This is a genomic window from Pseudorhodoplanes sp. (genome assembly GCF_035565795.1).
Taxonomy (GTDB): domain Bacteria; phylum Pseudomonadota; class Alphaproteobacteria; order Rhizobiales; family Xanthobacteraceae; genus Pseudorhodoplanes.
Genome location: NZ_DATMRV010000056.1, coordinates 1 through 47,066 on the forward strand (window position 1 = coordinate 1; position 47,066 = coordinate 47,066).

The 47,066-nt window shown below is 63.0% G+C and carries 47 protein-coding genes and 1 other RNA gene; 32 read left to right on the plus strand and 16 right to left on the minus strand.

The genetic code is table 11. The annotated features are described in order from the left end of the window. The first annotated feature begins 73 nt into the window (after positions 1-73). Both VNZ93_RS06025 and VNZ93_RS06030 read left to right on the plus strand, forming a co-directional pair. On the plus strand, positions 74-1,168 hold the full coding sequence (locus VNZ93_RS06025; RefSeq protein ID WP_325701505.1) for a Gfo/Idh/MocA family oxidoreductase: 1,095 nt from the start codon (positions 74-76) through the stop codon (positions 1,166-1,168). A gap of 28 nt (positions 1,169-1,196) precedes the next feature. Next, the gene (locus VNZ93_RS06030; RefSeq protein WP_325701508.1) at positions 1,197-3,548 is read left to right on the plus strand and encodes a xanthine dehydrogenase family protein molybdopterin-binding subunit; all 2,352 of its coding nucleotides are present in this window, start codon (positions 1,197-1,199) and stop codon (positions 3,546-3,548) included. A 76-nt stretch (positions 3,549-3,624) separates the two neighbouring features. Here VNZ93_RS06030 and VNZ93_RS06035 read toward each other — a convergent pair whose 3' ends face one another. From VNZ93_RS06035 to VNZ93_RS06050, 4 genes are all read right to left on the minus strand, one after another. Continuing rightward, a complete protein-coding gene (locus VNZ93_RS06035; RefSeq protein WP_325701510.1) occupies positions 3,625-5,052 on the minus strand; it encodes an NAD-dependent succinate-semialdehyde dehydrogenase in 1,428 nt (475 codons plus the stop codon). Between the two features lie 125 nt (positions 5,053-5,177). Then, a complete protein-coding gene (locus VNZ93_RS06040; RefSeq protein ID WP_325701513.1) occupies positions 5,178-6,011 on the minus strand; it encodes an enoyl-CoA hydratase in 834 nt (277 codons plus the stop codon). Between the two features lie 63 nt (positions 6,012-6,074). Continuing rightward, a complete protein-coding gene (locus VNZ93_RS06045; protein ID WP_325701516.1) occupies positions 6,075-7,280 on the minus strand; it encodes a CoA transferase in 1,206 nt (401 codons plus the stop codon). 56 nt (positions 7,281-7,336) lie between these two features. After that, a complete protein-coding gene (locus tag VNZ93_RS06050; RefSeq protein ID WP_325701519.1) occupies positions 7,337-7,585 on the minus strand; it encodes a sulfurtransferase TusA family protein in 249 nt (82 codons plus the stop codon). Between the two features lie 205 nt (positions 7,586-7,790). Here VNZ93_RS06050 and VNZ93_RS06055 point away from each other — a divergent pair, with 205 nt between their 5' ends. The 3 genes from VNZ93_RS06055 (at position 7,791) to VNZ93_RS06065 (ending at position 12,134) form a co-directional block, all read left to right on the plus strand. After that, entirely contained in the window at positions 7,791-8,801 is a 1,011-nt protein-coding gene (locus VNZ93_RS06055; protein ID WP_414709992.1) for a molybdopterin-binding protein, read from the plus strand. Continuing rightward, complete coding sequence (locus tag VNZ93_RS06060) at positions 8,798-10,780, plus strand: molybdopterin biosynthesis protein (RefSeq protein ID WP_325701524.1); 1,983 nt, start codon at positions 8,798-8,800, stop codon at positions 10,778-10,780. The genes VNZ93_RS06055 and VNZ93_RS06060 overlap by 4 nt, the downstream gene beginning before the upstream one ends. A 67-nt stretch (positions 10,781-10,847) precedes the next feature. After that, positions 10,848-12,134, plus strand: a complete 1,287-nt coding sequence (locus VNZ93_RS06065) for a c-type cytochrome (RefSeq protein WP_325701527.1) — start codon at positions 10,848-10,850, stop codon at positions 12,132-12,134. A gap of 4 nt (positions 12,135-12,138) precedes the next feature. Here VNZ93_RS06065 and VNZ93_RS06070 read toward each other — a convergent pair whose 3' ends face one another. After that, positions 12,139-14,121 (minus strand): 4Fe-4S binding protein, encoded by a 1,983-nt coding sequence (locus tag VNZ93_RS06070; protein WP_325701636.1) that lies wholly within the window; start codon positions 14,119-14,121, stop codon positions 12,139-12,141. Between the two features lie 177 nt (positions 14,122-14,298). Here VNZ93_RS06070 and VNZ93_RS06075 point away from each other — a divergent pair, with 177 nt between their 5' ends. From VNZ93_RS06075 to glp, 12 genes are all read left to right on the plus strand, one after another. Next, positions 14,299-15,030: a biotin/lipoate--protein ligase family protein gene (locus VNZ93_RS06075; protein WP_325701530.1), complete on the plus strand. Its 732-nt coding sequence runs from the start codon at positions 14,299-14,301 to the stop codon at positions 15,028-15,030. Next, entirely contained in the window at positions 14,994-15,566 is a 573-nt protein-coding gene (locus VNZ93_RS06080; RefSeq protein ID WP_325701533.1) for a DUF6505 family protein, read from the plus strand. Before VNZ93_RS06075 ends, VNZ93_RS06080 begins: the two co-directional genes overlap by 37 nt. 10 nt (positions 15,567-15,576) lie before the next feature. Next, complete coding sequence (locus tag VNZ93_RS06085; RefSeq protein WP_325701536.1) at positions 15,577-16,584, plus strand: DUF6352 family protein; 1,008 nt, start codon at positions 15,577-15,579, stop codon at positions 16,582-16,584. Beyond that, a complete protein-coding gene (locus tag VNZ93_RS06090; protein ID WP_325701539.1) occupies positions 16,584-17,096 on the plus strand; it encodes a DUF3305 domain-containing protein in 513 nt (170 codons plus the stop codon). The genes VNZ93_RS06085 and VNZ93_RS06090 overlap by 1 nt, the downstream gene beginning before the upstream one ends. Next, positions 17,089-17,808, plus strand: coding sequence for a DUF3306 domain-containing protein (locus VNZ93_RS06095; protein ID WP_325701542.1), 720 nt, complete (start codon positions 17,089-17,091; stop codon positions 17,806-17,808). The genes VNZ93_RS06090 and VNZ93_RS06095 overlap by 8 nt, the downstream gene beginning before the upstream one ends. Positions 17,809-17,934: 126 nt before the next feature. Next, on the plus strand, positions 17,935-18,708 hold the full coding sequence (locus VNZ93_RS06100; protein WP_325701545.1) for a Cro/CI family transcriptional regulator: 774 nt from the start codon (positions 17,935-17,937) through the stop codon (positions 18,706-18,708). A gap of 45 nt (positions 18,709-18,753) precedes the next feature. Then, positions 18,754-18,969, plus strand: coding sequence for a twin-arginine translocation signal domain-containing protein (locus tag VNZ93_RS06105; protein ID WP_325701548.1), 216 nt, complete (start codon positions 18,754-18,756; stop codon positions 18,967-18,969). 12 nt (positions 18,970-18,981) lie between these two features. Beyond that, positions 18,982-21,939, plus strand: a complete 2,958-nt coding sequence (locus VNZ93_RS06110) for a formate dehydrogenase subunit alpha (protein ID WP_325701551.1) — start codon at positions 18,982-18,984, stop codon at positions 21,937-21,939. 12 nt (positions 21,940-21,951) lie between these two features. Continuing rightward, on the plus strand, positions 21,952-22,548 hold the full coding sequence (gene fdh3B / locus VNZ93_RS06115) for a formate dehydrogenase FDH3 subunit beta (protein WP_325701554.1): 597 nt from the start codon (positions 21,952-21,954) through the stop codon (positions 22,546-22,548). A gap of 68 nt (positions 22,549-22,616) precedes the next feature. Beyond that, positions 22,617-23,639: a formate dehydrogenase subunit gamma gene (locus tag VNZ93_RS06120; protein ID WP_325701557.1), complete on the plus strand. Its 1,023-nt coding sequence runs from the start codon at positions 22,617-22,619 to the stop codon at positions 23,637-23,639. A 72-nt stretch (positions 23,640-23,711) separates the two neighbouring features. Beyond that, positions 23,712-24,239: a molybdopterin-guanine dinucleotide biosynthesis protein B gene (mobB, locus tag VNZ93_RS06125; RefSeq protein WP_325701560.1), complete on the plus strand. Its 528-nt coding sequence runs from the start codon at positions 23,712-23,714 to the stop codon at positions 24,237-24,239. Continuing rightward, positions 24,239-25,513 (plus strand): gephyrin-like molybdotransferase Glp, encoded by a 1,275-nt coding sequence (gene glp / locus VNZ93_RS06130; protein ID WP_325701562.1) that lies wholly within the window; start codon positions 24,239-24,241, stop codon positions 25,511-25,513. The genes mobB and glp overlap by 1 nt, the downstream gene beginning before the upstream one ends. 15 nt (positions 25,514-25,528) lie before the next feature. Here the strand turns inward: glp and VNZ93_RS06135 are convergent, their stop codons facing one another. From VNZ93_RS06135 to ffs, 6 genes are all read right to left on the minus strand, one after another. Further along, on the minus strand, positions 25,529-25,816 hold the full coding sequence (locus tag VNZ93_RS06135; RefSeq protein WP_325701565.1) for a hypothetical protein: 288 nt from the start codon (positions 25,814-25,816) through the stop codon (positions 25,529-25,531). Positions 25,817-25,926: 110 nt separating this feature from the next. Continuing rightward, positions 25,927-26,538 (minus strand): molybdenum cofactor guanylyltransferase MobA, encoded by a 612-nt coding sequence (mobA, locus tag VNZ93_RS06140; protein WP_325701567.1) that lies wholly within the window; start codon positions 26,536-26,538, stop codon positions 25,927-25,929. A 12-nt stretch (positions 26,539-26,550) separates the two neighbouring features. Further along, positions 26,551-27,435: a formate dehydrogenase accessory sulfurtransferase FdhD gene (gene fdhD, locus VNZ93_RS06145; RefSeq protein WP_325701570.1), complete on the minus strand. Its 885-nt coding sequence runs from the start codon at positions 27,433-27,435 to the stop codon at positions 26,551-26,553. A gap of 10 nt (positions 27,436-27,445) precedes the next feature. Continuing rightward, the gene (locus tag VNZ93_RS06150) at positions 27,446-27,772 is read right to left on the minus strand and encodes a YbaB/EbfC family nucleoid-associated protein (protein WP_325701573.1); all 327 of its coding nucleotides are present in this window, start codon (positions 27,770-27,772) and stop codon (positions 27,446-27,448) included. A 3-nt stretch (positions 27,773-27,775) separates the two neighbouring features. Next, positions 27,776-29,614: a DNA polymerase III subunit gamma/tau gene (locus tag VNZ93_RS06155; RefSeq protein WP_325701576.1), complete on the minus strand. Its 1,839-nt coding sequence runs from the start codon at positions 29,612-29,614 to the stop codon at positions 27,776-27,778. Positions 29,615-29,674: 60 nt separating this feature from the next. After that, an RNA gene (gene ffs / locus VNZ93_RS06160) (signal recognition particle sRNA small type) lies at positions 29,675-29,771 on the minus strand. Positions 29,772-29,864: 93 nt separating this feature from the next. Here ffs and VNZ93_RS06165 point away from each other — a divergent pair. From VNZ93_RS06165 to VNZ93_RS06180, 4 genes are all read left to right on the plus strand, one after another. Beyond that, complete coding sequence (locus VNZ93_RS06165; protein WP_325701579.1) at positions 29,865-30,284, plus strand: HIT family protein; 420 nt, start codon at positions 29,865-29,867, stop codon at positions 30,282-30,284. 2 nt (positions 30,285-30,286) lie between these two features. Then, complete coding sequence (nudC, locus tag VNZ93_RS06170) at positions 30,287-31,240, plus strand: NAD(+) diphosphatase (protein WP_325701583.1); 954 nt, start codon at positions 30,287-30,289, stop codon at positions 31,238-31,240. Further along, complete coding sequence (locus VNZ93_RS06175) at positions 31,224-32,165, plus strand: PfkB family carbohydrate kinase (RefSeq protein ID WP_325701586.1); 942 nt, start codon at positions 31,224-31,226, stop codon at positions 32,163-32,165. The genes nudC and VNZ93_RS06175 overlap by 17 nt, the downstream gene beginning before the upstream one ends. 73 nt (positions 32,166-32,238) lie before the next feature. Continuing rightward, positions 32,239-32,691, plus strand: coding sequence for an Lrp/AsnC family transcriptional regulator (locus VNZ93_RS06180; RefSeq protein ID WP_325701589.1), 453 nt, complete (start codon positions 32,239-32,241; stop codon positions 32,689-32,691). Positions 32,692-32,737: 46 nt separating this feature from the next. Here the strand turns inward: VNZ93_RS06180 and VNZ93_RS06185 are convergent, their stop codons facing one another. The 4 genes from VNZ93_RS06185 to VNZ93_RS06200 all read right to left on the minus strand — a co-directional run bounded on the left by VNZ93_RS06185 (position 32,738) and on the right by VNZ93_RS06200 (position 34,912). Beyond that, positions 32,738-33,313 carry a TadE/TadG family type IV pilus assembly protein gene (locus tag VNZ93_RS06185; protein ID WP_325701592.1) on the minus strand — a complete coding sequence of 192 codons (576 nt, stop codon included), beginning with the start codon at positions 33,311-33,313 and terminating at the stop codon, positions 32,738-32,740. After that, positions 33,310-33,879 carry a TadE/TadG family type IV pilus assembly protein gene (locus VNZ93_RS06190; protein WP_325701595.1) on the minus strand — a complete coding sequence of 190 codons (570 nt, stop codon included), beginning with the start codon at positions 33,877-33,879 and terminating at the stop codon, positions 33,310-33,312. The genes VNZ93_RS06185 and VNZ93_RS06190 overlap by 4 nt, the downstream gene beginning before the upstream one ends. A gap of 147 nt (positions 33,880-34,026) precedes the next feature. Next, positions 34,027-34,446, minus strand: a complete 420-nt coding sequence (locus tag VNZ93_RS06195) for a pilus assembly protein N-terminal domain-containing protein (protein ID WP_325701598.1) — start codon at positions 34,444-34,446, stop codon at positions 34,027-34,029. 76 nt (positions 34,447-34,522) lie between these two features. Beyond that, a complete protein-coding gene (locus VNZ93_RS06200; protein WP_325701601.1) occupies positions 34,523-34,912 on the minus strand; it encodes a hypothetical protein in 390 nt (129 codons plus the stop codon). 208 nt (positions 34,913-35,120) lie between these two features. Here VNZ93_RS06200 and VNZ93_RS06205 point away from each other — a divergent pair, with 208 nt between their 5' ends. The 9 genes from VNZ93_RS06205 (at position 35,121) to VNZ93_RS06245 (ending at position 43,931) form a co-directional block, all read left to right on the plus strand. Next, complete coding sequence (locus VNZ93_RS06205; protein WP_325701604.1) at positions 35,121-35,282, plus strand: Flp family type IVb pilin; 162 nt, start codon at positions 35,121-35,123, stop codon at positions 35,280-35,282. Positions 35,283-35,431: 149 nt separating this feature from the next. Continuing rightward, the gene (locus VNZ93_RS06210; RefSeq protein ID WP_325701639.1) at positions 35,432-35,941 is read left to right on the plus strand and encodes an A24 family peptidase; all 510 of its coding nucleotides are present in this window, start codon (positions 35,432-35,434) and stop codon (positions 35,939-35,941) included. Between the two features lie 144 nt (positions 35,942-36,085). After that, the gene (cpaB, locus tag VNZ93_RS06215; protein ID WP_325701607.1) at positions 36,086-36,883 is read left to right on the plus strand and encodes a Flp pilus assembly protein CpaB; all 798 of its coding nucleotides are present in this window, start codon (positions 36,086-36,088) and stop codon (positions 36,881-36,883) included. A gap of 22 nt (positions 36,884-36,905) precedes the next feature. After that, positions 36,906-38,384 (plus strand): type II and III secretion system protein family protein, encoded by a 1,479-nt coding sequence (locus VNZ93_RS06220; RefSeq protein ID WP_325701610.1) that lies wholly within the window; start codon positions 36,906-36,908, stop codon positions 38,382-38,384. Positions 38,385-38,406: 22 nt separating this feature from the next. Beyond that, positions 38,407-39,144 carry a CpaD family pilus assembly protein gene (locus VNZ93_RS06225; protein ID WP_325701613.1) on the plus strand — a complete coding sequence of 246 codons (738 nt, stop codon included), beginning with the start codon at positions 38,407-38,409 and terminating at the stop codon, positions 39,142-39,144. Continuing rightward, complete coding sequence (locus VNZ93_RS06230; protein ID WP_414709990.1) at positions 39,141-40,415, plus strand: AAA family ATPase; 1,275 nt, start codon at positions 39,141-39,143, stop codon at positions 40,413-40,415. The genes VNZ93_RS06225 and VNZ93_RS06230 overlap by 4 nt, the downstream gene beginning before the upstream one ends. An 18-nt stretch (positions 40,416-40,433) precedes the next feature. After that, a complete protein-coding gene (locus VNZ93_RS06235) occupies positions 40,434-41,963 on the plus strand; it encodes a CpaF family protein (RefSeq protein ID WP_414709991.1) in 1,530 nt (509 codons plus the stop codon). A gap of 2 nt (positions 41,964-41,965) precedes the next feature. Beyond that, positions 41,966-42,949 carry a type II secretion system F family protein gene (locus VNZ93_RS06240; RefSeq protein WP_325701621.1) on the plus strand — a complete coding sequence of 328 codons (984 nt, stop codon included), beginning with the start codon at positions 41,966-41,968 and terminating at the stop codon, positions 42,947-42,949. 7 nt (positions 42,950-42,956) lie between these two features. Next, complete coding sequence (locus VNZ93_RS06245) at positions 42,957-43,931, plus strand: type II secretion system F family protein (RefSeq protein ID WP_325701624.1); 975 nt, start codon at positions 42,957-42,959, stop codon at positions 43,929-43,931. 45 nt (positions 43,932-43,976) lie between these two features. On the opposite strand, the gene VNZ93_RS06250 is transcribed toward VNZ93_RS06245, so the two are convergent. Beyond that, positions 43,977-44,771, minus strand: coding sequence for a tetratricopeptide repeat protein (locus VNZ93_RS06250; RefSeq protein WP_325701627.1), 795 nt, complete (start codon positions 44,769-44,771; stop codon positions 43,977-43,979). A 124-nt stretch (positions 44,772-44,895) separates the two neighbouring features. Here VNZ93_RS06250 and VNZ93_RS06255 point away from each other — a divergent pair, with 124 nt between their 5' ends. Both VNZ93_RS06255 and VNZ93_RS06260 read left to right on the plus strand, forming a co-directional pair. Continuing rightward, positions 44,896-46,275 (plus strand): leucyl aminopeptidase family protein, encoded by a 1,380-nt coding sequence (locus tag VNZ93_RS06255; RefSeq protein WP_325701630.1) that lies wholly within the window; start codon positions 44,896-44,898, stop codon positions 46,273-46,275. 6 nt (positions 46,276-46,281) lie between these two features. Then, on the plus strand, positions 46,282-47,066 hold a 785-nt coding region (locus VNZ93_RS06260), incomplete at its 3' end, for an NlpC/P60 family protein (protein WP_325701633.1).

Here is a 47,066-nt window from a genome sequence, read left to right on the forward strand (position 1 = left end):
GCGTCAATTTGCGAATATTGCCGCCGCATGTTTCTCTTGATTGCTGCAACGACAACAAATTTCAAGGGACGAAATGCCGGTAGAACCTGTTGAAGTGGCTGTCATCGGCACCGGATGGTGCGGCGGCATTCGTGCAGAAACCTTGTCGCGCTATCCGTTGGTCAAGAAGCTGCATGTTTGCGAGATCAGGCCGGACCGGCTGAAGGAAATCAAGGAACTCACCAACGCCGCGGTCGCGACGGCCGACTATCAGGACATCGTGAAGAACGACGATGTCCGCGTCGTTTACATCTCCACCACGCCCGAGAACACGCATTACCCGATCGCCCGCGATTGCCTGAAAGCCGGCAAGCATGTGCTGCTCGAAAAGCCGATCGCGCTCGAACTCTACGAAGCCGACGAACTGATCGCCATCGCAAAGCGGAACAACGTCAAGTTTACCATCGGCTATTCGCAGCGCTTCAACACCAAGTTCGCCTACGCCAAGAAAAAGCTGAATGACGGCACGCTCGGCAAGCCGGTCTCGGTGATGGTGAGCCGGCATCTGTCGCGCAGCCTTGGCAAGAAGATCGCGAGCCGCGTGCGTCTGTCGCCCGCCGCGATGGAATCCACCCACGATCTCGACATCGTGTTCTGGTTGCTCGAGCCGGCAAAGCCCGTCAGCGTCTATTCGCAGGGTGCGTATGGTTACATGCAGCCGGTCAACGGCTCCTATGACGTCATGTGGTCGACGGTGAAAATGGACAACGGCGTGCTCGTCGCCATCGGTGGCGGATGGAACCTGCCGCCGAGCTACCCGAATTACTGCGCCACTACGATCGAGATCACCGGCACCGAGGGCTCGCTGTTCCTCGACGACACGGCGCGCGACCACTGGTTGAATACCGTGAAGGACGGGATGCAATACCCGATGTCGACCATGCCGGGAGAGCAGGTCGACCACGTTTTCGCCGGCCAGATGGGCCCGGAGACCATCCATTTCCTGGAATCGTGCATCATGGATCGGCCGCCCATGGTGTCGCCGGAAAGCGCGCGCACCGTCATGGAGTGCTATCTGGCCGCCGATCTGTCGGCCGAGCGCAACCAGCCGGTCGACATTCCGTTGACAAACGAGACGCTGGCGGGCATCGCCGACATGATCAGGGCGCAGCGCGCCCCTCTTCCATAAGGCTTCCTGCCCGCTTATCACCCTTCGCATGGCTGCTGATTCGGACCCTTCCCACCACGGCCCCCGCGTCGAGGACGACGCCCTCATCCGCGGGCGCGGCCAGTTCGTCGACGATGTCGAAAAGCAGGGCGTGGCCCACGCCGTGTTCGTGCGCTCGCCCTATGCGCATGCCGGCATCGTGTCGATTTCACTGGATGAGGCGCTGAGGGCGCCCGGCGTCCTCGGGATTATGACCGCGGCCGATCTTGAGGGGATCGGTACGGTGACTCGGCATCCACCGATTGCCGGCCGCGGCGGCGCCAAGATCGCTTTCTCGCACCGGCCCTGCCTTGCGGAACGCAAGGTCATGCATGTCGGCGAAGCTGTCGTCATGGTGATCGCCGACAGCCTGACCCAGGCCCTGGATGCGGCCGAGCTTGTCGCCATCGAGTATGAGGAATTGCCGGCGGTCGTCGATGCGCAGAAAGCGCTGAAGCCCGATGCGCCGCAATTGTTCGACGGCATCGCCGGCAATCTCGCCATCGATTTCCCGGGCCCGGTCGATGATCCGGCCAATGTTGCGGCGGTTGACGAGATCATCAAATCTGCCGCGCATGTCGCGCGTGTCAGCGTTGCCCAGCAGCGCATGGTCATGGCGACGATGGAGACGCGCGGCGGCACGGCGAGCTTCGATGCAAAGACCGGCCGCTACACATTGCGCGTCTGCTCGCAGGGCGCCGGCCCGATGCGCGACATGCTCGCGGCCATTATGGGCATCGAGAAGCAGGCATTGCGCGTGCTGACGGACGATGTCGGCGGAGCCTTCGGGCTGAAGAGCGGCGCGTATCCGGAATATCCGGTGCTGCTCGCCGCGGCGAAGAAATACGGCCGCAAGGTCCACTGGATGGCGAGCCGGTCGGAAGCGTTCAACAGCGACAACCAGGCGCGCGACAACGTTACCGTCGGAGAGCTTGCGCTCGATGCCAACGGCAAGTTCTTGGCACTCCGCGCGCGTCAGGTCCAGAATCTCGGCGCGTATGTCGCCTCTGCCGGCATTCAGCTTGCGACCAACAATTTCGCGCGCTGCTTTCCGGCGATGTACGACATCGGCAAGATCGATATCGGCGTGCAATGCGTCTACACCAACACCCTGCCCACCGGCCCCTATCGCGGTGCCGGACGACCGGAAGCGAATTATCTGATCGAGCGGCTGGTCGACGAGGCCGCGCGCGTTACCGGCATCGACAAGATCGAGATCCGTAAACGCAATCTCATTCCGCCGTCAGCCATTCCGTTCAAGACGGCAGTCGGAACCACATTCGACAGCGGCGAGTTTCCGCAGATCTTCGAGAAGGCGCTGGCGCTGGCTAAGGTCGACGGGTTCGAGCAGCGCCGTGCGCAATCGCGCGAGAACGGCAAGCTGCGCGGTCTTGGCATCTCCTGTTTCCTGGAGCATTCCGGCGGCGTACCGAACGAAGGTGCGTGGCTCACGTTCCCTGGCAATGGAACGCTGGTCGTGAATATGAATGTCGGCAATACCGGGCAGGGCCACGCGACGGTCTATACGCGCCTCGTCGCCGACAAGCTGGCACTCGATCCCGCGCTGGTAAAGCACCGGCAGGGCGACAGCGATTTCGAGATCAAGGGCTGGCCGTCGGTCGCGTCACGTTCGACGATCACCGCAGGCACCGCGGTGGTGCGTACCGTCGAGGCGATGCTCGAAAAGGGCAAGGCGTTGGCCGCGCATATCCTTGAAGCCGACGAGAAGGACATCGCGTATCGCCGCGGATTGTTCGAAGTGGTTGGCACCGACCGCGCCATTGGCCTGTTCGATCTCGCTGCGAAAGCTGCCGAGATGAAAGACAAGGGCGAAATCGCGGAAAGCCTCGACACCAAGCGCGACGTCGACACGCCGCAGACCTTTCCGAACGGGTGCCATCTCGCGGAGGTCGAGGTCGAACCGGAGACCGGCGAGGTCGCGGTGGTCGGCTATTTCGCGGTCGACGATTGCGGCACCATGCTCGACCACAAGCTGGTGCATGGCCAGGTGCATGGCGGCATCGCGCAGGGTCTCGGGCAGGTGCTGTTCGAGCACGCGGTCTATGATGCCGCCAGTGGTCAGCTGGTGACCGGGTCGTTCATGGATTACGCGATGCCGCGCGCGCACAACATGCCGTCGCTGCTGCGCGACGACTCGCATCCCGTTCCGGCAACCACAAATCCGCTCGGCGTGAAGGGCGTCGGTGAAGCCGGCACCACCGCATCGCTAGCTGCGATCATGAATGCTATTGCGGATGCGGTTCCTGCCGCGGCGCACATGGACATGCCGGCGACGATGGAGAAGGTCTGGCGCGCGTGCCAAGGGATGGAGATCATCCGTCCCGAAGAGGTGGACGCCTGAAAAGGAAATGCCCCGCAAAAGCGGGGCATTGAGTTTCTCAGCACACCCTCGCCCAGTTTCGCAGGCGACGATGACGTCAACCCTGCGAGATGAACTTGCGGTTGGTGTAAGCTTCAAGTCCTTCGATGCCGCCCTCCTGGCCGTAGCCGGATTCCTTGATGCCACCGAACGGCGTCTCCGGCGTCGAGATCGCCACCGAATTCACGCCAACCATGCCAGACTGCAGCGCGTCACCGATCATCGTCGCCGTCTGCGCATTGGTCGTGAAGGCGTAGGACGCAAGACCGAACGGCAGCGAGTTGGCGCGCTCCACCACCTCGTCGAAGGTCTTGAACGGCACGATCGGCGCGACCGGGCCGAACGGCTCCTCCGTCATGATCTTTGAATCGTCCGGCACGTCGGTGATCACGGTGGGCTCGAAGAAATAGCCCTGGTTGCCGTGGCGCTTGCCGCCGGTCACGATCTTGCCGCCACGGTTCTTCGCGTCGTTCACGATAGCTTCCATCGCGTCGAGGCGGCGCGCATTGGCGAGCGGTCCCATCGTCGTGTCCTTCTCGAGACCATCACCGAGCTTCACGTTGTTGGCGAATTCAGTGAAGCGCTTGAGGAAGCGATCATACACGCCCTCCTGCACATAGAAGCGCGTCGGCGAGATGCAGACCTGGCCGGCATTGCGATACTTGAACGCCGCGATGGTATCGGCAGTCTTTTCCGGATCGGCGTCGCCGAACACCACGACCGGCGAATGGCCACCAAGCTCCATGGTCGCGCGCTTCATGCCCTTCGCCGCAAGTCCGGCAAGCAGCTTGCCGACAGGCACCGAACCGGTGAACGAAATCTTCTTCACGCTGTCGGCGCCGATCAGATGTTCGGAAACCTCCGAAGGCACGCCGAATACGAGATTGAGCACGCCTTTCGGCAGCCCGGCATCGACGAAACACTTCACCAGTTCGACGCAGGAACCCGGAGTTTCTTCCGACGCCTTGATGATGATCGAGCATCCGGCGGCGAGCGCGCCCGCGATCTTGCGCACCGGGGTCAGCGTCGGGAAGTTCCACGGCGTGAAGGCGGCAACGACGCCGACCGGTTCCTGCACAACGAGCTGACGCACGTTCTTGCCACGGCCCGGTACGATACGCCCATAGGCGCGCCGGCCTTCTTCCGCCATCCAGTCGATGATGTCGGCGGTGACGATCACCTCGCCCCTGGCCTCGACCAGCGGCTTGCCCTGCTCCTGGACCATCACGCGCGCGATTGCGTCGGCGCGTTCGCGCACGAGGTCGGCGGCCTTGCGCATCACCTTGGCGCGATCATAGGCGGTGGTGGCGCGCCACACCGCGAGCCCCTCGTCAGCGGCAGCCACAGCACGGTCGAGATCGGCTCCCGATGCATGCGGCAGCGTGCCGAGCGACTTGCCGGTGGCGGGGTTGATCACCTCCTCGCCCTTGCGGCCGGCTCCGTTAATCCATTCGCCGTCGATGTAAAGCTGCAGATCGGTGTACATGATTGCCTCGTGCACGGAGCGAAAAAATCGAGGCGCGCGTCTTAGCAGCTTTGGTTCGGCGCGGCCACCTTGCCCCGGGCGATGGCCGCATTTCACGAGGCGAAATTCAGGATAGCCCAGGAGTTCTAGACTCCGCGGAATACCGGTTTGCGCTTCTCCATGAATGCGGTGCGGCCCTCGATATAGTCCTTGCTGCCGAAGCAGCGATTGACCGCAGCGACGACGCTGTCGATGTCGCGCTCGGGTTCGTCCTTCAGCAATTCGCTGATCGTATGCTTTGCCGCGCCGATCGTGAGCGGTGCGTTCGCGGCGATCATGCTGCCGTAATCCTTCACGTAGCTCTCCAGCTCCTCGTCCGGGACTACGCGGTTCACGAAACCCATCATGCGCGCTTCCTCGGCGTCGAATTGACGTGCCGTGAAAAAGATTTCTTTCGCGAAGGAGGGGCCGACCACATTCATCAGCCGCCGGACGCCCTTGTGGTCGTAGCCGAGGCCGAGCTTCGCTGCAGGAATACCGAACTTCGAGCCCGGCGTTGCGATGCGAATATCGCAGCAGGTCGCTAGCGCCATGCCGCCGCCGATGCAATAACCGCGAATCATCGCGATCGTCGGCTTCGGGAAGTCATGCACGCCGGAAAACGCCTGTTCCGTCGTGGCATTGTATTTCGCAACGGCTTCTTCGTTCGAGCGTTCGGCGCCGAATTTCGAAATGTCAGCGCCCGACACGAAGGCCTTGCCGCCGGCGCCGGTCAGAACCACGGCGCGCACGTCCGCATCGTCGCGGAACTGATCGAGGATGGTGCGCGTCGCCGCCCACATCTCCATCGAAACGGCGTTGTGACGCTCCGGGTTGTTGAAGATCACGTAGCCGATCCCGCCTTCTTTGCGCGAGAGCATCTTGTCGGTCATTGACTTAATCCTTTCCGTGTTCGTCATGGCCGGGCTTGACCCGGCCATCCACGTCTTGGTGTTGTTGCGAGACGTGGATGCCCGGCGCGAGGCCGGGCATGACGGTGACAACTAAACTGCGCCGGCTTTCTTCAGCGCGTCGATCTCATCATTGCTGAATCCAAATTCGGCCAGCACCTCGTCGGTGTGCTCGCCGCGCTCGGGTGTGTGCATCGCGATCGTGCTCGGGGTGCGCGACAGCGAGAACGGCTGACGGATCACCTGCAGCGTGCCGCGGTCGGGGGTCTGCATGTCGGTTGCGATACCGAGGTGCTGTACCTGCTTGTCCGCGAAAACTTCGTCCATCTTGTAGATCGGACCGGCGGCGACGCCTGCGGCATTCAACCGTTCGATCCAGGATGCGCTGGTATCGCTTGCGAGCGCCTTCTCGATATCGGCGTTGAGCGCATCGCGGTTCTTCAGCCGCAAAGCGTTGGTGGCGTAATCCGGATGCTCGATCAGATGCTCGCCCTCGATCGCCTTGCAGAAGCGCACCCAGGTCGGCGAGCCGGTGGTGGCGATGTTGATGTGTCCGTCCTTCGTTTTGTAGACGCCGGTCGGTACGCTGGTCGGATGGTTGTTGCCGGCCTGACCAGGCACTTCCTTGTCGATCAGCCAGCGCGCCGCCTGAAAGTCGAGCAGGAAGATTTGCGCGGCGAGTAGCGAGGTCTCCACATACTGCCCCTCGCCGGATTGCTCGCGTTCGAGCAATGCGGTCATCACGCCAAGCGCGGCGAACAGTCCGGCCGCCATGTCGGCGACCGCCGCCCCTGCGCGCACCGGTCCCTGGCCCGGCAGTCCGGTGACCGACATGATGCCGCCCATGCCCTGTGCGATCTGGTCGAAGCCCGGCCATTTCTCGTACGGGCCGTCCTGGCCGTAGGCCGAGATGCTGGCATAGACGATGCGGGGGTTGATGGCCTTCAGGTCCAGATAATCGATCCTCAGACGTCTTTTGACGTCCGGACGATAGTTCTCGATCACGACGTCTGCGTGTTCTACGAGCCTTAACAACGCCGCGCGGCCGGCCTCGCTCTTCAGATCGAGCGTGATCGAGCGCTTGTTGCGGTGCAAATTCTGGAAATCCGCGCCGTGGCGCGCCCCGCCGATCGGGTCCCCGCCCTCCAGCCGCTCCGGCGCCTCGATCTTGATCACATTGGCGCCCCAGTCCGCCAATTGTCGCGCGCATGTCGGTCCTGCCCGCACGCGGGTCAGGTCGAGCACGGTGAAGCGGGCGAGCGCTGTCGAAGCGCGGGGTATATCGTTCGAAGCCGGCAAGGATTGATCTCCGGAGGCAGGCAGGGGCGCGACAATCTCTGAAGCCGCCGACAAATTCAACTTGTCCCGGGTGCCTGCCGAACTGCCTTGCGGATTCGGAACGTCAGCACGTCATTGGACCGTTCGGTGCTCTCAAGGACGTCTCCGGTCTGGTTGATCAGATTCGGGATGTCGATCGCGGCCAGAGGATCGGTGCATTCGACCAAGATCACCTCGCCCGCCGTCAGGCCGCCCAGCACCTTGCGGGTCCGAAGCGCCGGGAGCGGACATTTCAGGCCGCGCAGATTGATGGTTTTTTCGCTCATCCCCATAGGCTCAAGCTATGCCGGTACTCGTTCAATATGTCTGCAAACCAACAACTATTTCAGTAACTTGACCCAGTATGGGCGGTTCGTCAGAAACGCAACCATGAATGCGGATATAGCATCTCATCAGCGCATCGCGCGCCTGACACCTCTCGCGGATGTCCTAGCATCTATCGCGGGGATCGAACCTGTCGCGCCGCGAGCGATGGCGGTGGCGGAAGCACAGGGCTGCGTTCTTGCCGCTGATCTCATTGCGGAGGACGCCTTGCCGCCGCGGCCGTTGGCCGCCCGCGACGGATTGGCCGTTTCATCCGACGCAACGCGTGACGCCGGTCCTTATGCGCCGCTGACGCTGCAGCCGCCGCCCGAACGCGTTGATGCGTTTGCCGTGCTGCCCGTCGATACCGATGCGGTCGCGCCGCTCGACGCCGTGACAGTGATTGGCGGGCTGATGCAGATCATGGCGCCGGTCGCGCCGGGCGAAAGCGTTCTGCCGGCTGCCGGTGACGTCGAGGCAAATGCGTTGTTCTGCGCCGCCGGATCGCGATTGCGCGCAAGCGATATCGCCGTGCTTTCGGCCGCGCATGTATCCGAGATCCGGGTCAGGCAACCTCGGCTTCGCATCGTCAACACGCGCCCGGACGATGCAATTCTGGGAGCGGCGGCTGATTTCGTCGCGCGAGTGGCCGCGTCCGCAGGCGCGACGATAGATGTGTCGTCAGATATTGAAGAGGCTCTGCGCGCTGGTGAAAGCGACGCGATCATTGCCATCGGCGGAACCGGCGCTGGGCGTGACGATCGCTCCGTCATTGCCCTGTCACGCGCGGGTGTCGTGACGTGCCACGGGATCGGGCTTGCTCCGGGCGAGACATCGGCATTCGGGATGGCGAATAGCCGTCCGGTGCTGCTCATGCCCGGTCGCCTTGATGCTGTGCTCGCATGCTGGCTGACGATTGGCCGGCCGCTTGTCGATCGGCTCACGGCCGCCACTTCTCGGGATATTCCGGTCAAGGCGGTGCTGACGCGAAAGGTGACATCGACAATCGGACTTGCCGAGGTCGTTCCGCTCCGCAGTGGCGGTGACGGAGTCGAGCCTCTCGCCACCGGTTATCTTTCGCTGCAATCTGTCGCGCGCGCAGATGGCTGGATGCTGGTTCCCGCAGAGAGTGAAGGTTATCCGGCCGGCACTGCGATCGACATGAGGCCGCTGCCGTGACCCGCCTGACCAAGCCGGAACATGCCCTCATCGACGCTGTGCGCCGCGCGGCGCGGCAAGAGCAGTTCCTTGAAGTTGTGTCTGCGGACGAGGCAACGAAGCGCTTCCGGCGTCATCTCGATCTGTCGCCTCGCGGCAGTGAAAGCGTGTCGCTCACTGCGGCGCTCGGGCGCGTGCTCGCGCATGATATCGCGGCGCCGATCGATGTTCCGCCGTTCGACCGCTCGGGTGTCGACGGTTTTGCAGTGCGGGCAGCCGATACAGTGGGCGCCACCGACAATGCGCCGCGCCGCCTTGCACTCAATCGCGAAGTGATCGCCTGCGGGCATGCCCCGCAGGTCGAAGTGATGCCGGGAACGGCAACCGCGCTTGCGACCGGAGGCGTGATTCCGCGCGGTGCCGACGCGGTTGTCATGCTCGAAAACACCGAGCTGCTCGACGACGAGCATGCGCCGGGCATTGAGATACGCAAGGCCGTCGCGCCCGGACAATTCATCGCCTATACCGGTTCGGATATCGCGCGCGGCGAGACATTGCTGCGCAAGGGCACCGTGATCGGCTCGCGCGAGATCGGGATGCTCGCGGCCTGCGGCATCGCGCAGGTCGAAGTCATGCGGCGTCCGAAGGTCGCCGTGCTCTCGACGGGCGATGAGCTCGTGCCGGTTGGAGAGGCGCTGCGACCCGCCGGCATCTACGACAGCAACGGAGCGATCGTCGCGGCGGCCGTGACCGAGGCCGGCGGCCAGGCGGTCGGGTATGGTGCATTTCCCGATGACGAGGCCGCGCTCGCCGCTGCCATGCACAAGGCGCTCGCCGAAAACGACATGCTGGTGCTGTCCGGAGGCACGTCGAAAGGCGCGGGCGACCTTTCACACCGGATCGTATCGGCGCTTGGCGAGCCCGGCATCCTGGTGCACGGCGTTGCGCTGAAGCCCGGCAAGCCACTGTGCCTCGCGGTCGCGGATGGCAAGCCGGTGGTCGTGCTGCCGGGATTTCCGACATCCGCGATCTTCACCTTCCACGCCTTCGTCGCGCCGGTTATCCGCGCGATGGCGGGTTTGCCCGCGGAGCATTCACGCAGGGTCCAGGCGCGCATTCCGATGCGCGTGCCGTCCGAACTCGGACGCAAGGAATTCGCGCTGGTCGCCCTGGTGCAGGGCGAGGATGGCGTGATCGCGTTCCCGTCGGCGAAAGGGTCGGGCTCGGTCACCGCCTTCTCGCAGGCGGACGGCTTCATTGAGATCGACGCACTCGCGAGTGCGCTTGATGCGGAAACGACGACCGAGGTGACACTGATCGGCGCGGACGTGCGTGCCCCCGATCTCGTGATCATGGGAAGCCATGACGTGGCGCTGGACGTTGTGGTCGGAGCGCTTGCCGATCGCGGATTCCATGCGCGCGTGATTGCGGTCGGCAGTCTCGGCGGCGTTGCCGCTGCGCGTCGGGGCGAATGCGACATCGCCCCGGTGCACCTGATTGATCCAAAAAGCGGGCGCTACAATACGCACCTCGTTGAGCAGGGGCTGTCGCTCCTCAAGGGCTGGCAGCGTTCGCAGGGGTTCCTGTATCGAAAGGGCGATGCGCGGTTTGAAGGCAAGGACGCAAACGATGCGATAGCGGCTGCGCTCGCCGATCCGTCCTGCCTGATGGTGAATCGCAACGCCGGTTCCGGCACGCGTGTGCTGATGGATGAAAAGCTGAAGGGCGTGCGCCCGCCCGGCTACACCAATCAGCCGAAGTCGCATAACGCCGTCGCGGCGGCGATCGCGCAGGGGCGCGCCGACTGGGGCTTTGCGATCGAGCCCGTTGCGCGCCTCTATGGTCTCGGCTTCATACCGGTGGCGCCGGAAGAGTATGACTTCATCATGGTCGAAAACGGGCGCGATCGGCCCGCGGTCAAAGCGTTTCGCGAGGTGCTGCGTGAAGAAACCACCCGGAACCGCATCTCAGCGCTGGGCATGCGCCCGGCGGATCAATAACCTAGGCGACGGCACAATCGTTCGTTCCTGCGGATGCAGGGACTCAAAGTCTGGATCGCGTTTCTGCATGCTCGTGCGCGCCACCTGTGCGGTCGTCCTCGCAATACTGACCGGCGTTTCCGCCAATGCGCAGATGCGCGGGCACGGTGGACCGGTACGCGCGGTTGCGGTGTCGTCCGATGGCGCCAGCGCAATCTCGGGAAGCTTCGATACCTCCGCGATCAGATGGTCGCTGTCGCGCAATGCAGCCGAGCAGGTGTTGCGCTTCCATGAGAGCGCGGTGAATGCGGTTGCCATCCTGAAAGACGGACGCGTGGTGACGGGTGGCGAGGACGGAAAGATCGCCGTCTGGAAGCAGGGCGCATCGCTGCCCGAGCGGACATTCGAAGGACATACCGCGCCGGTGGTGGCGCTTGCGGTGTCGCCGGACGGAGGAACGGTGGCTTCGGCTTCCTGGGACCGCACCATCAGGCTCTGGCCGTTGGCGGGCGGACCTCCTCGCGTGCTCGAGGGACACACGCAGAATGTGAACGGTGTCGCATTCACAGCGGACGGGAACTCGCTCGTCAGTGCAGGTTACGACGCGACCATACGAATCTGGCCATTGTCGGGTAACGCAGCGCCTGTCGTCGCCACGCTGCCTGCGGCGCTGAACGCCGTCGTGGTTGCTGCCGATGGCGAGATCGCTGCCGCCGGTGCGAATGGTTCGCTTTACTTCGTGTCGCCGAAGGGTGAGCCGACGGGCAGCATGGATATCACCGAAACACCGGTCATCTCGCTTGCAATGTCACCGAACGGCGCACTTCTCGCTGCAGCGGGTATTCGTGGCTCTGTGGCCGTCGTTGACCGCAAGGCGCGCATGATCCTGCGCAGTCTTGTCGGGCCGGGCTTGCCGGTCTGGTCCGTAGCATTCTTTCCGGACAACAAGATTCTCCTCACCGGTGGCGCCGACCGCATGGTGCGCCGCTGGAATACGGAAACCGGAGAACCTGTCGGTGCGGTTCCGCTCAACGAAGCTGGCGATCCGCTTGCCGCCTATGCCGGCGACCGTGGCGCCGAAATCTATCGCGCCTGCATCGCCTGCCACACGCTGTCGCCCGATGAAGGCAATCGCGCGGGGCCAACGCTTTCGGGCATTTTCGGGCGCAAGATCGCGACGCTGCCGGGTTACAGCTTCTCGGAAGCGCTCAGGAAGCTCGACATCGTCTGGACGCCGGAGACGGTTTCAAAATTGTTCGAGATCGGGCCGGCCGCCTATACGCCCGGCACCAAGATGCCGGAACAGACGATCGGTTCGGCGGAGGATCGCAAGGCCCTGATGGAATTCCTGCAGAAGGCGACAGTCGCGAAGTGACGGTCTAGCTTTGGTGCTTCTCGTCTGTCTCACGCAGATAATCGTCTGTGGTCCGTGGTCGCGGACGCTCGGGGATGCCGGCGCCATACGGGTCGAAGGCCTGCTCGGTCACCGCGATCACGCGGCAATCCTCACACATCTTCAGCACGTTCAGCCGGTCGGCCTGGCCCTTGAACATCCAGTGCTTGCCTTCGAGCTTTGCGGTCACGCGCTCGATCGTGCTCTTCACACCGAACGGCTTGCCGCAACGGATGCACTCGAACGGGTCTTCCTGCTTCATGACGCGCGCGGACGCGGTTGCCGCGCGGAAGTCGAGTTGCGGTCTGAGCGTAATGACTTTCTCCGGACACGTCGCTGCACAAAGGCCGCATTGAACGCAGGCGTCTTCCGTGAATTTCAGCATCGGACGATCGGGATCGGCCGACATCGCGCCGGTCGGACATGCCGAAACGCAGGCGAGGCATAGCGTGCAGCCTTCGGCATTCACTTCGACGGCACCGAACGGCGCGCCTTGTGGTAGCGCAATCACGTCAACCGGCTGCGGAGCAACGCGATGCAGTTCGCGCAGGGCAAGCCGCTGAACGTCGCGCTTGCTGCCCGCCGGATGGAAGCTTGCGTGTGCGCTTCGCATCTGGCTGGGCTCGATCGCGCGAAGCGCCGCATCGAGAGCATCGGGATCGTCGGTCTCGATCGTTGCGACGCGGCCCTCGCCGTATCCAAGTCCTGCGAGAATCGGCTCGGCGAGCGCGATTGTGTTGCGCAGGCCCGTCAGGTCATGCCGAGGCCGCGCGCGCAGCAGGAAGCGAACGGCTGTCGCGCCATAGGCGAAAGCGGCGGCAATCGCCTCCAGACCAACCTGCGTGGTCTCGTTCACCGCAAACGGAATGACGTTGGCCGGCAAGCCGTTGCCATGCCGTGCGAGCGCGTCGATCAGATCTGTTCCATGTTCGGCATCATGCAGCAGCATGATGGCGTTGCGTCCGCCTGCTTCGCGATACGTGGTCAGCAATGCGCGCAACTTGCGCATCAGCGCATCGGCGGTCGGCAGCGCATAGCTTGCGGCGCCGGTCGGGCAGGCTGCAGCACATTGTCCGCATCCGGCGCAGATTTCAGCGGAAATCGCGACATGGTCGCCCGCCGGGGTGATTGCACCTGTCGGGCAGAGATCGAGACACCGGCGACAGCCGACAATGCGAGACCTGGAATGCGCGCAGATGTCGGCGTCGTAAGTCACATAGCGCGGCTTGTCGAAGGTGCCGGTCAGATCGCGCGCTTTCATCACGGCGCGCAATATCGCGGCGGCGTCACCGGGATCGACGCGCAGATACCCGTCGCGAAGATCGGCGGCTGGGAAGAGCGGCGTGCCGCCCGACAGATCAAGCACGATGTCGCATTTCGACACCGCTCCATTGCGGGCTGCAGCAAATTTCAATTCGTCGCGGGACGACGGAGCCGGTTGCGCAAAATCGTCGACGGTCAGTTCGAACGCGCCGAGCCATCCCTGCGCAGCGCGTATCGTACCCTTCACGACGGGAAATTCGGTCTTGCGTGGCGGTGCAAGATGTTCCGGTCTGGATAGCACCACGGTGACGTCGAGATGATCCCTGAGCAGTTCAGCGGCCTCGATCGCGCGCTCGTCGCGACCATAGATCAGCACGACGCCATCGCTTTGCAGTCCGACGAAGGGGATGCTGGGAAGCGGTTCCGCCGCGGCCGCGAGCAGTGCAGCTATTTTCGGCGTAGCCTGGCCGGCGTCGCGCGACCAACCGGCGCTTTCGCGGATATTCACGAAAGTCGGCGCGTCGCGCCCTGCCTCCGCGGCGGCTTCCTCGAAGACCGGCGTTTCCTGCGTGCAGGCCACGATCGTGTCGCCGCTGTCCGGCAAGAGCGCACGGAACCGGTCGAGTTCGGCCCGGCAAAACTGACGGCCCGCAGTGATTTCTGCGTCCCGGCAGCTTTTCCTGATTGTGTCGACGTCGAGCGGCATCGTGTCTTCGCACGAACACACCACGATCTGCCGCTTGGTCTCGGCCATTTGGTCTCCGTTCCGGCCTGACTGTCCGGACTCGTCACCCGGTGGGACGATGCTATATGCAGATAGACAGAAACTATAATTGCTCCAAACAAAAAGTAAGGCCGGTACGTCCTGAGCCGATCGCCACCGATGCTGACTGACGCCGATATCCGTCTGCCGCCGCCGTTCCGCCTCGTCACGCTTCGAGAGGTCGGCGATGCCTTCGCATATGCGAAGACCAACGCGACCGAAGAGGGCGCGGGCACGCTGGTCTTCGTTGGCCGGTTTGACCTCTCGGAATTTGCGTTGGTGCTGGAACCGGACGAACCCCTGCGAATGGCGCGTCGCACCTTCTATGCCTGCATGGCTGCGCTCGCCGAGACGCTATCGGCCCATGCGCCGCCGGACACCGACATCCGCATCGACTGGCCGGATTCGATCAGCGTCAATCGCGGGCTTGTCGGCGGCGGCCAGATGGCATGGCCGGCCGGTGCCGATGAAGATCAACCTCCGGCCTGGCTCGCATTTGGTGCGATGGTTCGCCTGGTCTCGATGTCCGGGATCGATGCCGGCCTGCATCCGCTCAGCGCGGCGCTGGAGGACGAAGGCTTCGACGAGTTCGGGGCCGAACGCCTGATGGAATCCTATGCGCGGCATTTCATGGTCATGCTCGATGCCTGGCAGGAGCAGGGCTTTGAGGCTGTAGCCAAGAGCTACCTGCAACGGCTGGCGCCCGAGACGGGCATCCGCCGCGATCTCGACGAGAATGGCGATCTGCTGTTGCGGAGGACGGGACAAGCGGAGGTCGAACGCCGCAGCCTTGAAGCGGCGCTCGCAGTTCCAAAGTGGCTCGACCCGAAGACGCGAGGGCCGCGACTGTGAAGCTGCTCAAGACCATACGGCTCGATGCTTCGGACACCTTCGTGTTCGAGCGCGCTGCGGAACCCGGCGAATGGGCCGTGACTGGAACCTTCGCATTCGCCGATGCCGATCCTGCAATGCTGCAAGGCAAGGAGCGGTCCGCGTTTCGATCCGGCTTCCTCGGTGTGTCATCGTTCGGCTGGTCGACCCTCGTGCAGATCGTGGAAACCGATGCTGACGGCCGCGCCGATGCGGTCGAGCAACTGGCGCAGCGGCTGGTCGAAATCTACGGCGCTCCGAACATGGAGGCGGCGCGGGCGGCGGCGGATGAAGAACTGACCTTCGCGGAATCGCTTTGTGATCACGAGCCCGACACGCTTGTCGCGCTTCATCGAACGGCGGATGGCGGCGAAATCCGCGAAGCGTTCCGCACGCTGAAGCCGCGGGCCGATCGCAAGACATTCCGTGCCTTTGCCTTCATGGATGTGGAAGGAGAAGATGACGAACCCGGCGAACGCGTCGACCTTGTGAATCTCGCGCAGGGGGAGCGCAAATGAGGGCTTCTACGTGAAGGATTTCTGGATCGCCTGCGGACATCATCTGCTGGACCGCAACGAGTCCGGCGGACTCGTCGTGACCGACGATTTTCTCAAGGTCTACCTCGCGCGGCCCGAACTTGTTCCGCCGCCTGACGCCTGCGAGGCGGAGAAGGCGCTTTACGCCGCGCTGATGGCGCAGCCGCAGCGGCGCGTCGCGCCAGATGAGATCGCGGCCATTGCCGATGCCGATGCGCGCGAGAACTGGGCCTTCATGCTGGCGTTTCGCGATCATCTGCTGCGGCATCCGACACTGGAGGCCGCCTATGTCGATCTCGTCCGAAATGGCGCCGGACGGATACCGCCGATCTTCATCAATCAGCTGGTGCACGTGATCCTGCGCAACGCGCTCGACGGCTGCGAGGATCCGTATGTGCTCCGGGCGGCAGAATTGTTCTTCCGCCCGCAGCGCCTCACGCTGCATGAAGGCTCGCTGATCGCGGCCGATGAGGAAACCATCAGCGGCACCGGCGCGACGCCCGCATCGCCGCTTGTCTCCATGCTCGGCATTCCGGCGCAGGCCGATATCGACGTCATGAACGACGACAATGCGGAGCAATATTTCGAGCACAGCGATCTGTTTCACAGCGCGATCGATCTGACCGCCGGCCGCCGCGGGCTCGAGGCGCTTGCGCAGGTGCTGACGCGCTGGATCTCGCATCTGCTCGCGGTGGATGTCACGATCGAGCCGCTGGTCGAGATGCGGGACGTCAACCTGGTCTGGTATGTCGGCCTCGATCAGGATGCGACCAGGATCGGCGATGCGCTGTGGAATGGCGATGAGCTCGATGAAGCAACGCGTGGTCGCGTGGTCGGGCTGTTCCGTCTGACGTTCCGCGATCCGGCGTCCGTGATCGAGAGGGTCGGCCGCGAACCGGTTTATCTCATTCTCGCCATGTCGCCGGACAAGATCATCCGCATGAAACCGCAAAACCTGGTCGGCGGATTGCCGATCCGGCAGATCGAAACGGTGTCGTGATGGCTGCACTCGTCGCCATTCCCGTCGGCGTCGTGGTCGAACGCGTGAAGGCCGAGAGCCAGTGGATCGATTACATCTGGCAGCCGAGCGCGGTGCTGGTCGGTGAGCCCGAGGCCAATCCATGGACTGCGCTGTCCGGCGATGATGATCGCATGTCGTTCTACGCCGGGAGTACGGTGGTCGAATTCTACGCGTCCGAGACCGCGCACTATCGCGATAATCTTATAGGCGATTGCAAATTGTGGATCGTGATGGCGCCGACGGAGTCCGATCCACCTTATCAACTCACCAAGGTGACGGCTGACCCGGCCGAGGGAGAATCCTATACCGAGACCGGCGTCAATCTCGTGGAAGCCGTGCCGATGCCTGACGCCATTCGCGATGCGCTTGTGGCGTTCGTTTCGGCGCACCACGTGAAAGACACGACCTTTTTCAAGCGCGCGCGGGATCGCGCTGACCCGGAGGCGCTGGGGCGACGAAGCCCGATCGATCGAAGGCGTGGCAATGACTGAACGCGAAGATTTCCTCACGCGATGGTCACGGCGCAAACGCGAGGCGAGCGCCGATCCTGCGGTTGAGTCGGAGCGAGATCACGCCGCTGCGCCGAACGCAGCCGGCAACGAGCCAAAGGCGCAAGAGCCGCCCGCACAATCCGAGGACGCCAAGCGCGAGGACATCTTCGACCTGTCGAAACTGCCTTCGCTCGAGTCGATCGGACCTGCGACCGATGTCCGGGCTTTCTTGCAGCCGGGCGTGCCTGAAGCGTTGTCCCGTGCGGCACTTCGACGCGCGTGGTCGGCTGATCCCGTCATCCGCGATTTTATCGGGCTCGCCGAAAATTCGTGGGACTTCACCGCAAACGACGCCATGCCCGGTTTCGGCGCTCTCGATCCGGAGGTGGCGAAGAGATTGTTCGCGGAGTTGATCGGCCAGGGTGAGAAGAAAACCGCGGCTACCGAGGTTGCTGGCCTCCAGACCCAGGACGCACCCGGTGACGAGAAATCGCAGCAAGAGAGCGTGAGGCAGTCCATTCACGCCTGCGAAACCTCAACTCCCGCAGCCGATGTGCACTCCGCAGTCGATGAGGGAGCCGACATTTCCGAACGAGGTCTGACCGATTCAGGTCGAGGCCCGACTGATGTTGCGCCGCAAGATAATGGTGCGCCGCAGCAAAATCAGCCTTCGCTGACGCGACGTCACCACGGGCGTGCGCTGCCGCAATAGGGCGCTAGCCGAGGTCCGTCATAGCTTCGAACTATTGACCAATTCGAGATCGCGGACCTATTGTTTTGAATGCCTCTCAAGAAGGCGGATGTGCAGCTTTTTTCGGCACAAGCAGTAACGAAAAGAATGCGCGACACGGGACTCGAAGAAGCGATCCGCGCGGCTGGCGGTGTCAGTGAGCTGGCACGCCGCATCGGTATTTCGCAGCCCTCTGTCTCCAATTGGGACCGGGTGCCCGCGGAGCGCGTGATCGCAGTCGAACAGGCCACGAATGTCAGTCGCGCCGTGCTGCGTCCGGATCTTTACGGCGAAGCCACTGAGGTCAGCGTCGACGAGATCGATCTCGCGCGCGCGCAGGAATATCGGTTGCTTGCCGCGCTACTTGCGCGCGCACCTGATGCAGCTTTCCTGAAGAAGCTCTCGACGCTGCGTGGCGATGCCTCGCCGCTGGGCCTTGCCCATATCGCGCTTGCCGAGGCTGCGAGCACAGCCAGCGTGGATGTGGTCGAGCGTGAGTTCTTCAATCTCTTCATCGGCGTCGGGCGCGGGGAACTGATGCCCTACGGCTCGTATTATCTCACCGGTTTCCTGCACGAACGCCCGCTTGCTCGTCTGCGTGACGACCTCAACGCGCTGGGCATCGAGCGCAACGAAGGCAACGCCGAGCCGGAAGATCACGCCGCCATGCTGTGCGAGATCATGTCCGGCATTGCGGATGGGACCTTTCCGGCAGAGGCCGGAAGCGACAAGCGAATTTTCGAGAATCACCTGGCGCCGTGGATCGGACGGTTTTTTGCCGATCTCGAGCAGGCGGAAGAGGCGAACTTCTACCGCAAGGTCGGGGCGTTGGGACGCGTATTCGTGGACATCGAAGCCGAGGCCTTCGCGCTGCCGTCGTAACGGTGCGTGAACAGGTCACGGCGAGAGAGACAGGAGGAACGGCAGATGACAGAGCAACGCAAGACGTCGGTGGGACGTCGCGATTTTCTGCGTGCGCTCGGCGCAGGCGCTGGCGTCGCCGTAACGGCCGCCGCGCCCCTCGCGACGCCGGCTCACGCCGACACTGAAACGAACGATGAAAAGCGCAAGGCTCGCTACAAGCCAAACTCGCCGGAAGTGCAGACCTACTATCGAGTCAATCGCTATCCGGGCGCAAAGTAAGGGAGGCATGCCGTGCTGATCAAAAGGACAGAACGCGAAAAGCGCCGCGGTCATCTCGCCGCCCAGCTTGCCGACAATTCCGTGCGGGGCATCGACCGCCGCACTTTCCTGCGCCGTTCCGGTCTCGTGGCGGGCGGTCTTGCTGCAGTCGGCGCCTTGCCGCTGACGGGCATGCGCAAAGCCGATGCCGCGACCGCGGGCCAGCCCGGAGGCGCGCCGATCACCATCCGCAAGAATATCTGCACGCATTGCTCGGTCGGCTGCACCGTCATCGGTGAAGTGCAGAACGGCGTGTGGGTCGGACAGGAGCCCGGATGGGATTCGCCGATCAATCGTGGATCGCATTGTGCGAAAGGCGCGGCGACACGCGAACTCGTGCACGGCGATCGCCGGCTGAAATATCCGCTCAAGCTCGTCGACGGAAAGTGGACGCGAATTTCCTGGGACACCGCGATCAACGAAATCGGCGACAAGCTGTTGCAGATCCGCGAAAAGTCGGGGCCCGACTCGGTCTACTGGCTTGGTTCGGCGAAGTTCACCAACGAGGGTGCCTATCTCAATCGTAAGATGGCGGCCTTCTGGGGGACCAACAACTCCGATCACCAGGCGCGTATCTGCCATTCGACGACCGTCGCTGGCGTAGCCAATACCTGGGGCTACGGCGCGATGACGAACAGCTACACCGATATCCGCAATTCGAAGACGCTGTTCTTCCTCGGCGGCAATCCGGCTGAGGCGCATCCGGTTTCCTTGCAGCATCTGCTCGAAGGCAAGGAGATGAACCGCGCCAACTTCATCGTGGCCGATCCGCGGATGACGCGCACCGCTGCGCACGCCACCGAATATGTGCGGTTGCGACCGGGCACCGATATCCCGGTGCTTTGGGGCATGCTGTGGCACATCTTCAAGAATGGCTGGGAAGACAAGCAATTCATCGAGCAGCGCGTCTACGGCATGGACGACATCCGCAAGGAGGTCGAGAAGTGGAATCCGGAGGAGGTCGAGCGCGTTTCCGGCGTCCCCGGTAATCAGCTTCGGCGCGTCGCCGAAATGTTCGCTAAAGACAAGCCTTCGTGCCTCATCTGGGCGATGGGCCAGACCCAGCATACCGTCGGAACCGCCAACGTTCGTGCAAGCTGCATATTGTTGCTCGCCACAGGCAATGTCGGCGGACCGGGTTCGGGTGCGAACATCTTCCGCGGCCACACCAACGTGCAAGGTGCGACCGACCTCGGTCTCGATATCGTGACGCTGCCGCTCTACTACGGCCTGGTTGAGGGCGCGTGGCGGCATTGGTCGCGGGTCTGGGAGGTTGACTATTCCTGGTTCGAGGGCCGTTTCGACACCATCACCGGTGCCGATGGCAAGCCCGTGAAGATGATGAACACGCCGGGAATTCCGTCGACCCGCTGGTTCGACGCGACATTGTCCGACAAGAAGGATGTGTCGCAGAAGGATACGATCAAGGCGATGATGGTGTTCGGTCACGGCGGCAATACCGTGACCCGCATGCCAAAGGCTCAGGAGGGAATCGAGAAGCTCGATCTCCTCGTCGTTGCGGATCCGCATCCCACGACCTGGGCGGCACTCGCGCCCAATCGCAAGAACAATACCTATCTGCTTCCGATCGCGACCAGCTACGAAACGGCCGGGTCGCGTACAGCGTCCAACCGCGCGATTCAGTGGGGCGAGCAGATCGTCAAGCCGATCTTCGAGTCGAAGGACGACCTCGAGGTTCACTATCTGTTGGCGAAAAAGCTCGGCTTTGCCGACCTGATGTTCAAGAACATCAAGGTCGAGAACAACATGCCGGTGGCGGAAGACGTCCTTCGCGAGATCAATCGCGGCGGATGGTCGACGGGTTATTGCGGCCAGTCGCCCGAGCGGCTGAAGATGCACATGGCCAACCAGAAAGACTTCGACATGCTGACGCAAAGGGCATCGTCGGGGCCGGCCAAGGGCGATTATTACGGCTTGCCATGGCCGTGCTGGGGAACGCCGGAATTCAAGCATCCCGGCACGCCGCTCCTGTACAACACCAACCTCTCCGTCAAGGAGGGAGGCGGTACCTTCCGCGCCCGCTTTGGTCTGGAGCGCGAAGAGAAGCTGCCGGATGGCACGACCCGCAAGGTCAGCCTCCTCGGTAACGGCTATTACTCCAAGGATTCCGAGATCAAGGACGGCTATCCGGAGTTCACGCTCGGCGTTCTCAAGAAGCTCGGCTGGGACAAGGATCTCACCGAGGCCGAACTCGCGGTGATCAACAAGATCAATCCTGCGAATCCGGATGCCGTGGCCTGGTCGATCGATCTGTCCGGTGGTATCCAGCGCGTGGCCATCGAGCACGGCTGCATCCCGTACGGAAACGGCAAGGCGCGCGCCAACGCGTTCGGTTTGCCGGATGCCATCCCTGTGCATCGCGAACCGATCTACACGCCGCGTCCGGAACTCGTCGCGAAATATCCGACCCTGCCGAACGCCCGGCAGTTCCGCGTACCCAATCTCGGTTTCGATGTTCAGAAGTCGGCGGTGGATCGCGGTGTTGCGAAGCAATTCCCGCTGATTCTCACGTCCGGCCGTCTGGTCGAATATGAAGGCGGCGGTGAAGAAACGCGGTCCAACAAGTGGCTCGCCGAGCTGCAGCAGGACATGTTTATCGAGATAAATCCTGCCGATGCGGCGGAGCGCGGAATCACTGACGGAGGCTGGGTCTGGGTGACCGGCGCCGAGCATTCGTCCAAGGCGCGCATGAAAGCGCTTGTCACGGAGCGTGTCGGTAAGGGCGTGACCTGGTGTCCGTTCCACTTCGCCGGCTGGTTCCAGGGCGAGGATCAACGCGGAAACTATCCGCAGGGTACCGACCCGGTGGTGCTGGGTGAGAGCGTCAACGTGCTCACCACCTATGGCTACGATCCGGTCACGGGCATGCAAGAGCCCAAGGCTACCCTCTGTCAGGTTCGTGCGGCTTAAGGAGACGCAACCATGGCTCGTATGAAATTTCTTTGCGACGCCGATCGTTGCATCGAGTGCAACGCATGCGTCACAGCCTGCAAGAACGAACACGAAGTGCCGTGGGGCATCAACCGCCGGCGTGTCGTCACCATCAATGACGGCAAGCCCGGTGAACGTTCGGTGTCCATGGCCTGCATGCATTGCACCGACGCGCCCTGCGCTGCGGTGTGCCCGGTGAACTGCTTCTTCACCACCGCCGACGCGGTGGTGCTGCACTCGAAGGATCTTTGCATCGGCTGCGGCTATTGCTTCTACGCCTGCCCGTTCGGCGCGCCGCAATATCCACGAGTCGGCAATTTCGGTTCGCGCGGCAAGATGGACAAGTGCACCTTCTGCGCCGGCGGCCCGGACAACGACTACACCGTCGCCGAATATCAGAAATACGGCTCCAACCGATTGGCCGAGGGCAAGCTGCCGCTTTGCGCGGAGATGTGCTCCACCAAGTCGCTGCTGGCCGGCGACGGCGACATCATCGCCCAGATCTACAAGGAGCGCGTGGTCCGTCGCGGCTACGGTTCCGGTGCCTGGGGATGGAAGACTGCCTACAGGGAAACGATCGCATCCTGATTGTGCGTGATGGGCCGGCGGGAAATCTTCCGGCTCCCTCGCAACGACACGAATAAGAGGAGACGGGGATGCAGACGCTCACACGGACGCTTCAGACCTTCGCCAGCGCGCTTGCGCTGCTTTGCATCGTGCTTGTGGCCGTACCCGCTGCGGCGCAGACGCGTAATTCCGACGGCTCCGTGAACCCGACCGCGAGTGCGGTTCAGGAAGGTCAGTTGCTTCAGGAACTCCAGAGAGTGCAGGGGCGGGTCAGCATTCCCGACAAGAAGGAAGGCGTGTTGATCCAGCCGGCCGGCCGTGATTGGCGGTACTTCCACGAAGTGACGCTGCGCTGGATCGGCGGCATCGCCATCCTCGGCATGCTTCTGCTGCTGGTCGGCTTCTATCTGGTGCGCGGCATGGTGCGGCTGAAGAGCGGACGCTCGGGACGCACGATCGTGCGCTTCAGCGCGTTCGAGCGCTTCGTGCACTGGATGACAGCGGCGTGTTTCATCATTCTCGGCATCACCGGTCTCAACATCACGTTCGGCCGCCCCTTGCTCATGCCGCTGATGAGCGCCGAGGCTTTCACCAATTGGTCGCTCGCCGCGAAATACGCGCATAACTTCGTGAGCTTCCCGTTCACGATCGGCGTCGTCCTGATCTTCCTGATGTGGATCGCCGGCAACATTCCAAATCGCGTGGATGCCGAGTGGGTCAAGCGCGGCGGCGGCATCATCGGCGATGACCATCCGCCGGCCTACCGCTTCAATGCCGGCCAGAAGATGATCTACTGGATCGTGGTTCTGGGCGGCGCGGCGTCGGCGATTTCCGGCTATCTTCTGATGTTCCCTTTCTATGGAAACTTCACGATATCCGGGATGCAGACCGTGCAGATGGTACACAGCATCGTCGCAGTCCTGTTCGTCGCAGCCATGCTGGCACATATCTATATCGGCACCATAGGCATGGAGGGCGCCTTCGAGGCGATGGGTACCGGCGAAGTCGACGTGAACTGGGCGCGCGAGCACCACAGCCTCTGGCTGGAAGAGGAGCAGGCGCGCGCGCGTGGCGCCGCCCCCACGGGCGCCAGGGCGACGCCCGCCGAATAGCGGCGGCTCCGCATTTACGATCCGAAGCGCCCGGTGGTACCCCCGCCGGGCGCTTTGCTGTAAAAGCGCCGCATGCGCATTATCGGCCTCGCCGGCTGGAGCGGCTCCGGCAAAACCACTCTTCTGACCAAGGTCCTGCCGCGCCTGATCGCGCGCGGCAAGCGCGTCTCCACGCTCAAGCACGCGCACCACAATTTCGACGTCGATCGCCCGGGCAAGGATTCGTTCGAACATCGCTCTGCCGGTGCGACCGAGGTGCTGGTGGTTTCCGGCAACCGTTGGGCATTGATGCACGAACTGCGCGGCGATCCGGAACCGCGCCTGCCGCAACTGCTCGCGAAGCTGTCCGACGTCGATCTCGTGCTGGTCGAAGGGTTCAAGCGCGAGAGCTTCCCCAAGCTCGAAGTCCATCGCGTGGCGAACGGCAAGCCGCTGCTGCAGGGTGAGGATGGCTGGATCGTCGCGATCGCATCGGATACGCCGCTGCCGCAGGCGACCGTACCGGTTGTCGACCTGAACGATATCGAAGGCATCGCCGATCTCCTGCTTGCAAAGGCGATCCCGATCGCCGAAATCAGCGCGCACGCGGATGCGATCTGATGGCGCAGCTGACCGATGATTGCTTCGCGTTTTCCGGGCCGCTGCTTCCGGTTGATGACCTCGAACGCATCATCGACGAACGCATCGCTCCGGTGGCCGAAACCGAGATGGTGACCTTGTCCGCTGCGCGCGGACGTACATTGGCGGCAGACGTCGAAGCGTCGATCAGCCTGCCACCCTTCGATAATTCCGCCGTCGATGGCTATGCCGTTCGCCATTCTGATCTCGACCCGGCGTCCGATACGACCCTCGCTGTTGCCGAGCGCATCACCGCAGGTCGTGCGGCAGTGCATCCGATCGCTCCGGGCACGGCCATTCGCATTTTCACCGGCGCGCCGATGCCGGACGGTGCCGACACCGTGTTCATGCAGGAAGATGTGCGGGTCGAAGACGGCAAGGTGATCGTGCCGCCCGGTCTGAAGCGCGGTTCGAATCGCCGGTTTGCCGGCGAAGACATTTGCGCGGGCGCCGTGGCGTTACCCGCCGGGCGCATTCTGTCAGTCGCAGACGTCGCGCTTGCATCTGCGCTCGGCCTGACCGAGTTGCCGGTGCGTCGTCGCATTCGGGTCGCGCTGTTCTCGACCGGCGACGAATTGACCGAGCCAGGTTTGCCGCTGGGCCGCGCCACGCTCTACGATGCGAACCGGCGGCTTCTTGGTGGTTTGATCGAGTCGCTGGGTGCGACTGTAACCGATCTCGGGATCCTGCCGGACGATCCTGCGCAGCTTGCACCGGCGCTGAAAGCTGCAGCCGACGGGCACGATCTGGTTCTGACGTCTGGCGGCGTATCGACTGGCGAAGCTGATCACGTACGCGATGCGGTCGAAGCGATCGGCCGTCTGGTGTTCTGGCGCGTCGCGATCAAGCCGGGGCGGCCGGTTGCGATGGGTGTGATCGCGGGCGCCACCACTGGTGCGAACGCTGCCTTCGCCGGGCTGCCCGGAAATCCCGTCGCGGCATTCGTCACCTTCGTGCGTGTGGTGCGGCCGCTGATCTTGAGACTCTCGGGTGCGATGGCGCCGGCGTTGATCACGCTGCCGGTGCGTGCGGCGTTCAGCTATCGCAAGAAGAAGGGCCGCCGCGAATATGTGCGTGTCGCATTGAAGCGCGCCGCGGACGGCGTCGTAGAGGCGTTCCGGCATCCGCAGGAAGGCGCGGGTGTGCTGACGTCGCTGACCGAAACCGACGGGCTTCTGGAACTTCCCGAAAACATAACGACGGTCGAGCCGGGCTCGACCGTCGAATTTCTGCCTTACGCCATTCTCACGCGCTGAGCGCAGTTGGGCGCGTCAGGAGCAGGTCGGATTCTCTTCCGCCGCGTCGCCGAAATCGATGGCGATCCACTTCCAGGTGGTGGCGACACTGCAATCTTCGCCGGCGTCGCCTTCGGGGACCTGATGAGCGACGGTCTGCGGACCCGGCCGGTTCAGCATCTTGCGGTAGCTCCAGCTCTGCTTGATACGGGCGCCTTCGGTCGCGAATGTTGTTCCGCTCGCACGCTGCGCCATGCTCATCGCGAAATAGCCGCACACCGCCAGAACGACGACGGCCAGACAGGACATCAGAAAAACCCGCATCATAGCCTCCCCGGAAGACCTGATAGGCCCGCGCTATATGCGGCCCAACATATTAGAATCATTATGGACTTTGGGGGCAAGAGATCAAGCGGCTTGGTGCCGCATCGGCGCTATTGGAGCGCGATATCGTTGGCGCGGGCGCGATCTTCCGGCGTGTTGACGTTGAAAAAGGGGTCGACCGGCCGGTCCGGCCATTCCGCGATGGCGATGCCGTGACGGGCGGTCCAGACCTCGATCTTGTGCAGGTCTTCGTCCACCAAAGCGCGCCGCAGGTCCGCCCGGAGCGAAACCGCCCACAATCCGGCGACCGGATGCCGCCAGTCTCCGGACTTGGCGCAGGCCAATGGCGCGCCGGACGCCGAGCGCGCCGCGTGCAACTTGCCGACGAGGTCGGCGGGCAGAAAAGGACAATCGCCGGGGACGCTGACCATCCAATCGATTTCCGGCCGATGCGCAGCGATCCAGTCGAGACCCACAAGGATGCCGGCGAGCGGGCCGGCAAAATCAGGAATGTCGTCCGGCACGACGGGGAGCCCGAAGCGCGCAAATCGTGACGGATCGCCGTTGGCATTGAGAATGAGACCCTCGCATTGCGGCGTCACGGTCTCGATCACACGCTCGAGGATTGTGCGGCCACCGATTTCGATTAGTGCCTTGTCGCCACCTCCCATCCGTCGCGCGAGGCCGCCGGCGAGGATGAGGCCAAAAGTTCTCTCAGTCATTTGCTGCAGCGTTCAATCGTCGTGCATCGCCGCCTTGCGCCGATGCTTTGCGCTCTCGTCCTCGATGTAACTGAGATCCTGATCGAAGATGATGCGATCGATGCCCGCGAGCGCCGTGAAACGCTTGCCGCGCGCGCGGCCGATCAGCGTGAGGTTGGCCTTGCGGGCGAGCTCGACGCCCCATGCGGTGAAGCCTGAGCGGGACACGAGGATCGGAATCCCCATGCGCACGGTCTTGATCACCATCTCGGAGGTGAGGCGGCCAGTGGTGTAGAAAATCTTGTCGTGTGCGGGCACCTTCTGCTGGAACATCCAGCCCGCGATCTTGTCGACTGCGTTGTGACGGCCGACGTCTTCCATATAAACAAGCGGGCGATCTTCCTGCGCCAGCACGCAGCCATGGATCGCGCCGGCCTCCAGATAGAGCGACGGCGTGGTGTTGATCTTGTGCGTCAGCGCGTAGAGCCATGACGTGCGCAAAGGCACTGCCGGCAGCGTGACATTCTCCAGCGCTTCCATCAGATCGCCGAACACGGTGCCCTGCGCGCAACCGGATGTCTGAACCTTCTTCTTGAGCTTTTCTTCATAGTTGGTCTCGCGCTCGGTGCGCACGACGACGACCTGCAATTCCTCGTCATAGTCCACGCCGGTCACGATATCGTCCGGCTGCAGCATGCCCTGATTGAGCAGATAGCCGATGGCAAGATAGTCGGGATGATCGCCGATCGTCATCGCCGTCACGATTTCCTGCGCATTCAGGAAGATCGTCAGCGGACGTTCAACCGTCACCACAGTTTCGATTTCTGCGCCGGTCTGGTCCACTCCGCGCACGCGCTCGGTGAGCCGCGGATCGTGCGGATCGGGCCGGATCAGATAATCGTCGTCCGCAATCGTCATTCGGTCGTTGCTATCCGAACGGCAGCTTGAACCCGCCGGGCAGCGGCAGGCCGCCAGTGAGCGACTTCATCTTCTCCGCCATCACGCTTTCGGATTTCTTGCGTGCATCCGCATGGGCCGTGACAAGAAGATCCTCCAGGATTTCCTTTTCGTCCGGCTTCAGGAGCGAATCGTCGATCTTCACGGCTTTGAGATCGCCCTTGCCGGACAAGGTGATCTTGACCAGCCCGCCACCCGATGCGCCCTCGACTTCGACTGTCTCGAGTTCTGCCTGCATCGCCTGCATCTTCGACTGCAGCTCGGCGGCCTTCTTCATCATGCCCATGAAATCGGCCATGTCTTACCTTTCGCTATCACTATCGTCGTCGTCATCCGGAAGATCCGGTATGAAATCGCCGTCAATTCCGGCTGGCGGCGGCTCGTTTTCGCGCGGTCGCACTGCGACAATTTCCGCGCCGGGAAAGCGTTCCAGAACGGCCTGAACCAGCGGATCGGCGCGCACGCCACGCTTCAGTTCGGCCTCGCGCGCATCCATTTGCGCTTTCAATGTCGGCTGGCCGGGTTCGCGCGACAACACGACGACCCATTGCCGGCCGGTCCACGACTTCAGCTTGCCGGGCAATTCGTTGACGATGGCCTGCGATGCGCCGGTTTCGAGCGCAATTTCGAGCTGTCCGTCCTCGAAGCGGACCAGCCGTATATCGCGCTCCAGTGCTGCCTTGACGCGCAGATCGCGTTTGTCAGCTGCGAGCTGCACAAGCTCTTCGAAGCTGCCAATTTTCAAGACTTCGGCAACCGGCGCCGCGGCCGGGCGGGGCACCGCGCTCAAGGCCGGCGCCACCATCGCGCGCGGTCCGCTGCGTGGCGCCTCGCTGCGTGGCGTGGCGATCGGCGCTACGGCTTGCGCAGTACTGAAGGACGCTGTCGCGCCGCCGCCATTGCTGCGCGGGGCGGAGATCGCAGCCGTATCCATGACTCCGCCATTCGCGAGCGAACGGATCGCTTCATCGGGCGTCGGCAGATCGGCGGCATAGGCGATGCGCACGAGCAGCATTTCCGCTGCGGCGACCGGGCGCGCAGCCTGCTGCACTTCCGTGAGGCCCTTGAGCAGCATCTGCCAGGTCCGCGACAGGATGCGCATCGAGAGCTGCGCTGCGAAGGCTTTGCCGCGCACGCGCTCGGCTTCGCTGAGCGACAGGTCGTCGGCAACGGAGGGAACGAGCTTCACACGCGTCACGAAGTGGGTGAATTCTGCGAGATCGGAGAGAATGATCGCGGGGTCAGCGCCGGAATCATACTGGTCGCGCAATTCCTTCAAAGCGTCTGCGATCTCGCCCTTGAGCAGCATCTCGAACAGATCAACGACGCGCGCGCGGTCCGAGAGGCCGAGCATTTGCCGCACGTCATCGGCGCGCACTTCGCCGGCGGCATGCGCAATGGCCTGATCGAACAGCGACAGCGAATCGCGCACCGAACCTTCCGCGGCGCGCGCAATCAGCGCGAGTGCCTCGGTCTCAGCCTTGACGTCTTCTTTTTCGGCGATGCCGGAGAGATGCCGCACCAGCAGGTCGCCATCGACACGGCGCAGGTCGAAGCGCTGGCAACGCGACAGAACCGTGATCGGTACCTTGCGGATTTCGGTGGTCGCGAAGATGAATTTCGCGTGCGGCGGCGGCTCTTCCAGCGTCTTCAGCAGCGCGTTGAACGCCGCCGTCGACAGCATGTGAACCTCGTCAAGGATGTAGACCTTGTATCGCGCACTGACCGGTGCATAGCGCACGGCATCATTGATCTGGCGGACGTCATCGACGCCGTTATGCGAAGCGGCGTCCATCTCCAGCACGTCGATGTGGCGGCTTTCGATGATCGCCTGGCAATGCTCGCCCATCACCGGCATGTCGATGGTCGGGCCTTTGATCGATCCGTCCGGCAATTGATAATTCAGCGCACGCGCAAGGATGCGGGCGGTGGTCGTCTTGCCGACACCGCGCACGCCGGTCAGGATCCAGGCCTGCGGGATGCGGCCGGTCTCGAACGCATTCGAGATCGTGCGCACCATCGCGTCCTGTCCGATCAGGTCGGCGAAGGTCGAGGGCCGGTAGCGGCGCGCTAGGACGCGGTAGGCGCCCGCACCCTGCGGTGCGCCCTGTCCCGGCGTCTCGTTGCTGGTCTCGCTCATCGCGCTTCCGGGTTGGAGGCGCCGGCGCGGCCCGGACACCTGCATTTGCGACGAAAAGGGGTGGGAGGCTGACGAGCGACCCGAACCGAAGCTCGTTAGGGCTGCTTCCTTCCGGACCTGACCCGGTTGGCGAGTGGCTCGCCCACCGCCAACCTCCCATGCGTTATATCGGGCCTCGCCGCCCCGAAAGCAAGCAAAACGGCAGGGGAGGTGATAACCTGTGCTCTCCCGCAATGCCTTGGACAATCACATGAATTCGGATGGATGGTCGCTGCACCCGCAACTCGTGCGGGATACGATAGAACTCGGCGATCTGGCGCTCTCGCGTGTCCTGATCATCAAGGACGCGAATTACCCCTGGCTGCTGCTGGTTCCGCGGCGGCCGAACATTGTCGAGATCATCGATCTGGACGAGGTCGAGCAGGCCCAGCTGATGGTAGAGATCGCTCGTGTCGGCCGGGTGCTGAAAGATGTCACCAAGTGCGACAAGCTGAACGTTGCCGCTTTGGGGAATGCGGTCCCCCAGCTTCATGTGCATGTCATCGCCCGCCGCAAGACCGATAAGGCCTGGCCGAAGCCGGTCTGGGGCGCAGCAGAACCGCTCGACCACGACTTCACTGAGCTCGACCGGTTCATGGATGCGATGAAGAAGAAACTCTGGGTGTCCTGACGATGCAGAAAGCGCTCCCCTTCGGCCCCTGGCCGACGCTCGGCTATGTCGACAGCCAGCTCGATCGCGCCGCCGTGCGGCGGATCGATCCGCAATTTCTCGATGCCTGCGCCGCACAGGAGACGTGCGGCTTCTATCTCGTCGGCGGCGAGATGGTTGTGCTGAAGCGATCGGGTGATGGCTTCTATCCGATGTTCTCGGCGAGGGAGATCTCAGCCCTGGCCCCGGCGGCCGAGCGCGTGTTTCTGGGTCTTGTGCGTGACGCCGGCCGGTTCGGTGTGGCACTGCCGCATGATGCGATCGAGACCCTCAAGGCGGACGAACGGTTTCACGTCACCGATCTGCGCTCGATCGCGGTTCAGGGCCTCGTTCCTTCCGATCATCTCGCGCCGCTCGCGGAGGCGAAGGCGCTGTTGCACTGGCATGCGCGGCGACACTTCTGCAGCAATTGCGGTCATCCGACCGAGGTGGTGCAGGCTGGCTGGCGGCGCGATTGCACGCACTGCAAGGCGCAGCATTTTCCGCGAACCGATCCGGTCGTGATCATGCTGGCGGTCAGCGGCGATCGATGCCTGCTCGGCCGGCAGTCGCGCTTTGCGCCGGGCATGTGGTCGTGCCTCGCCGGCTTTGTCGAGCCGGGCGAAACCATCGAAGAGGCGGCGCGACGCGAAACCCTGGAAGAAGCCGGAATTCGCTGCGGGCGCGTCCGCTATTTCGCCTCGCAACCCTGGCCGTTTCCCTCGTCGCTGATGATCGGTTGCCATGCCGAGGCGACCTCCCATGACATCGTCGTCGATTACGACGAGCTTGAGGATGCCCGCTGGTTCTCGCGCGAGGAAGCCGCAACGATGTTGATGCGGACGCATCCGGAAGGTCTCGGCACGCCGCCGCCGGTGGCGATCGCCCATCACATCATCCGCGCGTGGGTAGAAAAGGGCGATGGCGTCTTCACCTAACTCCACCGGTGGAAAGCTGATCGTTTGCGCCGGCATGTCGGTGATCGATCATGTGTATCGCCTGTCTGCATTTCCAGCTCCCGGCACCAAGACCCGCGCGGAGGATTTCTTTTCCGTGCTGGGCGGATGCGCGGCGAACGCCGCGATTGCAATCAGCCGGCTGGGCGGACGCACGCGTGTAATCTCTCCCCTCGGAGGCCCGCCCGGGCGCGATCTGACCGGCGACAACGTTCTGGCCAAGCTTCAATACGAAAACATCGATGTTGCGCATGTCGTGCGCGTGGACGGGGCGGTCTCGTCGCGGTCCTCGATCTTCATCGACGGTGATGGCGAACGAACCATCGTGAGTTACCGCGATCCAAGGATCGAGGTTGCGCGGCCACACGATCCGCAAAACGCGATTGCGGGCGCCGATGCCGTGCTGATCGATAATCGCTTTCCGGAATTCGTGCTGCCGGTCGCGCGCGCGGCCGCGGCCGCAGGCAACATCGTCGTTCTCGACGGCGACAAGCCGACGCGGCTGACCGACGATCTTCTGACGGTGGCCACGCATATCGTGTTCTCCACCGACGGGCTGCGCACGACAGCGGGTACTGACGATCTTGCCGCCGCGCTCTCGCTGGTCGCGGAGCGAACCGATGCCTTTCTCGCCGTCACGCACGGGCAGCAGGACATGCTGTGGCTCGAAAAAGGTGCGATCCGCCGGTTGCCGGCCTTCCGGATCGAGGCGGTCGATACATTGGGCGCGGGGGATGTTTTCCACGGGGCCTTTGCGCTCGCTCTGGCCGAGGGCCAGGCCATCCCGGCGGCGATGCGCTTTGCCGCGGCCACGGCTGCGATCAAGTGCAGCCGAATGGGGGGTGGTGCGGCAGCGCCGGAGCGGGATGAGGTGGAGCAGTTTCTTGATGCGAGGTCCGAAAAATAGGCTTCCATGGAGAACAATGTTCCATGTATAGCATCCTGTGACCCTTAAAATGGAATAATATTCTAGGTGCTGCATGGATGCCATTGATCGGAAAATTCTCCTGACATTGCAGGAAGATGCCTCACTCTCGGTTGCCGAGATCGGCCAGCGGGTGGGCTTGTCGTCCACGCCTTGCTGGAAGCGCATTCAGCGCCTCGAGGCCGAGGGCGTGATTCAGAAGAGGGTCGCGATCGTCGATCAGGACAAGGTCGGGCTCGGTATCAGCGTCTTCGTCTCGGTCGAGACCGACGATCATTCCGAGGGCTGGCTCAGCCGCTTCGCGAGCGCGGTCAGCGCAATGCCGGAAGTGATGGAATTCTACCGGATGGCCGGCGATGTCGATTACATGCTGCGCGTCGTCGTGCAGGACATGCAGGCCTACGACACCTTCTACAAGAAGCTGATTGCGTCTTCGCCGTTGAAGAACGTCACGTCGCGGTTCGCGATGGAGAAGATCAAGTCGACGACGAGCTTGCCGATCCCGTGACGACCGCTTCGGGGGCGCGCATGACGCGCGACCCCGCGCGATGGCATCAGATCTTCTGGATCGTGTCGGACAGCCGCGGCCGCATGTAGATCTGATCGCTCAGGTTCATCGTCCCGGTGACGACATAGCCGATCGACGGCTTATATGTGTAGGAGGCTTCGCCCCAAACCAGGGAGGTCGATGGCACATTCAGCGCCGCGGGCAGGGTCACGCTGGAGCCGACCGCACGCGCGGTGCCGTTCTTGGTGGCGCTCCATTTGATCTTGGCGTTGCCGTTCGCGTCGATATCGATCACCGACACCGTGACCTTCACACTCGAGTCGGGGTAGGGCGCCATGACGGCCGTGGATGCGCCGAGAGCCGCGTTGATGCCCGCGGTATCGATGCTCGCGACCTGAGCCACAAGGTCGGCGACGGTGCGCGCGGTCAGCGTCACCTTGCGATCGATGCTGATCCCCTGGGACACCTCCACGCCGCCGAGATATAGCGTCAGCATCAGCGGCAGCAGCATTGCGAACTCGACTGCGGAGACACCGCGCTTGTCGCGCGTGAACTCGGACAGGCGCCGGGTCACAAGCCGGGCGAGAATGCTTTCGATACGGCCGATCATGACGTGTTTCATTGATAGGGCTCGTTGCGGAATGCAGCTGTCGCCATCAGCAGACGTTTGCCGCCGGACAGGTCGGCGAGATTGAGTCCGAGCAGCGACACGAAAACCGGCCACTCGTAGAGCAGGCGTACGACCACGATGTCGCCCGGTGTTCCCGGCTGAAACATCGGCGTAAAGGTGACGTTGCCATTGGCGTCGATCGGCTTCGACATGTTGGCCGAACTGAAGGACGAGTAGGTGCGCACATCGACCTTGATGCCGGTGTTGCAATCAAACAGGCCGAAAACGCGGTTGCACACCTCTTCCTTGAACTTTGTCTCGTTGAAGCCGTTCTTCTGCGCCTGGCCCGTCATGATCAGACGCGCGGAGTCCGACGCGGCTGTCTCAAGGACCTGGCCAGCAAAGAAGACCAGTGCGGTTTCAAGGATCGCGAAAACCAGCGCAAGGAAGGGCGCCGCGACCATCGCGAATTCGACCGCGACAGCGCCGTCTTTCTTGCGGGCAAAGCGGCGAAGAATGCGCGGTGTAAACCGGCGTACAAAGTGCGATGTCGCACCTTTTCTCACGGCCTTCGACATAACGCTCACCCATTGATCGGGCGCACGACGCCCGCACCAACAGGTTCTAGCAAAGACGCGTTTGTGAATGGTTGCCCGGGTTCCGGACAAACAACAGTGTGCGATTCACACTTCGGAAACCACGACGCCGATGGCGCTCGCTGTGGATCAGCGCGGGGCGGACATCGCGCTCGCCTGTGTGCTCCGGGCCGTGGTCTGAACCAGCGCCTGATTGAAGAACTGCTGGGTGTCGCCTGGCGCAATGACGGGCTGGCAGTTCGGCGCACAGCTATAGGTTTCGCGGTTGACGCCCTTGTATACGACCACGGTGTCGATCGCGCCCCGCACCTCGATGATCTTTTCAAGGAGAGCATTGCCTTGGCGGTCAAGTGCGATGAAGTTGGTCGCGCCGTAACCTTTGCCGGTCAACACCACAAGCCCGCCCGGCTGCAGCGACGCGTCGGCGATCAGTGGATTCCCGACCACGATGGTGGCCACGCGATCCGGCAGCCGGATCAGCTTGGCCTCGTCCATGCTGACATTCAGGATTTCGCTTGGGGGAATGTCGCCGGCCTGCGCCGCTGTCATCAGAAGTGCGAGCGCTGTCGCGCTAAAAAATGCGGAGCGGAAAAAGCTCCGAACGCCAGAACGCGCCGCCATCACGCTACTCCGCACACATCAACACTGGTGGACGCCGGACAGGACGATCCCACAGAGACAATTCACCGCAAATTGGTGAATCTTTCCCGAACGGGATGTCACAGAATGACTGGCGGCTCGCCTTTCTCGCGCGCTCGTCCGCCAGGAGGCTTTGCGACGTTCCAGACAGTGCTTTCCAAATTTGCTTCAAATCTTCCTTAACCTCAGATTCAGACGGCCAGCCCGAAAAATCGGTCAAGACATTGGTCCGGCCGGTCTCGGCGTTGCTTCCCGTTACCGGGGATGGGGCCGCGGCCAGAGGGCCTTCGCCGCAGGGCTGACTGTCGGCTTCGATTCGAAAAACCTGCATTTCATCGATGTTTCCGGCGCAAGCGCCGCGTGCCGGATGCGGCATGTTCGGCGGTCTTCCCGACGCCGGCCTCGTGCCCATCGCGTCCATCGGCGAGATCATCGCTAACGGAAGATGAAGCCAACCTCAAAAACGGGGATCATCGCCCTTACGGATTTTTCAATCGCGCCCGGTAGGTTCGCGTCACTGCCGGCCACACCGGTTGTCTGGTTCAAGTCTGGTTCAAAAACGCTGTCTCAACGGAGCTATAACAATGGTGACCTTCAAGAAGTTCATTGGTGACGAGTCGGGTGCGACTGCCATCGAATACGGCCTGATCGCGGCTGGCATTGCCGTCGCCATCATCACCGTCGTGCAGGGCCTCGGCACGAAGCTGACCTCGACCTTTACGTCGGTCCAGGGCGCCCTGAAGTAATTGGTGGCCGAGTGCGAAGCCGCGTCCCGAGGTCACCCCTCGGGCGCGGCTTTGCCTTTTCCGGAACGGTATGCGGCGATAACTGAACCGCAAGGGCCGGCTGCTAGTTTCAGAGTCAGGTTGGTGTTGTGAGTGCGGCCATGACTGTGATGATGACAGACGCCATTCGCCTGTTTCTGTTTCCGGCGCTTATGGCCTTCGCTGCGTTTAGCGATCTGTTTACGATGACGATCTCGAACCGGGTGTCGCTGCTTCTGATCGCCGGGTTCTTCGTCATGGCGCTTTTGATCGGGATGGGCGGAGCCGAGCTGCTGTCGCATCTCGGTGCGGGGCTGACGGTTCTGGCAGTCACCTTCACACTGTTCGCATGCGGCTGGATCGGCGGCGGCGATGCCAAGCTTGCCGCGGCGACTGCGCTCTGGCTCGGTTTCGATCCCCTGATGACCTATCTGATCTATGCCTCACTGTTCGGAGGCGTCCTGACCCTTGCGATCATGCGTTATCGGCTGATGCCGCTGCCGGCCATGCTGGAGGGGCAGGACTGGGCGTTGCGGCTGCATCGTGCGGACGCCGGCGTGCCTTACGGCATCGCACTCGCCAGCGCCGCGATCGCGGTCTATCCCTATACGATCTGGATGAAGCCGCTTCCCATCGGCTGACGGGTTCCGTTTCCCGAGCCAGATCAAGACAAAATTAACTTGGTTTGCAAACCGCTCATTAACCACGAATTGACCTTTGGGTGGTGAAACTCACCCTCACGGCCATGTCCCGGCCGAATGCGTCATTCGTGGAAAGTGAAGCGTATGAGAGCCGCGCGACTCATTGTCCTTGGGGTTGCGGTCGCAGCAGGTGGCCTCGCGGCACTGCTGGCAGGCCGATCGGCCGTTCAGGCGCCGCCGCCGGCCCCGGTGGCGAAGCTCGAAACCGTCGACGTCCTCGTCGCGAATAGCGATATCGGCCAGGGCACAGCCGTCAAGCCGGATGAGCTGCGCTGGCAGATGTGGCCGGCTGCGTCCGCCGGTCCGAATTTCATCCGCAAGAGCGACCGGCCCGACGCGATCGAACAGATTGCCGGCTCAATCGTGCGCGGCGGCACTTTCTTTGCCGGCGAGCCGATTCAGGAATCGCGCCTGGTGAAAGCGAACGCCTCGGGCTACCTGTCGGCCATCCTCCCCGCCGGCATGCGCGCAGTCGCGACCGAAATCAGCGCCGAAACCAGCGCGGGCGGCTTCGTCATTCCGGGTGACTATGTCGATGTGATCCTGGCGCGACGGGACCGCGAAGCGGAGAAGCGCAACGGCATCGAATCCTACACCAGCGAGACCATCATCGCGAATGTGCGCGTGCTCGCCGTCGACCAGACGGTGGAAGACAAGAACGGCCAGAAGGTCGTGATCGGCAAGACCGTCACGCTCGAGCTGACGCCGGTCCAGGCTGAAACTCTCGCAGCCGGCAAGCAGGCCGGCGTCCTGTCGCTCGCCCTGCGCAGCGTCGTCGATACATCAAAGACTGCCGCCGATGCCGAAGAAAATCCGGCAGCGCGGCGCACTGGCGTGAACATCGTGCGGTTCGGCGTGTCTACGACCGCCACGTCGAAATAGGTTGAAGGAAGGAAGCCGCTTCATGGCGAACCAGACGACGATCCGGACGCTTTTCATCGTGGCCGCGCTGGCCACGGTGGCGACGACCGCCGTACATGCCGCCGAGCCAGATCTGTACCGTACGCCGGTGATCAGCGTGGTTGGCAGCGAGACAAGTTCACGTCCCGTGTCGCTCGGCGTCGGCAAGGCGGTGGTCATCGATCTGCCGCGTGACGCAAAGGATGTCCTCGTCGCGGACCCGACGATCGCCAACGCGGTCGTCCGTTCGGCGCGTCGCGCCTACATGATCGGCGTCAAGGTTGGTCAGACCAGCATCTTCTTTTTCGACGCCGAAGGCCGCCAGATCGCGGGCTTCGACCTCGCGGTCAAGCGCGATCTCAACGGCATTCGTGAAGCCATTCGGCACGCCGTGCCCGACAGCGATATTCGCGTCGAGGCACTTGGGACCGACGGTGTCGTGCTGAGCGGCATCGCCGCAACCCCGGCCGATGCACAAACCGCTTTCGCCGTGGCTGGCCGGCTTCTCAATGCCGGCACCGCCGGGATGACCGCCGCAGGCGACAAGGTGGTGAACGCCATCACCGTGAAGGGCCGCGATCAGATCAATCTGCGCGTCACCGTTGCCGAAGTACAGCGCGATGTCATCAAGCAGCTTGGCGTCAATCTGAATGGCACCGTGGGCGTCGGCTCGGCGGTGCTCAACTTCAACAACCAGAATCCGTTCCCCGTCCACGGCTCTGCACTCGTTCCGGAGAACTTTGTCGCGGGCACCTTCACCTCGGGAAGTGGCAATCGCGTCAACGCGATCCTGCGTGCGATGGAGCGTGCCGGTGTCATCCGCACGCTCGCCGAACCGAACCTCACCGCGATCTCCGGTGAGTCCGCGAACTTCCTGGCGGGCGGCGAGTTTCCGATCCTCGCCGGCTATTCCTGCGATAACGTCACCGGAGGCGCCGCAAGCTGCCAGCCGCAGATCCAGTTCAAGAAGTTCGGTATCAGCCTCGGCTTCACGCCCGTGGTGCTGGCGGAAGGCCGCGTCAGCATGAAGGTGACGACCGAAGTGTCCGAACTGTCGAACGAAGGCGCCCTGCAATTCGGTGTTGGCGAGAATGCCCGTCAGATCCCCTCGCTGAAGGTGCGCCGCGCCGATACCACGGTGGAGATTCCATCAGGCGGCGCGCTGGCGCTCGCCGGCCTGATCCAGGAGCAGACCAAGCAGCAGATCAACGGGCTTCCGGGCCTGATGCAGCTTCCAATTCTGGGCGCGCTCTTCAAGAGCCGCGACTACGTCAACCGGCAGACCGAACTGATGATCCTTGTCACGCCCTATGTCGTGCGCGCGGTCGCGCCGAAAGATCTCTCGCGCCCCGATGACGGCTACGCCGACACATCGGATCCGTCGAGCTTCTTCATGGGACGGCTCAACAAGATCTACGGCATCCCCGGCAAGGTCGATCCGAACCGCATGTATTACGGCAAGTATGGTTTCATCCTGGACTAAGGGCGTACGAGGAGACGATCGCATGTCACAGATCTTTACGATCGGCCGCGTACGCGACGGCAGGTTGATGCTCAAGGTCGCCGGAATTGTCCTGATCGGTTCGGTTCTTGGCGGATGCATGCTGCCCAACGACACCGTCGGCTACCCGAATGACTATCGCAAGCGCCACCAGATCGCACTGCGTGATGGTTCGCGCACAGTCGAAGTGTTCATCGGTCAAAGCCGGGGCTCGTTGACGCCGACGCAACGGGCCGAGGTGCTCTCCTTTGCGAAGGTCTGGAAGAGCGAAGCGACCGGCGGCATCGTGATCGATGTTCCGTCCGGGACGCAGAACCAGTACGCCGCGTCGCAGGCGATGCGCGAGATCAAATCGATCTTCGCGGCGTCGGGCGTTCCGATGCAGAGCGTCGCGGTTCATCCATACACGCCGGACAATCCGGAAAAATTCCCGACGCTGAAACTCAGATACTCGACCATTGTCGCGGAAGCCGGCCCCTGCGGCTTGTGGCCCGCCGATCTCGGGCCGACGCTGACCGCCGCGTATAACGACAACCTGAATTACTGGAATCTCGGCTGCTCCAACCAGCGCAATCTCGCTGCGATGGTGGCCAATCCGGCAGACCTCGTACAGCCACGCGCCGAAGCGCCGACTTGGACGTCGCGGCGCACGATGGTGCTCGAGAAGTACCGGCAGGGCCAGAGCCCGGAGACCAACTATCCGAACCAGAACGCGGGTAAAGTGAGCGACGTCGCGAAATGATGAGAAGCGCCCCACAATCGGCAATGGACGCAAATCCGGCGCAGCTGCCGGCGCGCGATGAACATATCGCGCCGGCGCCGCGCATCTCGATCCAGGCGTTCTGCGAATCCGTCGAAACCGCAGCGGCCGTCCAATCGGCCGGTGAAGACCGGCGGTTGGCCAAGGCCCATCTGAAAATTCAGATGGGCGGCATGACGGCCGCGACCGAGGCTTACCGCTCCGCGCCAACACCGAACGTGATCATCCTCGAATTCGAATCGCGCCCGGAAGTCGTTCTGGCTGGCCTCGATTCGCTTGCCGAAGTGTGTGACCCGGGCACGCGGGTCGTTGTGATCGGTCGGCACAACGATGTGACGCTCTATCGTGAGCTCGTTCGCCGCGGCGTCAGCGACTACCTGATAGCGCCCGTCAATACGCTCGATATCGTGCGCTCGGTCTGCGGGCTGTATTCGGCTCCCGATGCCAAGCCTGTCGGCCGGATTCTGGCCGTGGTCGGCGCCAAGGGCGGTGTCGGCGCATCGACCGTCGCACATAACGTGGCGTGGTCGATTGCGCGCGATCTGGCGCTCGACTCGGTTGTTACTGACCTGGACCTCGCCTTCGGCACGGCCGGTCTCGATTACAACCAGGACCCACCGCAGGGGATTGCGGATGCGGTATTTTCTCCCGACCGCATCGATACGAATTTCGTCGATCGGCTGCTGTCGAAATGCTCGGACAATCTGAGCCTTCTTGCCGCCCCGGCGACGCTCGATCGCGTTTACGATTTCGGAGCGGATGCGTTCGATGCGATCTTCGATTCGCTGCGCGCCACCGTGCCATGCATCGTGCTCGACGTGCCGCATCAATGGACCGGTTGGGCGAAGCGCACGCTGCTCGCTGCCGACGACATCCTGATCGTCGCGGCGCCGGACCTTGCCAACCTGCGCAATGCGAAAAATCTCGTCGATTACCTGAAGGCCTCGCGCGTCAACGACCATCGCCCGTTCTACGCGCTCAATCAGGTCGGCGTGCCGAAGCGGCCGGAAATCAAGCCTGCGGACTTCGCGAAGGCACTCGATGACGATCCGGCCGCCATCATCCCGTTCGAACCGCAGCTCTTCGGAACCGCCGCCAATAACGGTCAGATGATTGCGGAGGTCGCAGGCAGCCACAAGGTCGCGGACATGTTCCGGAACCTTGCGCAGCTCACGACCGGCCGATCGGAGGCAAAGAAAACGAAGTCGAGTCTGTTCAGTCCGCTGCTTCAGAAGTTCCGCAAGAACGCCTAGTTCAGGAGTTCGTGAGTCGTGTTTGGCAAGCGTAACGTGTCGGGTCCTTTACCGGGTGCACATGTCGGGGGCGCTGCGACATTGGCGCCACCGCCCGCACCCCCGCCTGCGGCGCCGCAGCCCGCTGCTCCGCCTGCGGCCATGAGCAGCGAAGGCCGGGCCCCGCTGCCGTCAACCGGGCTTGGTGCCCAGATCCTGTCCGCACCAACTACGCCCACGAAAGCGCCGGTGCTCGCGACCGACAGCCGCCGATCCGAAAGCTATTACGAAGTCAAGGGAACCATCTTCGGCGCGCTGATCGAGGCCATCGATCTCGCCCAGCTGGCTCGCCTTGATGCGGACGCCGCGCGCGAGGAAATCCGCGACATCGTCAATGAAATCATTGCGATCAAGAATGTCGTCATGTCGATTTCCGAGCAGGAAGAGCTGCTCGACGACATCTGCAACGACGTTCTCGGCTATGGCCCCCTCGAGCCGTTGCTGGCGCGCGATGACATCGCCGACATCATGGTGAACGGGTCGGGCACGGTCTATATCGAAGTCGCCGGCAAGATCCACAGAACCGGCATCCGCTTTCGCGACAACCAGCAGCTCCTCAATATCTGTCAGCGCATCGTCAGCCAGGTCGGCCGGCGTGTCGACGAATCCTCGCCGATCTGCGACGCACGCCTGCCGGACGGCTCCCGCGTGAACGCGATCGTTCCGCCACTTGCGATCGATGGGCCCGCTCTCACGATCCGCAAATTCAAGAAGGACAAGCTGAGGCTCGACACGCTGGTCAAGTATGGATCGATCACGCCGGAGGGCGCCGAGATCCTGAAGATCATCGGACGTTGCCGCGTCAATACGATTGTGTCGGGCGGCACCGGTTCGGGCAAGACCACGCTTCTGAACTGTCTCACGCAGTTCATCGACGACGACGAACGCATCATCACATGCGAAGACGCCGCGGAATTGCAACTGCAGCAGCCGCATGTTGTGCGACTGGAAACGCGGCCGCCGAACCTCGAAGGCGAGGGGCAGGTGACCATGCGCGACCTGGTCAAGAACTGTTTGCGTATGCGACCCGAGCGGATCATCGTCGGCGAAGTGCGCGGACCGGAGGCCTTCGACCTGTTGCAGGCGATGAACACCGGTCACGACGGATCGATGGGAACGCTGCACGCCAACTCGCCGCGCGAGGCGCTGTCCCGTATTGAATCGATGATTACGATGGGCGGCTTCTCGCTGCCATCGAAGACGATCCGCGAGATGATCTGTTCGTCGGTCGACGTGATCATCCAGGCTGCCCGTCTTCGCGACGGGTCGCGCCGCATCACGCACATCACCGAAGTCCTCGGGATGGAAGGCGACGTGATCATCACGCAGGACCTGTTTGTCTATGAGATGGTCGGTGAAGATGCGCAGGGCAATCTGATAGGTCGCCACCGCTCAACCGGGATCGGCCGTCCGCGCTTCTGGGACCGCGCTCGCTATTACAATGAGGAGAAGCGGCTTGCCGCGGCGCTCGATGCGAGCGCTCGCGCCGAAGAAGAGGCGATGGCCTGATCATGTTCGCCCTCGACAACCAGCCTCTGATGATGGCGATCCTCGCGACCGTGGCGGTCGGCGGGCTGGCCTGGGTGTTCCTGTATCCGCTGCTGTCGGGCGAACGGAACGTCGAACGGCGTGTTGCGACGGCGGCCCAGACACAACCGGCGCAACGCGCCGTTCGGGGTGCTCAGAAATCGCGGCGCGAGCAGGTCGAGGAATCGCTGAAAGACCTCGAGCTGCGCCAGCGCAAGAATGCGAGGCCGACACTCGCGCAGCGCATCCAGCAAGCCGGGTTGAGCTGGACGACGCGTCAGTACACCTTGATCTCGGTCGGAATGGCTATTGTGGCGTTCGGCTTGGTGTTTGGCATGGGCTTCGGCCCCCTGGCAGCGCTTGGCTTTGGTTTTGCCGCAGGTCTCGGCTTGCCATTCTGGATCCTGCTGTTTCTCAAGAAGCGACGGGAAAACCGCTTTCTGGCTGTCTTCCCCGATGCGGTCGACGTCATCGTGCGCGGCATCAAGGCGGGTCTGCCACTCCTGGACAGCATGAAGATGATCGCCGCCGAGGGGCAGGAACCCGTCAAGAGCGAGTTCAAGGCGATCATCGAAACCCAGACCATCGGGCTTCCGCTCGGAGAAGCCTGCGGCAAGCTCTACGAGCGCATGCCGTTGCCGGAAGCGAATTTCTTCGCGATCGTGGTCGCGATCCAGCAGAAGGCGGGCGGCAATCTCTCCGAAGCGCTCGGCAACCTCTCGAAGGTCTTGCGTGAGCGCAAGAAGATGAAGGCGAAGATCCAGGCCATGTCGATGGAGGCCAAGGCTTCCGCCGCGATCATCGGCTCGCTGCCGCCGGCAGTCATGGGCCTCGTCTGGATCACCAGTCCGACTTACATCGAGCTTCTGTGGACCCATCCGACAGGCCAGTTGATGCTGCTCGGCAGCGCGATGTGGATGTCGATGGGCGTCATGGTGATGAAGAAGATGATCAACTTCGACTTCTGAGCGCGTCATGACCCAGATCATCATCGGCATCTTGCATGATACCCGGCTGCTCGCGATGATTCTCGCGAGCATCGCCGCCGTCGCCACCGTGCTGACACTTGCGATGCCGCTGCTGGCGACCAATACGCTGCCGAAACGCATGAAAGCGGTCGCAATCGAGCGCGAAAAGATCCGTCAGCGCGAGCGCGAGCGGATGGCGCGCGGCGAAAAGGTTACGTTGCGGCAGACGCCCAAGCAATTCATGCAGAGGGCCGTGGAGAATTTCCAGCTCAACAAATGGGTCGGGCAGGAAGAGGCGCGCGAAAAGCTCGTTCAGGCCGGTTACCGCGGTCAGGCGCCGTATGTCACCTATCTGTTCTTCCGGATGGTGACGCCGATCGTGGCGCTCGTCTTCTCGGTGCTCTATGTGTTTGTCATTCTTCAGATCGACAAGCCGTTGACGGTCAAGATCGGGATGTGCCTGTTTGCGACCTATCTTGGCATGCAGGCGCCGCTGCTGTTTCTGAAGAACAAGATCCAGAAGCGGCAATTGTCGATCCGCCGCGCGTTCCCGGATGCGCTCGACCTGCTTCTGATCTGCGTCGAATCGGGCATGTCGATCGAGGCTGCGTTCAAGAAGGTCTCGAACGAGATCGGAACGCAATCGATTGCGCTTGCCGAAGAGCTGACGTTGACGACGGCCGAGCTGTCGTATCTGCCGGATCGGCGTCAGGCCTATGACAATCTCGCCAAGCGCACCGATCTCGAGGGTGTCAAATCGGTCTGCGTCGCGCTGCAGCAGGCAGAGCGCTACGGCACGCCGCTTGCGCAGACGCTACGTGTTCTGGCTCAGGAAAACCGCGACATGCGGATGGCCGAAGCCGAAAAGAAAGCCGCGGCGCTGCCTCCCAAGCTGACTGTGCCGATGATTCTGTTCTTCCTGCCGGTGCTGTTCATCGTCATTCTTGGCCCGGCCGCGATCCGTGTGATGGCGCTGCAGTAGCGTCTGGCGATTTGGGGCTAGCCCGCGGGAAGCGGAATTGTCCGATTACGAATTGTTCGCCGCCTGCCGCAGCAGGCGCTGTGTCGGCTTGCCCTTGTTCTTTTCCGCTGCGATCATGTTGCGCAGATATTCGAGGTTCGCCGCAGCCTCCTCCGGCGAGAGATCGGCGCTCGCGATCTCCTGAGCCTCCTGGAAGCGTCCTTGCAGGCCGACGACAAGCGCGAGGTTCTGACGGACACGCGGCTCGCGACTGCTTTTGGCGCTCGCACGTCGCAGCGTGTCCTCCGCCTCGCGCAGATTCTTCGAGAGCGCGTAGGAAAGTCCGAGGTTGGACATGACGGACGGCTCGTCCGGCACGATCCGAAGCGCGCTGAGGTAGTGTCGCCGGGCTTCCTGATGGCGGCCCATCTGGTCCAGCACCACGCCCTGAACCGAAAGGATGCGCCAGTCGGGCTGATCGGGTGTATGCGCACGGCTCAGAACGTCGAGGGCCTGAGCGAACTGGCCGCTATCCGCCAGCGCGCGGCCATAGGCCCCGAGGACTTCGGCATTGTGGGGATTGTTGAGAGAGGATTGTTCGAGGACCGCGACCGCCTGCGCGCGCTGGCCCATGGCGCGAAGCGCCTGCGCGTAGCGAATGCCAGCTTCCGGGTCCTTCTGGTTCTTGCTGTATCGCTCGCCCCAGACCTGCGCATCGTGGCGCGGGTCGGCCTCCGAAGACGCCTGTGTGATGGAACCGGTCGGGGTGCCGAGCTGAGCGGTCTGGCATCCACCAAGCATCAGAGCCGCAACCACGGCTGCACTGGCGAGAAGGCGGGACTTGGACTTGCTACGATACATGGCGCGCCTCGATCGGCGGCGGGTGCGGACCCGCACGCGATCTTCGCTCAATAAAGCGTTAACCCTAACGGCTGGTTAAACCGGCCTATTGGCGGAGCCGCGGAAGACCCGTTAAGAAGCGCGGATGCACCCAGCCTTTGCCGAATCGGGCCGCGAGGCGGCCATCTCCATCTGGTTTGTGACCAAATCGAGCTGGCCCGGTATTCGGGGAGGCCTCGGTTCGCTGGCCCGCTCCTTTGCGGATGCGGCGGGCTTTGAGCCGAAGGCCGGTTCATATGCCGCCGTGCCGGGCGGGGAGGGCGGCATGGCCGCCGTGCTCTTCGGGCTCGAAGACGACGCGGCGACCGCCAATCCGATGCTCCCCGGGAAGTTGCCGGGATTGCTTCCGGCGGGCGTATACCGCTTCGCCAACGCCGCGCACGATACGCGGCTCGCAGCACTCGCCTTTGCGCTCGGAGCCTATCGGTTCGACCGCTATCGCAAGGGCAACGGCAAGGCCGTGTCGCTCGTGCCTCCGGACGGCGTCGATGCGGCCGATCTGTCGCGGATCGCCGAGGGCGTCATGCTTGCGCGCGACCTGATCAACACACCCACGAACGACATGGGCCCGGCCGAACTGCATGAGGCGACGCGGCTTCTTGCCGAGCGGCACGACGCCTGGATCGAGGCCGTCACCGACGACGAACTCCTGTTGAAGAATTTTCCGCTCATCCATGCCGTCGGGCGCGCCGCCGCGCGGCCGCCACGGCTGATCGATTTGCGGTGGGGCGATCGAAATCATCCGAAAGTGACATTGGTTGGCAAGGGCGTGTGCTTCGATACCGGCGGCCTCGATCTGAAGCCGTCCAGCGCCATGCTCCTGATGAAGAAGGATATGGGCGGCGCGGCGACTGCGCTCGCGCTCGCGCACATGATCATGGACCGGAAGCTGCCCGTGAATTTGCGCGTTCTCATTCCGGCGGTCGAGAATTCGGTTTCGGGTTCGGCATTCCGGCCGCTCGACGTTTATCCGTCGCGCAAGGGACTGACCGTGGAGGTCGGCAATACCGACGCAGAGGGACGGCTCGTTCTCGCCGATGCGCTGGCGCTTGCAGACGAGGACTCGCCCGATCTTCTGATCGATCTCGGTACGCTGACCGGCGCGGCCCGCGTGGCGCTCGGCCCTGAAGTCATTCCCTTCTATACCGACGACGATGCGCTTGCCTCGTCGATGATGCAGCACGGCACGCAACAGCGCGATCCGCTGTGGCGCATGCCGCTATGGGCGCCGTACGAGTCGATGATGGATTCCAAGGTGGCCGACACGAGCAATGTCGGGACCGGCGCGTTTGCGGGCTCGATCATCTGCGCGCTGTTCCTGAAGAAATTCGTGTCGAACGCAAAATCGTGGCTGCATTTCGATATCTACGGCTGGAATCCGTCGAGCAAGCCGGGCCGTCCGGAAGGCGGTGAATGCCAGGCGGCGCGCGCGGTCTATGCGCTGCTCTGCGAGCGCTACGGCTGAGGGACTGTGTCTTTCGATCCCCGTCTCACGCCGGCGCGCCCGGACCTCGCTGCGAAGCATCTTGAAGGTCAGGTCGAAGCCGAGCGCTTCGTCGAGCCGACGCTTTACGAGGTTCTCGATCCGCGTGCTCCCGTACGCCGTGCGCCGTCGCCCGATGCGCCGCTCGAAACCGAGGCGCTGAAGGGGGAGCGCGTTTCCGTTTACGAAACGACCGACGAGGGCTGGTGCTGGGGTCAACTCGCATCTGACGGTTATGTCGGGTGGATCCCGGCCAATGCACTCACCACGCAATGCACCGAGCGAACGATGAAGGTCGGTGCGCTGAGCACGCTGGTGTTTGCCGCGCCCAACATCAAGACGCCTCCGATCGAAGCGCTGCCCTTCGGCGCACAGGTCGCCGTGGTCCGAACCGAAGCATCATTCGCGGTGACGGCGCACGGAGGCTTCATTCCGTCGCAGCATCTCGTTGCTCTCGACGCACACGAAAGCGATTACGTCGCGGTGGCGGAACGCTTTCTCGGAACGCCGTATCTGTGGGGCGGCAAGACGCATCTCGGTATCGACTGCTCGGGACTCGTGCAGGTTTCGCTTTCCGCGTGCGGGGTTGCCTGCCCGCGCGACAGCGACATGCATGAGAGCGCGCTCGGGGCGGTCGTCAATGCCGCTGACGCGCTATCGATGCCGCAGCGTGGAGACCTGATCTTCTGGAAAGGCCACGTAGCTCTGGTCCGCGACACCAACACCATCATTCACGCCAATGCGCATCACATGTCGGTCGTGATCGAGCCGAT

Coding starts and splice junctions, on each gene's coding strand:
- VNZ93_RS06025 (WP_325701505.1), top strand. CDS start 74: ATGCCGGTAGAACCTGTTGAAGTGGCTGTCATCGGCACCGGATGGTGC.
- VNZ93_RS06030 (WP_325701508.1), top strand. CDS start 1,197: ATGGCTGCTGATTCGGACCCTTCCCACCACGGCCCCCGCGTCGAGGAC.
- VNZ93_RS06035 (WP_325701510.1), bottom strand. CDS start 5,052: ATGTACACCGATCTGCAGCTTTACATCGACGGCGAATGGATTAACGGA.
- VNZ93_RS06040 (WP_325701513.1), bottom strand. CDS start 6,011: ATGGCCGGGTCAAGCCCGGCCATGACGAACACGGAAAGGATTAAGTCA.
- VNZ93_RS06050 (WP_325701519.1), bottom strand. CDS start 7,585: ATGAGCGAAAAAACCATCAATCTGCGCGGCCTGAAATGTCCGCTCCCG.
- VNZ93_RS06055 (WP_414709992.1), top strand. CDS start 7,791: ATGGCGGTGGCGGAAGCACAGGGCTGCGTTCTTGCCGCTGATCTCATT.
- VNZ93_RS06065 (WP_325701527.1), top strand. CDS start 10,848: ATGCTCGTGCGCGCCACCTGTGCGGTCGTCCTCGCAATACTGACCGGC.
- VNZ93_RS06070 (WP_325701636.1), bottom strand. CDS start 14,121: ATGCCGCTCGACGTCGACACAATCAGGAAAAGCTGCCGGGACGCAGAA.
- VNZ93_RS06075 (WP_325701530.1), top strand. CDS start 14,299: ATGCTGACTGACGCCGATATCCGTCTGCCGCCGCCGTTCCGCCTCGTC.
- VNZ93_RS06090 (WP_325701539.1), top strand. CDS start 16,584: ATGGCTGCACTCGTCGCCATTCCCGTCGGCGTCGTGGTCGAACGCGTG.
- VNZ93_RS06095 (WP_325701542.1), top strand. CDS start 17,089: ATGACTGAACGCGAAGATTTCCTCACGCGATGGTCACGGCGCAAACGC.
- VNZ93_RS06100 (WP_325701545.1), top strand. CDS start 17,935: ATGCGCGACACGGGACTCGAAGAAGCGATCCGCGCGGCTGGCGGTGTC.
- VNZ93_RS06105 (WP_325701548.1), top strand. CDS start 18,754: ATGACAGAGCAACGCAAGACGTCGGTGGGACGTCGCGATTTTCTGCGT.
- fdh3B (WP_325701554.1), top strand. CDS start 21,952: ATGGCTCGTATGAAATTTCTTTGCGACGCCGATCGTTGCATCGAGTGC.
- VNZ93_RS06120 (WP_325701557.1), top strand. CDS start 22,617: ATGCAGACGCTCACACGGACGCTTCAGACCTTCGCCAGCGCGCTTGCG.
- mobB (WP_325701560.1), top strand. CDS start 23,712: ATGCGCATTATCGGCCTCGCCGGCTGGAGCGGCTCCGGCAAAACCACT.
- glp (WP_325701562.1), top strand. CDS start 24,239: ATGGCGCAGCTGACCGATGATTGCTTCGCGTTTTCCGGGCCGCTGCTT.
- VNZ93_RS06135 (WP_325701565.1), bottom strand. CDS start 25,816: ATGCGGGTTTTTCTGATGTCCTGTCTGGCCGTCGTCGTTCTGGCGGTG.
- mobA (WP_325701567.1), bottom strand. CDS start 26,538: ATGACTGAGAGAACTTTTGGCCTCATCCTCGCCGGCGGCCTCGCGCGA.
- fdhD (WP_325701570.1), bottom strand. CDS start 27,435: ATGACGATTGCGGACGACGATTATCTGATCCGGCCCGATCCGCACGAT.
- VNZ93_RS06150 (WP_325701573.1), bottom strand. CDS start 27,772: ATGGCCGATTTCATGGGCATGATGAAGAAGGCCGCCGAGCTGCAGTCG.
- VNZ93_RS06155 (WP_325701576.1), bottom strand. CDS start 29,614: ATGAGCGAGACCAGCAACGAGACGCCGGGACAGGGCGCACCGCAGGGT.
- VNZ93_RS06165 (WP_325701579.1), top strand. CDS start 29,865: ATGAATTCGGATGGATGGTCGCTGCACCCGCAACTCGTGCGGGATACG.
- nudC (WP_325701583.1), top strand. CDS start 30,287: ATGCAGAAAGCGCTCCCCTTCGGCCCCTGGCCGACGCTCGGCTATGTC.
- VNZ93_RS06175 (WP_325701586.1), top strand. CDS start 31,224: ATGGCGTCTTCACCTAACTCCACCGGTGGAAAGCTGATCGTTTGCGCC.
- VNZ93_RS06180 (WP_325701589.1), top strand. CDS start 32,239: ATGGATGCCATTGATCGGAAAATTCTCCTGACATTGCAGGAAGATGCC.
- VNZ93_RS06185 (WP_325701592.1), bottom strand. CDS start 33,313: ATGAAACACGTCATGATCGGCCGTATCGAAAGCATTCTCGCCCGGCTT.
- VNZ93_RS06190 (WP_325701595.1), bottom strand. CDS start 33,879: ATGTCGAAGGCCGTGAGAAAAGGTGCGACATCGCACTTTGTACGCCGG.
- VNZ93_RS06195 (WP_325701598.1), bottom strand. CDS start 34,446: ATGACAGCGGCGCAGGCCGGCGACATTCCCCCAAGCGAAATCCTGAAT.
- VNZ93_RS06200 (WP_325701601.1), bottom strand. CDS start 34,912: ATGCCGCATCCGGCACGCGGCGCTTGCGCCGGAAACATCGATGAAATG.
- VNZ93_RS06205 (WP_325701604.1), top strand. CDS start 35,121: ATGGTGACCTTCAAGAAGTTCATTGGTGACGAGTCGGGTGCGACTGCC.
- VNZ93_RS06210 (WP_325701639.1), top strand. CDS start 35,432: ATGATGACAGACGCCATTCGCCTGTTTCTGTTTCCGGCGCTTATGGCC.
- cpaB (WP_325701607.1), top strand. CDS start 36,086: ATGAGAGCCGCGCGACTCATTGTCCTTGGGGTTGCGGTCGCAGCAGGT.
- VNZ93_RS06220 (WP_325701610.1), top strand. CDS start 36,906: ATGGCGAACCAGACGACGATCCGGACGCTTTTCATCGTGGCCGCGCTG.
- VNZ93_RS06225 (WP_325701613.1), top strand. CDS start 38,407: ATGTCACAGATCTTTACGATCGGCCGCGTACGCGACGGCAGGTTGATG.
- VNZ93_RS06230 (WP_414709990.1), top strand. CDS start 39,141: ATGATGAGAAGCGCCCCACAATCGGCAATGGACGCAAATCCGGCGCAG.
- VNZ93_RS06240 (WP_325701621.1), top strand. CDS start 41,966: ATGTTCGCCCTCGACAACCAGCCTCTGATGATGGCGATCCTCGCGACC.
- VNZ93_RS06245 (WP_325701624.1), top strand. CDS start 42,957: ATGACCCAGATCATCATCGGCATCTTGCATGATACCCGGCTGCTCGCG.
- VNZ93_RS06250 (WP_325701627.1), bottom strand. CDS start 44,771: ATGTATCGTAGCAAGTCCAAGTCCCGCCTTCTCGCCAGTGCAGCCGTG.
- VNZ93_RS06255 (WP_325701630.1), top strand. CDS start 44,896: ATGCACCCAGCCTTTGCCGAATCGGGCCGCGAGGCGGCCATCTCCATC.